We start from the raw sequence: 52,517 nt of genomic DNA, 5'->3' as shown, positions 1-52,517 counted from the left end.
GCAACGCCGCATCGTGCAGCCGTGTGCCGTCCGGGGCCAGCCCGATCGCGTGGTGTTCACCCTTGCCGACATCGAGCCCGAGGAACACACCGTAGTCATGATCGCGGTCCATCTACCAGGCCTTTCGCCGCGTCGGTCCTGGTCACCAGTCACGCACCGGTGGTCGGCATCCACGTTACGACGAGACCTCACACCGTGCGGCCGTGTCCCTATTAGCGATCCAGCGATGCACCAAGCCCGGTGACACCACCCCCCCGGATCATGCGTTCGACTGGGGGCATCAGTCATGCCGGACCTGGAGACCAGGAGCCCCTCGACCAAGGAGCCACGAAAAAGGTAACGGGGGGGCGCCGCGGTGACGGCGAGGCGGTGACGGCGAGGCGGAGCGCTGCCGTCAGCGGGACCGGGTGAGCGCAGCCCGCACGGCCGACGCGAACCGTACGGGCGCGTCGGGGTCGGCCTGCCGGAAGCCCAGACTCGGCTCACTCACCTCGAGCTCCAGTACCGCGGGCTCACCCGAGGCGGTCCGCACCAGGTCGACACGCGCGTAGAGCAGCTCGCTGCGGTGCAGGCCGAGACGAACGGCCGCGGCGTCCAGCGCGTCTTCCGCGAGCGCGCGCCACCGACCGTCCGGTGTGGCGGTGCCCAGCTTCTCGGTGACGAACAGCCCCGATTCGTCCAGATCGGCACCGCTGAGCATGGGTCCCTTGGTGAAGGCGTGCGAGTACTGGCCGCCGAAGAACACGAGCGCCGTCTCGCCCTCGCTGTCGACCGCGGGCTGGTACGGCTGGACGACGGCCGTGTAGCCGTCGTCGTGCAACGCCTCCAGGTGCCGGGCCGCGGCCTCGTGTCCGGACGGCGTGAACCGCGCCGCACCGCGCGAGCCCGCACCCACGGACGGCTTCACGACGAAGTCGCGGCCCGGCCACTCCGGCTTCTCCCCCGGCGCGGCGAGTGCGGTCGGCACGACGTCGACCCCGGCCGTGGCGAGGTCGAGCAGGTAGGCCTTGTCGGTGTTCCACCGCACCACGTGCGCCCGGTTCACCAGGCCCGGTACCGACGCGCACCACGCGAGGAACTCCTCGCGTCGCTCGGTGTAGTCCCACGTCGACCGCAGGATCACCAGGTCGGCGGCCGCGAAGTCCTCGGCGGGGTCGTCCCAGACGGCCCATCGCGTGTCGACGCCGACATCGGCGAGCGCGGCCGGAACGGCGTGCTCGTCACCGTCACCCTGCGGCACGCCGGCACAGCCGACCAGCAGGGCCGTACGCGCGGCCGGACTCACGCGCGGGCGCGGGGGCCGGCCATCCTGCGCCGGTGCTCGGCGCCGATCGCCGTGCTGTTCACGGTGTCCGAGTCCCATTCGGCGGCCTCGACGTCGTCGATCGCCTCGACGAGCGCGGCTCCGGTCTCGGGACTCGGCACGACCACGTCGCCCATGGCGCCGTCGGCGCCGACCAGCACGACACGGGCGCCCATGCTCCCGATCCGCTCCACGACGGCGCGGGTCGGCGTGCCGTGCTCGGCGGCGAACGCGCGTGCGGCGGACAGCTGTGCCTTCGTCGGCTCGGCCGGGGTGTTCTCGGTGCTCTCGGTCTCAGCCACGGCGACAGTGTAGGGGTCGGCTCGGCGCCGCGGGTGGGGACGCGCTGCACGTCACGATCATGGCCCGGGCTCTAAGGTCGGAGCCGTCACGTCCGACGAACCTCACCGAGGAGGAAGCCGCATGCCCACAGCCATCCGGATCGAACGCACCGGAGGTCCGGAGGTCCTCACGCCCGCGGACGTCGAGGTGCCCTCTCCCGGACCCGGTGAGGTGCTCATCGACGTCGCCGCCGCAGGGGTCAACTACATCGACACGTATCAGCGCGCGGGCGTGTACTCGATGAACCTGCCCTACACCCCGGGCCTCGAAGGCGCGGGAACGATCGCCGAGGTCGGCGCCGGGGTCACCGACCTAGCGCCCGGTGACACGGTGGCCTGGCAGGGCTATCCCGGCGGGTACGCCCAGCGGGCCGTCGTCCCCGCCGACATCGCCGTCCCCGTTCCGGACGGCGTGCCGGCCGAGACGGCGGCGGCCGTGATGCTGCAGGGCATCACGGCGCACTACCTCGTCAACTCGACCTATCCCGTGAGCGAGGGCGAGACGATCCTGGTCCACGCGGCGGCGGGCGGAGTGGGACTCCTGCTGACCCAGCTCGCCAAGGCGAAGGGCGCCCGCGTGCTCGGCACCGTGTCGACCGCCGAGAAGGAGACGCTCGCGCGCCGCGCGGGCGCCGACGAGGTGATCCGCTACACCGACCGGGACTTCTCCGAGGTGGTCGACGAACTGACCGGCGGCGAGGGCGTTCCCGTGGTCTACGACGGTGTCGGGGCGAGTACGTACGACGCGAGCCTGCGGTGCTTGCGCAGGCGCGGCATGCTCGTGCTGTTCGGCGCCTCGAGCGGTCCGGTGCCACCGATCGACCCGCAGGTGCTCAACTCCGGCGGATCGCTGTACCTCACGCGTCCCACGGCCGCCGACTACGTCGCCACCCGTGACGAACTCACCCGGCGCACCGGGGACCTGTTCTCGGCCGTGGCCGCGGGCACCCTCGACGTACGCGTCGGCGCGCGGTATCCGCTCGCCGACGCGCGCACCGCCCACGAGGATCTCGAAGGCCGCCGCACCACCGGCAAGGTGCTGCTCGTCCCCTGACCGGCGAACGACCCACGGGCATGCGACCGCCCCCAGCGGCTCCTCTCCGGGCTGCTGGGGGCGGCGCTGCGGTATTGGAACAACTGCGGTATTGGAACGACTGCGGCGTCGGAACGAGTGCGGCGTAGGGCCAGCTGCGGCGTGAGGACGGACGCGTCAGGAGATGCCGGTGACCTCGGCGACCACGACGAGGTTCTCACCGGCGAGCGGGTTGCCGCTCTGCTCGGAGTAACCCAGGTCCGGCGGCAGCACGACGACACGCTCGCCGCCCTGCCGGACACCGTCGAGGGCCTGCGGCCACCCGTCGATCTCACCCGCGGGCGCCGAGAGGTCGATCGACGCGGTGCCGCTGTCGGCGACACCACCGTCGGACCAGCCGAACACGGTGTAGTCCAGCTGCACCGTCGACTGGGGCGTCGCGGCCGGGCCGGAGCCGGACGCGAGGTCCCGGGTGACGACCTGTGCCGGGGCGGCGCAGTCGCGCGGGATCTCGACCCGCGGTTCGGCCGACGCGGTGTCGACCGTGATGTCGGCGGCCGCACACGTGGCGGCGCCGTCGCCGCCCCCGGTGTGTCCGCCGCCGGCGCCGTGGGACCCGGCCCCCTCGGAACCCGCACTCTCGGACGCGGCACTCTCGGAGACCGACACGGGTGCGGGCGTGTGCGTGTTCTGCTCGCCCGCCGGCTGGTCGGTCGGTTCCTGCAGGGACGGCGAACACGCCGCGAGCGCCGTGGCGGCGGCCGCCGCGATCAGGATCTTGCCAGCTTTGCGCATGTGCCTACCCTAGCCGCCCGGTCACCGGGCGGTTTGTGCACCTGACACCGCGCTCTCGAGCGCGGCGGGCACCGGACCGGTGTGCACGATCCCGAGCCGTTGGGTGGCACGCGTGAGCGCCACGTACAGGTCGTTCAGACCGCGCGGCGACTCGGCGATGATCTCGTCGGGTGCCACGACGACGACCGAGTCGAACTCCAGCCCCTTCGCCCGGCCCACGGTCAGCACCGACACGCGCTCGGCGTCGATCGCCGGCGAGTCGAACGTCACATCCGCCAGCGCCTCGGGCACGACGACGGCGACCGTGCCGCCGTCCACTTCGGCCAGTTCCCCGTCCACAATGGACTTCAACTCGGCGGCCACGTCGTCGCGGACCGCACAGCGCTGCCACGGCCGCACCCCGGTGTCGCGGACGGACCGCGGCGCCCGCAGCTGCGGATCGATCGCCGCGAGCACGCCCGCGGCGACGTCCATCACCTCGGCAGGAGTGCGGTAGTTCACGGTCAGCTCGCGGAGCCGCCACCGGTCCTCCACGTACGGCGAGAGCACGTCGGCCCACGAGGAACTGCCGCCGCGCGAACCGGTCTGCGACACGTCGCCGACCAACGTCATCGACCGGCTCGGGCAGCGCCGCATCACCGTGCGCCAGTCCATCGCCGACAGCTCCTGCGCCTCGTCGACGATGACGTGCCCGAACGTCCACGTCCGGTCCCGCGCTGCCCGCTGTGCCGCGGTCAGGTTGCTCCGGGCCTCCTGCCGCTCGGCGATCATCTCGGCGTCGAGGACGTCCCGCACCCGGATCTGGTCCTCGTCGAGGATCTCGTCGTCCTGTTCGAGCACGTGCAGCACACCCTCGGCGTACGCGCGTTCCTCGCGTTCGCGGCGCTCACGGCGCTGCCGGGCCTCGGTGTCGTCCTCGCCCAGCAGCTCGGCCAGCTCGTCGAGCAGCGGCACGTCACCGGGGGTCCACCACGAGCCGGGCCTGCGCAGCAACGTGTCGCGGTCGGCGTCGGTCAGCACCCCGTCGGCGGCCGACGCCAGCCGGTCGGCGTCGGTCAGCAGGTCGGCCAGCAGTTCCTGCGGCGTCAGCTTCGGCCACAGCGTGTGCAGCGCAGCCCGCACCGCGCGGTCCTCGGTCAGCTCCTGCCGGATCGTGGCGTAGTCGCGCTCGTCCAGCAGCACGCCGTCGTCGGCCTCGTCCTCGGTCAACGGGATCTCGGGGACGTCGTCGAGCACGCTCGACTCGAGCCGGGACACGGCCTGCTCGGCGAGGGCGTCCAGCAGGGTGTCGACGAACACGCGGCGCGCCACGTTGTGCGGCTTCAGGGTGGCCCGCGCCTTCTCCCGCGCCCGTTCTGCCGTGCGCCGGTCCAGCGTGAGCACGTCGTTGTCCTCGGCGTCGATGCGCATCACGTCGTCGGGCACGGTCTGCCGGTCCCGCACGGCCCGCGCGAGCACGTCCGCCATGTCGATGCGGCCCTTGACCTCCGCGGCCTCCGGGGTGTCGGTCCCGACGGCCTCGAGCCCGGGCAGCAGCTCACCGACCGTGGCCAGCAGCACGCCCGTCTCGCCCAGCGACGGCAGCACCTGGCCGATGTAGCGCAGGAACGTGCTGTTCGGCCCGACGACCAGCACGCCGCGGGTGGTGAGCTGCCTGCGGTAGGTGTAGAGCAGATACGCGGCGCGGTGCAGGGCGACGGCCGTCTTGCCCGTGCCGGGACCGCCCTGGACGACGAGCACCCCGCCCATGTCGGCACGGATGATGCGATCCTGCTCGGCCTGGATGGTCGCGACGATGTCGCTCATCTCGCCCGTGCGGCGCCGCTCCAGCGCCGACAACAACGCCGCCTCTCCCGCCAGCCCGAGGTGGTCGCTGTCGCCCTCGACGCCGAGGGCGAGCACCTCGTCGTCCACGTCCACGACCCGCCGGGTCAGGGTGCGCAGGTGCCTCCGCCTGCGCACGCCGTCCGGCGACGCGGCGGTAGCCAGGTAGAACGGACGTGCCACCGGGGCGCGCCAGTCGATCAACAACGGGCGGTAGTCGTCGGACTCGTCGAACAGCCCCAACCTGCCGATGTACAGCGGCGATTCGACGTCACCGCGGGCGAGCCGCTCGTCGGTGAAGTCGAGCCTGCCGAAGCACAGGCCCTGTTCGACCGACTTCAGCTGTGCCATGCGGTCGCTGTAGGTGGCCGTCGCGGCCTCGCGCTCGGCCTGCGCCTGCGGTTCGCCGTCGTCGACGGCACGGAGGCTCTCCTCGAGCCTGCGGGCGACGAGCTCGCGCTCGGCGTCCAACGCGGCGTACAGGCCGGTGACGTACTCCTGTTCCTCGGCGATCGCAGCGGTCTTACCGGTGTCGGTGGCCCGGTCGTCTGCGGACACGGACAAGGGCGGCGCCTTTCGGACGTGGGGAGGGTTCGGCCGAGGTTCAACGACCGCGGCCGCGCATGAATTCCCGGGAGGCGAGATGAGTAACCCACCCCGCCCCTCGCAACGGCACCCGTCCCCTCACAACTACTCCCTCGACCGAAGGGAGGGGTGGGGTTGGGAGGGGTCGAATCGCGCTGAATCGCGAGGGTAGGGGCGCCTGACTCGCCCGACGGAACGCACCACGATGACGGCGGCGCCCCTGCCCGACCGAGTGCAGTGGCGCGACAAAGAGATCAGAACGGCAGGCCGAGCACCGGCATGCCGATCGCCGCGTCGACGGCGAGCGCGACGAACACGATCATCAGATACGTGTTGGACCGGTGGAACAGCGCCATCGGCTTCGTCTCACGGCCGCGCTTGACGCCCGCGTACAGGCTGTGGGCGTAGAAGAGGAACCACGCGCCCGCCAGTCCGGCGAAGGCGGCGTACAGCCAGCTCGTGGCGGGCACGAGCAGCAGCGTCCAGCCGACCATGACCCACGAGTAGATGACGATCTGCTTGGCCACGTGGAGCGGGCTCGCCACGACGGGCAGCATCGGCACCCCGGCGCGCTCGTAGTCCTCGCGGTACTTCATCCCGAGCGCCCACGTGTGCGGGGGCGTCCAGAAGAAGATGACGCCGAACATGACGAACGCGGGCCATTCGACGGTGCCGGTCACCGCGGCCCAGCCGATCACGACCGGCATGCAGCCCGCGGCGCCGCCCCACACGACGTTCTGCGGCGTCCGCCGCTTGAGCCCGAGCGTGTAGACGAAGATGTAGAACAGGATCGTCGCGATCGCGAGCAATCCCGCCAGCAGGTTGACCGTGCCGTAGAGCAGCGCGAACGACGCGACGCCGAGGGCGAGCCCGAAGATCAGCGCGTTGGTGCGCGGCACGGTGTCCCGCACGAGCGGCCGCTTCTTCGTGCGGTTCATGACCTTGTCGATGTCGGCGTCGACCACACAGTTGAGCGCGTTGGCGCTGCCCGCCGCCATCGTGCCGCCGACGAGCGTCGCGAGCAGCAGCCACGGGTTCGGGATCTCCCGGCCCGCCAGGAACATCGCGGGGATCGTGGTGACGAGCAGCAGCTCGATCACACGCGGCTTCGCCAGTGACGCGTACGCCGCGATCGCACCGCGCACGCCACGCCTGCCGCCGGACGGCCCACCGTCGGGGCCGGCCGCACCCCCGGCCGGGTCGGCACCGTCGACGGTGCTGTTGCCGGCGCTGGTGTGACCACTGCGCCCATGCGGCGGATGCGCAGCGTGCACCAACGACATGTCGCTCCCTGCGTCAGATTCGGGTCGGACCGGCGGCACGGACACCGCACGGCACGGGTCGGCCGTTTCCGTGACAAAGGGTAGTAGAGGCCCCGCAGGCCCCGGCGCACGGCACCCCGGGGCGCAGCGCACGTCACATCCGCGACTCCCCACTCACCGGGACACCGGTCGGGTCACACCGGCGCGCCCGAGGGCGGCGTCGCTGCGCGCGGACTAGGCTGATCACGTCGGCGACGGGGCCGACATCCACCCGGCGAGCACCATGGGCACGCGGCGCCTGATCGATTAAGATCGTGGTCACGATGTCCACGCGGTCGCAACACGTACCCGCTCCGCACCGGACCCTGCGCACGGAGGCGCGTGGAAACGGTGCAGGTGGGAACAACTGGAACGCGGACCGCCGACGCGGGCCACGGCCCGGACGGCACCGCGGACACCGGCACACCAGCGGTGTGCGCCGGACCACAACGTGCGGGTGTGCGAAAGCGGCAGGTGTGGAAGCACCGCGACCGTCGGCACACGACGTGCGTCGAAACAGCTTCAACCAAAGACGATCAGGAGCCGAGTTCTAGTGTCGGAAAACGCCTCGACCGCGGAGAACAACCCCTTGCTGCGCCGGAACTACCCGGCCGACTGGGCCGATGTCGACACCCGCGCCGTGGACACAGTCCGCGTTCTCGCCGCCGACGCGGTCGAGCACTGCGGCAGCGGCCACCCCGGCACGGCGATGAGCCTGGCACCGGCGGCCTACTCGCTGTTCCAGCGCATCATGCGGCACGACCCGGCCGACCCGGAGTGGCCCGCGCGCGACCGGTTCGTGCTGTCGGCGGGCCACTCGAGCCTCACGCTGTACATCCAGCTGTTCCTCGCGGGCTACGGCCTCGAGATGGCCGACCTCGAGCAGCTGCGGAAGTGGGAGTCGAGGACGCCGGGCCACCCCGAGTACCGGCACACCCCGGGTGTCGAGACGACGACCGGCCCGCTCGGCCAAGGCCTGGCCAACGCCGTGGGCATGGCCATGGCCGCCCGTCGCGAGCGCGGCCTGCTCGACCCGGAGAGCCCGGCGGGTGAGAGCCCGTTCGACCACCACGTCTACGTGATCGCCTCCGACGGCGACATCGAGGAGGGCGTCACCTCCGAAGCCTCCTCCATCGCAGGCAGGCAGGAGCTCGGCAACCTCGTGGTGATCTACGACGACAACAAGATCTCCATCGAGGACGACACCAACGTCGCGCTGTCCGAGGACACCGCCAAGCGCTACGAGGCCTACGGCTGGCACGTGCAGGTCCTCGAGGGCGGCGAGGACGTCGTCGCGTTCGAGAACGCGATCGCCGCGGCGAAGGCCGAGACGGAGAAGCCGTCCTTCATCCTGCTGCGCACCGTGATCGGTTACCCGGCGCCGACCAAGATGGACACCGGCAAGGCCCACGGCGCCGCGCTCGGCGCCGACGAGGTCGCCGCCGTGAAGAAGGCGCTCGACTTCGACCCCGAGCGCAGCTTCGTGATCGAGGACGAGGTCCTGGCCCACACCCGCAAGGCGCAGGAGCGCGGCAAGACCGAGCACGCGCAGTGGCAGGAGCGGTTCGACGCCTGGGCCGCGAAGAACCCCGAGCGCAAGCAGCTCGCCGACCGGCTGCGCACCCGGTCGCTGCCGGAGGGCTGGGCCGAGAAACTGCCCACGTGGGAGCCCGACGAGAAGGGCGTGGCCACGCGCAAGGCGTCCGGCCAGGTCCTCAACGCGGTCGCCGACGTGCTGCCCGAACTGTGGGGCGGCTCGGCCGACCTGGCCGAGAGCAACAACACGATCATCAACGGCTCCGACTCGTTCGGCCCGGAGCCCGCGTCGACGGACATGTTCACGATGAACCCGTACGGCCGGAACCTGCACTTCGGCGTGCGCGAGCACGCGATGGGCTCGATCCTCAACGGCATCGCCCTGCACGGCGGCACCCGCCCGTACGGCGCGACGTTCCTCATCTTCAGCGACTACATGCGCCCGGCCGTGCGCCTGGCGGCGCTGATGAAGGCGCCCGTCACCTACGTCTGGACGCACGACTCGATCGGCCTCGGCGAGGACGGGCCGACCCACCAGCCGATCGAGCACCTGTCCGCGCTCCGCGCGATCCCGGGCCTGAGCGTGGCGCGGCCAGCCGACGCCAACGAGACGGCCGCCGCGTGGAAGGCCGCGCTCGAGGACATCCACCACCCGACGGGGCTGGCCCTCACCCGGCAGAACGTCCCGGTGCTCGAAGGCACGAACGCCGACGGTGTCGCCAAGGGCGGTTACGTGTTGGCCGAGGCCTCCAACGGCAACCCGGAGGTCGTGCTCATCGCGACCGGTTCCGAGGTGCAGCTGGCCGTCGAGGCCAGGGCGACCCTCGAGGCCGACGGCGTCGCGGCGAGCGTCGTGTCGATGCCGTGTGTCGAGTGGTTCGACCGCCAGGACCAGGCCTACCGCGACGCCGTGATCCCGCCGACCGTGAAGGCGCGGGTCGCCGTCGAGGCGGGCATCGCCCAGCCGTGGCACCGGTTCGTCGGCGACGGCGGCGAGGTCGTCTCGATCGAGCACTTCGGCGCCTCCGCCGACTACAAGACACTGTTCCGTGAGTTCGGTTTCACCGCGGAGGCCGTGGTCGCCGCGGCCCGCCGCGCGCTGGACAAGAACTCCTGACCGGATTGGGGAATTCTCCGATGAGCACCAACCTTGCGGCTCTGTCCCAGGCCGGCGTGTCGATCTGGCTCGACGACCTGTCCCGAGAACGGATCACCTCGGGCAACCTCGCGGAGCTGATCCGTGACAAGCACGTCGTGGGCGTCACCACGAACCCGACGATCTTCGCGGGCGCACTGTCCGACGGCGAGGCCTACGACGAGCAGGTCCGCGAGCTCGCGGACCGTGGCGCCGACGTGCACGCGGCGGTGCGTGAGCTGACCACCACCGACGTGCGCGACGCCGCGGACGCGTTCCGCGACGTGTACACCGCCACCCACGGCGTCGACGGCCGCGTGTCGATCGAGGTCGACCCCGGCCTGGCTCGCAACACGGACCGGACCGTCGCCGAGGCCGCCGACCTGTGGAAGACGGTCGACCGGCCGAACATCCTGGTCAAGATCCCAGCCACCGAGGAAGGCCTGCCCGCGATCACGAAGACGCTCGCCCAGGGCATCAGCGTCAACGTCACGCTGATCTTCTCGGTCGAGCGGTACCGCGCCGTGATCGACGCCTATTTCGCCGGTCTCGAACAGGCCAAGGCCAACGGCCACGACCTGTCGTCGATCCACTCGGTGGCCTCGTTCTTCGTGTCCCGCGTCGACAGCGAGATCGACAAGCGCCTCGAGGCGATCGGCACCGACGAGGCGCTCGGCCTGCGCGGTGAGGCCGCGATCGCCAACGCGCGGCTCGCCTACGCCGCCTACGAGGAGCTGTTCTCGTCCGAGCGGTGGCAGGCACTCAAGGCCGCAGGCGCCAACCCGCAGCGTCCGCTGTGGGCCTCGACCGGCGTGAAGAACCCGGACTACTCCGACACGCGCTACGTCGACGGGCTCGTCGTCGCAGGAACGGTCAACACGATGCCGGAATCCACGCTCGAGAGCGCGGCCGACCACGCGAACGTCACGGGCGACACGGTGTCCGGCACGGCCGAGCAGGCGCAGGCGGTGTTCGACAAGCTCTCCGCCGCGGGCATCGACATCACCGACGTGTTCATCACGCTCGAGAACGACGGCGTGGACAAGTTCGACAAGTCGTGGTCCGAGCTGCTCGAGACCGTGTCGGGCCAGCTCCAGAAGGCGAAGGGCTGAGGCGCGGACATGAGCGCTCAACAGATCGGGATCACCCTGGATCCCGCACTCGAGGCCGCCGCAGCGCCGCGGCTCAACGCGCTGGTGAGTGACGGAGTCGCGGGCAGGCTCGCCGCCCAGGACTCCACTCTGTGGGGCCCGGCCGCCGAGGCCGAGGCCTCGATCCGCCTGGCGTGGACGACGCTGCACCGCACGTCCCGTCCGCTGATCGGCGAGATCGAGGCCCTCCGCAACGAGTTGCGCTCGGAGGGCGTGGACCGCGTGGTGCTCGCCGGGATGGGCGGGTCGTCGCTCGCGCCGGAGGTCATCACCGCCACCGAGGGCGTGCCGCTCACGGTCCTCGACACCACCGATCCCGCCCAGGTCGCGGACGCGCTCGCGGGCGACCTGGACCGGACGGTGCTGGTGGTGTCGTCGAAGTCGGGCACGACCGTCGAGACCGACAGCCACCGCCGGGTGTTCGCGGCCGCCTTCGAGGAGGAGGGCATCGATCCGGCGCGGCGCATCGTCGTCGTCACCGACCCGGGGTCGCCGCTGGCGGAGCTGGACCAGTGCCGGAAGGTGTTCCTCGCCGACCCGCACGTGGGCGGCCGCTACTCGGCGCTGACCGCGTTCGGCCTCGTGCCCGCGGGCCTGGCCGGTGCGGACGTCGCGCGGCTGCTCGACCAGGCGACGCTCGTCGCCGACACGGTGGCCGCCGACACGCGCGACAATCCGGCACTGCGACTCGGCGCGGCGTTCGGCGCCGCCCACGACGACGGCGCCGAGAAGCTCGTGCTCGCCGACACGGGATCGGGCATCACCGGGTTCGGCGACTGGGCCGAGCAGCTCATCGCCGAGTCCACGGGCAAGCAGGGCACGGGACTGCTGCCCGTCGTCGTCGACGGTCCGGACGCACCCGGGTTCGGCGACACGGGCAAGGACGCCACACCGGTGGCGATCGGCCCGTCGGCCGGCGGCGCGCGGATCGCGGCGGAGGGCCCGCTCGGGGCTCAGTTCCTGGTGTGGGAGACGGCGGTCGCGGTCGCGGGCAGACTGCTCGGGATCGACCCGTTCGACCAGCCCGACGTCGAGGCCGCCAAGAAGGCCGCCCGGTCGCTGCTCGACGACCCGGACACGCTGGGCGCCACGTCCGCACCGGCGGCCGTGGCGGGCGCGGTGGAGGTGCACGCCTCCGCGGGCACGAGCGCCGAGGGCTCGCTGACCGACATCCTGCGGGAGTTCACCGACACGCTCCCCGAGGGCGGCTATCTCGCCGTGCAGGCCTACCTCGACCGGCTCGACGACGCGTCCGCCGCGCTGCTGCGCCCGGAACTCGCCAAGCGCACCGGCACGCAGACCACGTTCGGCTGGGGCCCGCGGTTCCTCCACTCGACGGGCCAGTACCACAAGGGAGGCCACCAGAACGGCGTGTTCCTCCAGCTCACGGGCGCGTCGGAGGAGGACCTCCAAGTACCGGACCGCCCCTACACGTTGGGCACGCTCCAGCTGGCGCAGGCGCTCGGCGACGCCCAGGTGCTCGCGGAGCACGGCAGGCCCGTGCTCCGGCTGCACCTGACCGACCGGGCCGCCGGCCTCGCGGAAGTCATGCGTGCCGTACAGGAGCTCGATCGATGACGCGTAGCTGGACCAACCCGCTCCGCGACCCCAGGGACAAACGTCTCCCCCGCATCGCCGGGCCGTCCAGTCTGGTGATCTTCGGCGTCACGGGCGATCTGTCCCGCAAGAAGCTGATGCCGGCGATCTACGACCTGGCCCACCGCGGCCTGCTGCCCCCGGGCTTCTCGCTCATCGGGTTCGCCCGCCGCGAGTGGGAGAACCAGGACTTCGGCGAGGTCGTCCACGACGCCGTCGCCGAGCACGCCCGGACACCGTTCCGCGAGTCGGTCTGGAACCGGCTCGCGGAGGGCATCCGGTTCGTGCAGGGCACGTTCGACGACGACGACGCCTTCGACCGGTTGGCGCAGACGGTGCACGATCTGGACGCCGAGCGCGGCACGGGTGGCAACACGGCGTTCTACCTGTCGATCCCGCCGTGGGCGTTCCCGATCGTGACCAAGCAGCTCTCCCGCAGCGGGCTCGCCGACTGCGACGAGGACACGTGGCGCCGTGTCGTGATCGAGAAGCCGTTCGGTCACGACCTCGCCAGTGCCCAGGAGCTCAACTCCGTGGTCAATCACGTCTTCCCCGAGGAGTCGGTGTTCCGCATCGACCATTACCTCGGCAAGGAGACGGTGCAGAACATCATGGCGCTGCGGTTCGCGAACCAGTTGTTCGAACCGCTGTGGAACGCTCACTACGTCGACCACGTGCAGATCACGATGGCCGAGGACATCGGTCTCGGCGGGCGGGCCGCGTACTACGACGGCATCGGCGCGGCCCGTGACGTGATCCAGAATCATCTGCTGCAGCTGCTCGCGCTGACGGCGATGGAGGAACCGGTCTCGTTCGAGCCGGGCGCGCTCCGGGCCGAGAAGGTCAAGGTGCTGGGCGCGACGAAGCCGGTCGGCCCGTTCGACGAGACGACGGCCGCCGGGCAGTACTCGGGCGGCTGGCAGGGCGGCAAGAAGGTGCCCGGACTGGCCCAGGAGGCCGGGTTCCGCAAGGAGTCGACGACCGAGACCTACGCCGCGGTGACGCTCGAGGTGCAGAACCGCCGGTGGGCGGGTGTGCCGTTCTACCTGCGCACCGGTAAGCGGCTGGGCAGGCGGGTGACGGAGATCGCCGTCGTGTTCAAGCGGGCGCCGCACCTGCCGTTCGACTCCACCGCGACCGAGGAGCTCGGCGAGAACGCCCTGGTGATCCGGGTGCAGCCGGACGAGGGCGTGACGATGCGGTTCGGGTCGAAGGTTCCCGGCACGACCATGGAGGTCCGCGACGTCACGATGGACTTCGGCTACGGCCATTCGTTCACCGAGAGCTCCCCGGAGGCCTACGAGCGGCTGATCCTCGACGTCCTGCTGGGCGAGCCGTCGCTGTTCCCCGTGAACGAAGAGGTCGAGCTGTCCTGGAAGATCCTCGACCCGATCCTGCGGCACTGGGCCGAGCAGGGCAGTCCCGAGCCGTACGCACCCGGCAGCTGGGGTCCGCCGTCGGCGGACCGGATGCTGGAGCGCACAGGCCGCAACTGGAGGCGCCCGTGATCATCGATCTGCCGTCGACGACGACGTCGCAGCTGAACAAGAAAATGGTGGAGCTGCGGGAACGCGGCGGCGCGGTCGCGCTGGGCCGGGTCCTGACGCTCGTGATCGTCGCGGAGGACGACGAGCAGCTCGAGGACGCGATCGACGCGGCCAACGAGGCCAGCCGCGAGCATCCGTCGCGGGTGATCGTCGTGGCGAAGGGTGTCCGTACGGCGGCGCCGCGCATCGACGGTCAGATCCGCGTCGGTGGCGACGCGGGCGCGAGCGAGGTCGTCGTGCTCCGGCTGTACGGTCCGCTGGCGAATCAGGGGCAGAGCGCGGTGGTGCCGCTGCTGCTGCCCGACGCGCCCATCGTGACGTGGTGGCCGAGCGACGGTCCCAAGTCGCCGATGAAGGATCCCCTCGGCAAGTTGGCCCAGCGGCGGATCACCGATTCGGCGGCCGAGAAGAATCCGATCCGGTCACTGTTGGCCCGGTCGAAGGCCTACACCGAGGGCGACACGGACATGGCCTGGACCCGGCTGACGCATTGGCGGGCACAACTGGCCGGCGCACTGGATCTTCCGCCGTACGAACAGGTGACGGGTGCGACGGTCACCGGCGAGTCGGACTCGCCTTCGACGGAGCTGCTGGCGGGCTGGCTGGCCGCGTACCTGGACGTCCCGGTGACCCGGAACAGGACGTCCCAGGCACAGGGCATCCTCTCGGTCACGCTGGACCGCCCGTCGGGCCCCGTGTCCATCGAACGTCCCGACGGCCGCACGGGCACGCTCACCCAGCCGGGCCAGCCGACGCGGAAGGTGGCGCTCCACCGCCGGGACAATCGCGACTGCCTGGTCGAGGAGCTGCGGCGGCTGGACTCGGACGCGGTGTACGAGGCGTCGCTGCACGGTCTGGCCAAGCTGTCGGGTGGGCGCAACCGCGGTTCCTCGTCGTCGACGACGCGGAAGTCCTCGGGCGCGCGGTCGACCTCGGAGAAGAAGGCCACGTCGGGATCGACGTCGGAGTCGAAGGCCACGTCGGGGTCCGGCTCCACGACGAAGTCCGGGTCGAAGGGCACGTCCACCTCGGCGAAGTCCACCCCCTCGAAGTCCACCTCGTCGAAGTCGACCTCCTCCAAGTCGACGAAGTCCACGGGGAAGGCATCGACGTCGAAGACCTCGTCAACGAGGCGGGGCAGCACGAAGACCGGGAAGGGACGCACATGACCACCACCTCGCGGACGGGCGAGGTCGTCGTCCACTCCGACGCCGACGTGCTGGCCGCGGCGACGGCGGCACGGTTGATCACGGCGCTCGCCGACGCGCAGGCGGCCCGCGGGTCGGCGTCGGTGGTGCTCACCGGTGGCGGCACGGGCATCGCGATCCTCGAGCAGGTGCGCCGCTCCCCCGCCAGGGACGCGGTCGACTGGGCGCGGCTCGACGTCTTCTGGGGCGACGACCGGTTCGTCCCTGCCGACGACCCCGAGCGCAACGAGAAACAGGCCAGGGAGGCGCTGCTCGACCACGTGCCGGTCGACCCGGCCCGGGTCCACGCCATGGCGCCGTCGGACGGCGAGTTCGGCGACGATCCCGACGCCGCCGCGGCGGACTACGCCCGGGTGCTGGCCGCCACGGCCACCGACGGCGACGTCCCGGCGTTCGACGTGATGATCCTCGGCCTCGGCGGCGAGGGCCACACCGCGTCGATCTTCCCCGGCACGCCCGCGGCCCACGAGACCGAGCGGTCGGTGGTCGCGGTCCGGGACTGCCCGAAGCCGCCGCCGACGCGGGTGTCGCTGACCTTCCCCGCAATCCGGCGGGCCACGGAGGTGTGGCTGGTGACCACCGGTGCCGCGAAGGCGGAGGCGGTCGCCGCGGCGCACCGCGGCGCGGGTGAGATCGAGCTGCCGGTCGCAGGTGCCCGCGGCACCGAGCGGACCCGGTGGCTGCTCGACACCGACGCCGCAGCGGAACTCCCCTGGTCACGACACGTGTAGGCGCACTACCCGCAGGTGTGATGCCACCTCCACGCACAGGTGGCATCACACGAAAATCTCGTGCGCGCTGCGTTAACATCCGCACACTTTTTCCCGATTAGGGAGACACTTCAGGGCAGAATGTCCTCTCATGGTGAGGTCCACAAGACGAGAGGTCTCGACCATGACCACAGAGGGAACGTTTCTCCCTGACGTCTCGCTTCAGGGCCCGCGCTCCGTGGCACACCGCGTACGCCTCGCGTTCTCCGCCATCCGAAACTCGCTGTCGACCTTGTGGAGCCGCACCGCGGTTCGGAGCACCGTCATCGACGCGTCGGTGTTCCTGATCGCCGTTCTGGACGTGTGGCTCGTCGTTCCCGACGACGCACCGACCTACTCGGTGTATCTGTCGGCCCTCAGTTGCGGCGCCCTGTTGCTGCGCCGCTGGTTCCCCTTCACGGTGCTGCTGCTCGCCACGCCCGGGTTCATGGCGGGGTGGGCGCAGGTCGCCGCCATGATGGCGCTCGGCTTCCTGGCCACCCGCAAGCAGACCCACTGGCAGGTCTGGGTCGGTGCCTGGCTGGTCTGGATGTGCCGCTTCATCCTGTGGCCCCTCGACGAGTTCGTCGCCCTGACCTGGCAGGTCCACGCGCTCGACGTCATCTACAGCACGGTCGTGGCGGGGATGCCGCTGGCGATCGGCCTGCTCATCGGCGCGCGGCAGCAACTGGCCGGCCGGCTGGCCGAACTGGCCGCGAGCCGCGACCGCGAACGCAAACTGCACGTCGAGATGGTGCGGGCCGAGGAACGCACGCGGCTCGCCCGAGAGATGCACGACGTCGTGTCGCACAACATCACGCTCATCGCGATGCAGGCGGGCGTGCTCACGGCGGCCGCCCCGGGCGGGGAGGCGGAACGGACCGCTCGTACCGTCCGCGAGCTGAGCACGCAGACCCTCGAAGAGCTCCGCGGCCTCGTCGGCCTGCTCCGTTCCGGCTCGGTCGACGACGACGGCTCCTCGCCCAAGGTCTGCGAGATCCCCGACCTCGTGCACGGCTGCCAGGTTCCGGTGAAACTGCACCTCGACACCCTGCCCGCGCACGTGCCCGACCAGGTGTCGGCGGCGGCGTACCGGACGGTGCAGGAGTCGCTCACCAACGTCCGCAAGCACGCGCCGGGCGCGACGACGGTGGTCACGGTCTCGGCGGACGACGACTCCCTGCACGTGGAGGTCCGCAACGACCCGCCTGCGCGGCCTGCCGACAGTGGCCCCCTGCCGTCGGGCGGTTACGGCCTGACGGGCCTGGCCGAGCGGGCCAGGATGCTCGGGGGCACGGTCGAGTCGGCACCCACCTCGGACGGTGGCTTCTGCGTCACCGCGCGCTACCCCGTCGACACGGTCGACGACACGGCCGACGACGCCGAGCCGGTGGAAACTCCCACGGCCTGACGGCCCGAGACACACGTTCGCCGGGTGACGGAAACTCCGTCACCCGGCGAACGCGGTGAAGAACTCACTCCCCGGCCGGCCCGACGCCGTGCCTGCGGGGTGCCGTTCAGGCCCTGCCGCGGCGCTGGCGCAGCTTCTCGAGCGCTTCTTCGAGCAGGGCTTCGCCCTCCTCATCGCTACGCCGTTCCTTGACGTATTCGAGATGGGACTTGAACGGCTCCGTCCGTCCCGACGACGGCGGGTTCTGCACGTCCTGCCCACCGGGCAGACCGCACTTCGGACAGTCCCATTCGTTCGGGATCTCGGCGTCGAGCGCGAACGACAGCCGCGACTCGTGCCCGTTGGCGCACCAGTACGACACGACGCTCCGCGGCGCGGTCTCGCCGCGCTCGGATTCGCTCGACGGACCGGCCGCGCCGATGCGCGTCCCCCGGATCGCGTTACCGCCAACCATCAAACCTCACCCACCAGTAACCCGGCGTGCCCCACGGCACGCGACCGATCAGAGTTTGAGGAGCAGGCCGAGCCCGATGATCGCGATGAGCCAGACTGCGGCGAGCCCGATCGTGACCTTGTCCAGGTTCGACTCGGCCCGGCTCGAGCCGGCCAGGCTGGCCTGCATCCCACCACCGAACAAGGACGACAGTCCCCCACCGCGGCCACGGTGCAGCAGCACCGCGATGATCAGCAGAACGCTGGTCACGACCAACAAGATTTGCAGGAACAGTTGCATGTCATCCTCTGTCTACTGCGGGTGGCGAGGGCACCCAGAGTAGCGGGTGCCACACGCGGTCAGGGTAGCGGGCCTCCTGCGGCCATCGCGCAGAGTTTCGTGAATTCGTCGCCGTCGAGGCTGGCGCCGCCGACGAGCGCACCGTCCACGTTCTCACAGGCGATGAGCTCCGCGATGTTGCCCGATTTCACCGAGCCACCGTAGAGGACGCGCACTCCTGCGGCGAGGTCGGCACCGTACTTCTCGGCCAGGGCGTTGCGCAGCGCGGCGCACACCTCCTCGGCGTCGGCGGGCGTCGCAACCCGGCCCGTGCCGATCGCCCACACCGGTTCGTACGCCACCACGATGTCGGCCACCTGCTCGCTCTTGAGCCCCTTCAGGGCCTCGATGAGCTGCGTGGTCGTGTGCGTGATGTGGTCGCCGGCCTCCCGGACCTCGAGAGGCTCGCCGACACACAGGATCGGCGTCAGCTCGTTCTTGAGCGCCGCGCGCACCTTCTTGCCCACGACCTCGTCGGTCTCGTCGTGGTGCTCGCGCCGCTCCGAGTGGCCGATCACCGCGTAGGTGCAGCCGAGCTTGGCGAGCATCGACGCCGACACCTCACCGGTGTAGGCGCCGGACGCGTGCTGGGACACGTCCTGCGCACCGTAGGTGAGCAGGAGCTTGTCGCCGTCGACGAGCGTCTGCACGCTGCGGATGTCGGTGAACGGCGGAATGACCGCCACGTCCACCTTCGAGTAGTACTTCTCCGGCAGCGAGAAGGCGATCTTCTGCACCAGGGCGATGGCCTCGAGGTGGTTCAGATTCATCTTCCAGTTGCCGGCGACGAGCGGTTTGCGGCTCATGCCTGCACCTTCCGGTTCACGAGGGGGGTCTGGGGTGGAGCGAAGCTTCCCGGGGGCCTTCCGGATCACGAGTGGGACGGGGACGGGACTTCTCGGGGATGTGTACCGAGGGCACGTGCCGTACGGCAAGTGCCCTCGGTACGACCACGCGCGCCGAGCCTGCGGCTCACTCGCTCAGGACCGCCACGCCGGGCAGCTCTTTGCCCTCCAGGTACTCCAGCGAGGCCCCGCCGCCGGTGGAGATGTGCGAGAACCCGTCCTCGGGCAGTTCGAGCTGCCGTACCGCGGCCGCCGAGTCGCCGCCGCCGACGACGCTGAAGGCGTCGCCGTCGGCGATAGCGCGGGCCACGCCGCGGGTGCCCCCCTCGAACGGTGCCATCTCGAACACGCCCATCGGGCCGTTCCAGAACACGGTCTTCGCCGAGCCGACGGCGTCGGCGAACAGGCGCACCGACTCCGGGCCGATGTCGAGGCCCATCCAGCCGTCCTCGATCTCTCCGGCCGCGACCGTGCGGGTCGTGGCGTCGGCGGAGAACGCGTCCGCGGCGACGACGTCGACCGGCAGCACGAGCTTGTCGCCCGCGTCGGCCAGCAGCCGCTTGCACGTGTCCACCATGTCCGTCTCGAGCAGGGAGCCGCCGACGCCCTGGCCCTGCGCGGCGAGGAACGTGAAGCACATGCCGCCGCCGACCAGCAGCCGATCGACCTTCGGCAGCAGCGCCTCGATAACGGCGAGCTTGTCGGAGACCTTCGAACCGCCGAGCACGACGGCGTAGGGCCGCTGCGGGTCACCGGTCAGGGTGCGCAGCACCTCGAGCTCGGACAGCACCAGACCGCCCGCGTACGCGGGCAGCTCGCGGGCGACGTCGTAGACGGACGCCTGCTTGCGGTGCACCACGCCGAAACCGTCGGACACGAACGCGGCACCGGACCCGACCACCGCGGCGAGTTCACGGGCCAGTGCGCCGCGCTCGTCGGCGTCCTTGCTCGTCTCCCGCGGGTCGAAGCGGACGTTCTCCAGCATGGCGACCTGGCCGTCGGCCAGGCTCGCCGTGACGTCACGGGCCTCGCGTCCGACGACGTCGCCTGCGAGCGGGACGTCGCCGCCCAGGAGCTCACCGAGGCGCGCGGCGACGGGCCGCAGCGAGTACGTGTCGTCGGGCGCACCCTTGGGCCTGCCCAGGTGCGCGGTGACGACCACCCGCGCGTCCGCTTCCGCGAGACGGCGGATGGTCGGCAGTGCGGCACGGACCCGGCCGTCGTCGGTGATGGTGGCGCCGTCGAGCGGCACGTTCAGGTCCGACCGGACCAGCACGTACCGTCCCGCGACCGCGCCGTCGGCTACCAGATCGTCGAGTGACTTGACCGCCATGGCTCAGGACAGCTTCGAGCCGATGAGGTTCACGGCGTCGGCGAGGCGGTTGGAGTAGCCCCACTCGTTGTCGTACCAGCCGATGACCTTGACCTGGTTGCCGATCACCTTGGTCAGCGGCGCGTCGTAGATGCAGGACGCCGGGTCGGTGACGATGTCGGAGGAGACGATCGGCTCGTCGCTGTAGCGCAGGATGCCCTGCAGCGGGCCCGCGGCCGCCGCCTGGTAGGCCTCGTTGATGGCCTCGACGCTGGCGCTCTTCGACAGGGTCACGGTGAGGTCCGTCGACGAGCCGGTCGGCACCGGGACGCGCAGCGCGTAGCCGTCGAGTTTGCCGTTCAGCTCCGGCAGGACGAGGCCGATGGCCTTCGCGGCGCCCGTGCCGGTCGGCACGATGTTCAGCGCGGCGGCGCGGGCACGCCGCAGGTCCTTGTGCGGACCGTCCTGCAGGTTCTGGTCGGCCGTGTAGGCGTGGACCGTGGTCATCAGGCCCTGCTCGATGCCGAAGCTGTCGTTGAGCACCTTGGCGAGCGGGCCGAGGCAGTTCGTGGTGCAGGACGCGTTGGAGATGATGGTCTGCGAACCGTCGTACTGGTCGTCGTTGACGCCCAGTACGACCGTCAGGTCCTCGCCCTTGGCCGGGGCCGACACGAGGACCTTCTTGGCGCCACCCGCGAGGTGCGCCTTGGCGTCCTCGGCGTTGGTGAAGAAGCCGGTGGACTCGACGACCACGTCGACGCCCAGGTCGCCCCACGGCAGTTTCGCCGGGTCGCGCTCGGCGAGCGCCTTGATCGTCTTGCCGCCCACGACGATGCCCTCGTCGGACGTGGTGACCTCTTCCGGATAACGGCCGAGCACGCTGTCGTACTTGAGCAGGTGGGCCATCGTGGAGACGTCGCCGAGATCGTTGAACGCGACGACCTCGATGTCATGGCCGCTGGCCGCCGCGGCACGGAAGAAGTTGCGGCCGATCCGGCCGAAGCCGTTGACGCCTACGCGAACCGTCACGTCTGCTCTCTCCTCACAGTGTTCTCGACCCGGCACCTACGGCCGGCTTGCACATCGTTGGGACGCCCACACCCTAGCGCGGCGACCAGGCCCGACCCGGGTACCCCGCACGAGACGTGGCGCACCTTGAACCTTGCAGAAATCGTTCAAGATCGCTCAGGTCACAGCGCCCGGTCACCGGACCGGTTCCGGCGCTCGGTTCACGCGCTCAACTCCCGTTCCAGCGGGGTTCGGAATCGCGGCACGACCACCGCGTCGGACAGCCAGCTGCGCAACCGTTGCGTGAGCCGTTCGGCCTCGGCCGCCACCAGTGCCGTCCGCTCGGTGCCGACGTCCTCCAGCAGCCGCGTCGCCACCTCTCCCCCGGTGCCCTCGCCGTTCCACCGGTGGGCCCAACCGCCGACGATGCGGCCGTCGCACCAGATCGTGGGGCCGATGTTGCCGTTGCGGTCGAACAGCGCCGAGCGGTGCGGCCCCACGAACCAGTCGCGATCCGTCCAGCCCATCGGTGTCGGATCGAGCGCGGGCAGGAGCGCCACCCACGGCTGCGGTTCGGGCGTCGGTTCGACGTCGCCGGAGGCCACGAAGGCGGCCGCGCCGTCGAGGTCGACCGTCTCGGCGGCGGCATCGGCCAGCGCGCGGCGGGTCTGCGCGGCCGTCCACCCGGTCCACCAGCGGATGTCGGCCTCCCGCACCGGCCCGTAGGCGCGCAGGTACCGCTGCAGCAACGCGGTCCGCGCCTCCTCGGGTTCCGGCTCGGGGATGCCGCCGGGCAGCCAGTCGTCGGTGAGCGACCACTCGTACTGCGTGGACAGCCACGATCCGCCGGGGCGGCCGCGCACGATGCGGCCGGCTGCCGCCAGCAGGAACAGCACCCGGTTGGTGATGTAGGTGGTCGATTCGTACGGCTTGCCCGCCGCCATGACGATCTCGGTGCGCAGGCGGGGTTCGTCCTCGGCCAGCTGGGCCGCCCGCGCCGTTCCGCGTGCCCGCAGCGCCCCGACGGTGGCGTCCTCGACGCCGGACAGCCAGCGGCCGAGATCCGGGATGCCGGTCTGCTCGAGGTGGCGGAGCAGCAGTCGCCGTTGTTTGCGCTCGATGTCGGCGGCACAACCCGCCTGCACGAGGGGCGCGACGTCGCGGCCGACGACGAACATCGTGCGGCGCATGCCGAGCATGCGCACCGCGGAACGTTCCTCGTACAGCGCGTGATCCACCGCGTCGACGGCATCGCCGCCGGTGCCGGACCCGGCAAGGCGCGCCGCCGCGGACAGGTACACGGTGGCCGGATCCGTGGCGTGCAACGCGACCACACCCTCGGCGACGTCGGCCACACCGGCTGCGCGATCGCTGAGGAGGTGCCGGCGCGCGAGGCGGGCCCGCCGCTCCGCCGTCGTCATCGTCGGTGTCGTCATCGTCGTCATGGCCTTCGTCGGGGTCACGGGCCGTGTCTACCAACGATCACCGACAGGAACCGGCCACCCGAGCCACCTCAGCTCGCCGCGGACTTCGTGTACACCCGTGTCGAGGTCAGCCGGGCCGTGCCGTCGGGTTCGGGCAGCTCGTCGAGTTGTTTCCGCATCGTCGCGTCGACCGACAGGTACTTGCGGCCCGCGCGAAGGTCGGCGTCGTTGCGCAACCGCACGATCAGCGGGAACTCCGCCAGTGCGCCCGCATCGAACAGGCCGGTCGTGTACACCAGCTGCACGCCCAGTGCGCTCGCGACGGCACGCTGCAGTTCGAGCAGGTACCCGGCCGAGGCGCGGCCGATCGGATTGTCGAGGAACAGCACGCCCGAGTGCGGGTTCCGCATTCTGCCGCGGTTGTTGGCCCGCAGCGCCGCGAGGGTGCAGTACAGGATGATCGCCGCGGTGAGCTGCTGGCCGCCGGAGAACACGTCGCGGATCTCCGACACCCGCTGCCGCTCGGTGCGGAGCACGGAGTCCGGTTTGAGCATGTCCACCCGGAAGCCCTTCGGCACCGCGGCACGAACCCCGCGCAGCAGCAGCGACAATCCGTCGCGCTTGACGTCCCGGCCGTCGGCGGTCCTGCCGACGGCCGCCTCGTCGACGACCTCGCCGAGGGCCGTGGCCAGCTCGGCGTCGTCGAGCTCGGTGAAACGGATGCGGAGGAACTCCTGCCCGGACCAGTCGCCGAGGCCGTCCGGCAGACGCGAGACGCGCTGGGCCGAGCGGAGCGTGCGGATCGCGCCTTCGACCATGCTCTGCAGCCGGGTGACGATGCCGGAGCGGTGCCGGTCGATCTGGGCCAGGTCGTCGGTGAGCGTCCGCAGCCGCGGCCGCAGCGCCTCGGCCCATTCCTCGGCGTGGTCGGGCAGGCTGTCGCGGCGGACCGCCACGACCTGCTGCCGTACCGGCGTGTCCAGCTGCTCGAACCGCTTCTCCGCGGCGTACTGCGCCAGCGTGTCGGCGGCGGCCCGTACCCGCGCGACGGCCTCGTCGACCTGCTGCTGTGCCGAGGTGAGACGTCCGGTCAGCTCGGTGGCCCTGGCCTGCGCCTCCTCCACGTCGCCGTCGAACGCCCGCGCCGGCTCGCCGGCGGGCACGTGGGTCGCGAGCGACTCGGCCAGCAGCCGGAAGCCGGACGCGCTCTGTGTCGCCGTGTCGAGGGAGGCCTGCGCGGCCGCGCGGCGTTCCCGCAGCTCCTCCCATTCCCGCGCGGCGGCCGACACCTGGTCGGCGGCCTCCTCGATGAGCTCTCGGCCGTGGTCGACGTCGCGCGGCCGTTCCGTACTGTCCACCGGTCCCGACGGCGACGGCAGCTGGCCGAGTTCGGCCGTGCGGGTGGCGAGCCTGCCGATCACCTCGGTGCGCTCGGCCTCGAGGGTCTCCACTGCCCGCACCGCCCGCGCCTGGGCGGCCGCGCGGGCCGACGAGTCGGAGCCGTCGGGCGTGTCGAGCAGTTCGGCCGCACGCACGCGCACGTCCTCGTCGAGGTTCTCCAACGCCGCCCTGGCCGCGGACTCGGCCGCCTCGGCCTGCTCCAGTTCGGCGCGCAGGTCACCGCCCACCTCGACCCGCGCGTAGGCCTCGGACGCCGACGTGAACGCCCGCCGGAGTGCGTCCACCGGTTCGTCGGGAACCGGGTCGTCGGCCGACACCGCCCCGCCGCCGGGCACCTCGGCCAGCTCGCCGCGTGCCGTGGTCGCGGTCCGCCGGTGTCCGTCGGCGGTGCGGCGGTGTTCGGCCACCTGGTCCCGCAGCCGGGCGGCCCGCGCCGCGGCGTCCTCCGACCGCTGCTCCGCCTGTGTGGCCGTCTCCCTGGCCCGCTGGGCCTCCTCGGTCCACTGCGGGATTCGGCCTGCCCGGCCCGCGAGGTCCTCGAGCGTGCGGGCGGCGTCCTCGGCCCGGCGGGCCTCCGCTCGCAGCGCCGGGATCCGCTCCCGCAGCCCGTCCCGCTTCTCGGCCAGCCGCGCCGCGGTGCGTTCGGCCTCGTCGGCGTGCCGTTCGGCCTCCTCCCGTTCGGTCTCGGCCTCCTGTGCCCGCTCGGCCAGGACGGCGATGCTGCCGGGCGGGTAGTCCTCGCGCCAGGCCGTGAGTTTCCACGTCAGGGCGGCGTCACCGCCGATCGCTTCCTCCAGCTCGGCGAGCCTGCGCTGGCGGTCGTGCTGGCGCCGGCTGATGGCCTCGCGTTCGGCGTCGGCGGCGTCCTCGTCGTACATCGCCGGGTTCGGCGGCACGAGGAACGCCACGCCGGGCGCCTCGCCCAGGTCACGGTCGGCCAGCGCCGCGGTGGTGCCGACCGCGATCGCCGCACCGGGCAGGAGCCGGTGCTCGGTGAGGACCTCCTCGGCCCTGCCGAGCTGCGCCGGGTCGTTCACCAGCACACCCGACACGAGCTGGGGCGCCCGTCGCACCGCGTCGGCCCGCGTCGACGGGTCCAGCGTCGACAGGTACCGCCAGCCCGACCACGCCGTGACACCCGCCTGCTCGAGGACCTCCAGCGCGGCCTGCAGCTCCTCGGGCGCGGGCAGCAGCCCGCCCGAACCGAGCGCTCCCAGCGCACGTTCGTCCCGCGACTCCTCCATCCGCAGGGTCGTCTGCTCGCGTTCCGCCTCCCCGCGTGCCTCGGCGAGCCGCTCCAGCACCGCGGGCGTGTCGGTCTCCAGCGTGACCGTGTCGGTGCCGAGCAGTTCGGCCAGCCGCGGCTCGGCGGCGAGCGCATCGGTGCGGCGATGCGCGCGCGTGAGCTCCTCGGCCGCGCGCTGGGCCCGGTCCCGTGCCCCTGCCGCCTCGCGCTGAGCCTCGTGCGCCGCGGTCTGGGCGGCTCCCAGTTCTTCGGCGACCCGCTCCAGCTCGGCCTCCCTGCGGGAGAGTTCGGCGGTCGCCTCCTCCCCCTCGGCCGCCGCCGTCCGTGCCGCCTCGGCCACGTCCGCACCGTGGCTCAGCAGTCCGTCCGCCGTGGCACGGGCGATCTCCGCCCGCACCTCCTCGAGTCGTGCGTCGAGCCCGTCGGCCTCGGCACGGCGGTTCGCCGCGGCCGACGTCGCCTCGTCGCGTTCCCGCTGCGCCTCCTCGGCCTCGGACTGCAGCTCCGTCGCCTGCCGGTCGGCCTCGTCGGCCTGCTCCTGCGCCTCCTGCGCCAGTCCGAGCAGGCCGCGCGCCAGCGCCGTGGCGGCGGCGTTCTTCGCCTCCAGTGCGGGCCGCGCCTTCTCCTCCCTGCTGCCGACGAGTTCGCGGATGTCGGCGGCCTTCCGGGTGGCGCCCAGCTGGGTCAGGACGGTCCCGGTCTCCCGCCACGCCTCGGCGAGGGTCTTCGCCTCCGCCAGCTCGGCGTCGATGCGTTCGGACTCCGCCTGCGCCTCGTCCCGCAGCATCGCGGCCACCTGCCTGCGGAGTTCGGTCAGCACGGCCTGCTTACGCCGGTGATCGCCCTCGGCGAGCCGCTCCGCGTCCGCGACCTCCTGCACGTGCGCGGTCAGCGTCTCGAGCCGTTCGGACTCCGCGGCGTTGCGGGCCGCCACCTCGCCGGCGAGGGTCTCCAGCTCGGCGCGCGCCGCGTCGGCGAGCTTGCGCGCCGCCGCCGCGAGCTTCTCCTCGTCGATCAGTGGGGTCAGCGCGTCGAGCGCGCCGGCCACGAAGTCGCGTTCGGTCATCAGCTCGCCGCGCTGGGCGAGGTTGTCGGCGTAGGTGGCCAGGACGTCGGCGAGATCCTTCGGCTCGTCCTCGCTGATCACGGCACGCAGCAGGAACTCGACGAAGGCCTCGTCGGTGTTGAACGCGAACGCGTCCGCCGCCTCACCCTCGCCCGCGTTCATGGCGCGCTGGTAGCGGAACAGCTCGGTGTCCAGGCCGAGCTGGTCGAGCCGCTCGGTCCACTCGTGATGCCTGCGGGTCCAGAACAGCTGCAGTTCCGGCACGTCGCCGTGCAGCGCCGTCATCCGGTCGTGGAAACCGGACATCGTCAGCAACTTGCCGTCGGCGGTCAGCGGCAGCGACTCCAGTCCGACCTCCGCGCCGGGGCGGAAGCAGTACCAGGAGTCGACGAGGTTCGCGGGATCCGACGAGGCCACGTGCCCGCGCCACTCGGAGACCTTGCCGGTGATCAGCCGCTGCCCGGTCTCCACATGCTGCCACTCGAGCACCACGTGGGCGACGTCCTTCGCGCCGACGAACTTCTCCAGCACGCGCGTGTTGGTCGTGCCGACGACCTGCCTGCGGCCCGGCAGCATCACCGAGAAGATCAGCTTGATCAGCACCGATTTGCCGCCGCCGTTCTCCAGGAACAGCACGCTCGCGGGCGACGGACGGCGCGGCGGTCCGTTCTCGGTGTGATGGACCCCGGCGCCGAACAGCGCATCCTGCGTCGGCGCGGACACGACGTCCCCGACGCCGGAGAGGTCCAGCACGACGTCCTGGTACCGCGCACCGCTGGGACCGACCGAGTGCAGGCGCACCCGCGACAGCTCGTACATCCACTCCCCTACAGCGTGTCGCCGGCCGACGCCCGCAGCGTCGACCCCTCACCCGGCACCGACACGACGCCGAGCGCGAGCAGCTCGTCGAACGCGGCGTCGGCCGCCAGCTCACGCACCTGCACCTGGTAACGCGGCGTCGTCCGGTACGTTCCGCCCTGCTCGGAACTCACCGGGACGAGGAATCCCTGCTCGGCCAGGAACCGTAGCGCCCTGGTCACCATGCCGCGCGTGGTGTCGGGGGCGAGCCTGCCGTCCTTGGTCGCCGCGGCCGCGGGCCTGCGCGCGTAGGCCCGCCACGCCTGCTCCAGTTCGGGCGCGTCGGCGAGCGGGTCGGTGTTCGCCGCGGCGCGCTCGTCGAGGATGCGGCACGCCTCCCGCACGACACCGTCCACCTGCTCGACGCTCACCCGGCCGATGTAGGTGTCGTTGGCGAGGTCGTCGGGCCGCGGGTAGCCGAGCGCGGCCGTGGCCAGGTGGATGAGCCCGTGCAGCACCTTCTCGGTGTCGCGCCGTTCGCGGATCTTCGACTGCCGCGCGTAGCTGTCCATCTTGATCTCGAAGATCGACTCGTCCGTGGCGGCCAGCACCGCCCCGGCCTGCGCGTTCACCTCGAGCACCATCAGTCCCAGACCCGCGGCGACGGCGTGGGTGAGTTGCTTGAACGCGCTGTCCTCGCCGTAGCGGCGCACGAGGTCGGCGTACACGACGTCCCGTCCGGGCACGAGCTTGGGTCGCATACCGAACGCGAGCAGCCGCGCCGCCGCCTCGGCGTCGGCCGACGCATGTCCCGTGCTCACAGAGCCGCCTCCTCGATCGCCTCGCCGTCGTCGAACAACCCGGGCTCGCGCTCCGCGGCCGTGCCGTCCGGTGCCCAGGCCGCCCCATCGCCAGCGCCGTCGTCGCCAGCGCCGCCGTCGCCATCGTCCCCGTCGTCGCCGTCGACCTCACCACCCTCGTCGACGACGCCGTCGACCAGGGCCGACATCAGCAACAGGTCGGCGCCGCCGATCTCCGGGTCGTCCAGCCTGGTGCCGTCGTCGACGGCGAGCAGCACCGACTGCTGCGCCTGCCGCAGCGCGCCGCCGACCTCGGGGCCGTAGGCGTGCACGGCGCGCAGGGCGATCAGCCGCGCGACGGCCGGATCGGTCGCGCGGGCCTCCTCCAGCAGGCCCGACAGCCGCCGCGGCACCTCGGGCAGGTCGAGCAGCGCGTCGGCCTGCCGCCACTGTTCGTCGGTGAACGCGTCGGTGTCCTCCGCGGGCTGCAGCTCGGGCTCCGGCACCTCGCCGACGACGTGGTCGCGTTCCGGCGCGGGCCGCAGCAGCAACGACACCAGCGACGGCAGGGACGGCACGCTCGGCACGCTGGTGCCGGTGCCCGCGCGGAAGTAGGCCTCGACCGGCGCGAGCGCGTCGGACAGCGGCAGGTCCAGGGTCGGTGTGAGCAGCTGTCCGAACACGTCGATCGCCGCGCGCTGGGGCGGCCCGGAGAACTGCTGCCGGTCCTGCTCGGCGCGGAACACCGCACCCGCCGCCTGCAACCGGTTCTGGAGCTGCGTGTGCCTGCGGATGCAGTCGCCCACGATCTCGACCAGTTCGGCGGCCCTGCGCTTGTGGCCGGGGTCCTCCGCCTCGTCCCTGGCCGCGGTGATGTTCTTCAGGATCGCCGTTTCGGCGCGGAACCGGGACTCGATGTGGGTCAGCGCGGAGTCGAGCAGCTCGGGCAGCTCGCGTTCCCAGTCGACGGACCGCACGTCACGGCGGGTCGCGTCGAGCCGGGCGCGGAGGATCTCGCCGTACTGCACCGTGCGGTACCGCGCCTGTTCGGCGGCGAGCTTCGCGTCGGCCAGCCTGCCGCGCGTGATCAGGTTCTCGAGTTTCACCTCGGCGGCGATGTGCGCCGATTCGACGTCGGTGTCCAGTGCGCCGACGAGCACGTTGATCGCCTCGTCGGTCGCGCGCAGGTACACCTCGCCGTCCGGCGCGGCGAGTTCGACGAGGAGTTTGAAGTCGAACGCCCGCCTGCGGTACGTCCCGTCCGCGTCGACCGCGCCGTAGACGCGGCGGAACCCGCGGTCGGTGGTCCCGACGTTGATGAGGTTGTCGAGCACCCAGCGCGCCACGCGCGTGTGCTCGTCGGCCGTGCGGTCGGGTGCCTGGGCGGCGATGAACGGCAGCAACCGGCGGGTGACCTGGTGGTGGTCGGCGCCGGTGTCGAAGTCCATCGCGATCGTGACCTGGTCGATCGTGTGGAGCCCGATCTCGGCCATCTGATACACGGTCGCATCGGCCCAGTCGAGCTTGGATTTGCGCGCGTCGAGGTCGTGCAGCGGCGCGGTGCACGCGAGCGCCTTCAGCCGGCGCGCGAGCCCCTCGTCCGGGTCGGCGGTCGTCTCGTCAGCTCGCACGGTGTGAGGTTAAGGCACGGCGGGCGCGTGCGGTCCGGAGCCGTTCCCGCCCGCGACGCCGTTGCCGACGACGCCGGGGGACGGAACGCCGTTGCCCGCGGCCACCCCGCCGTTGCCGGAGGGAAGCCCGTCCCCGGTCTCGCCGTGACCCGGCACGTCGTCGTCCGGAGTGGGCGTGGACGTCTCGGCGGGCTGTGTGTCCCGCCGATGCCGGCGCGACAGCAGCGCCGTCAGGGCGAGGACACCCGCCAGGGGCAGCAACGTGATGCCGGGCAGCTGGTAGCGCCACGAGAACTCGAACGCCGCGGCACCGCCGAGTGACACCAGAGCCATCCCCGCGGGCAGCAGCATCGCCGCCCGCAGCCCGCTCGCCCGCGCCTTACGGGTGATGCCCAGGCCCGCGGCCAGCGCCAGCAGCAACGCCACGCCGAGCAGGTTGCCCGGGGTGAAGCCGCCGAACAACTGGTACCAGCGCAGCGCCGTGCCCAGCGTCGGCCGGGACTCCGGCTCCTCGCCGCTGTAGCGAAGCGCGTACTCCCGGGTCTTCTCCTCGTGGTTGTAGAACTGGTACGTCGGCTGGAAGTGCCAGCGCGTGACCGACACGTCGCCCGGGGTGTCGACGCGCCAGCCCCGGAATCCCTTGAGGAAGTCGGTCATGATCGCAACGGCGACGTCGAACGGCTGCTGCCGGATGACCTGCTTGCCGAAGTCCTGCTGGATCGCGACGATGTTCGTGCCCTCGGGCCACTGGGCGCGCCACTCGTCGTTCGCGCCGATGTGCGCGTAGCTGTCACTGCCCTTCCGCTCGCCGAGCGGCTCGTCCGGGCACGCCGGTTCCAGCCGTTCCGACAGCTCCAGGTTCTGGCAGTCCGCCACCACGGCACCGCGGGCGTAGAGGACGTTGCCGGTCGACGGGCTCAGCGCGAAGTGACCCGCCCAGCTCGCGTAGTAGGCGCCGTACCCGCCGACCACGAGCGCCAACGGCAGCGCGAGCGCCGCGACCCGCACGAGGATCGTGCGCCACGCGGCCCACGTGCCCCAGCGCCGCCAGGCACCGCCCGCGACGAGCAGGAACACGACCGCAGGCAGCGCCAGCGGCAGCGCGACCATCCGGAAGATCACGGCGACGCCGAACAGCACACCGGCCACGGCCGTTGCCCACACCGGCGGCTGCCCCCCGCGCCTCGTGCCGAGCAGCAGCCACAACAGCCCGACCAGCAGGACCTGGAACCAGACGTCGGACATGATCATCTGCTCGATCTGCACCTCGTAGGCGTCGAGCAGGACCGGCGCCGCCGCGAGCGCGGCCAGCCAGTTCCGGCGCACCCCCAGCCTGCGGGCCAGGGCGTAGAGCGCGATACCGCATCCCAGCCCGGCGACGTGCTGCAGGAACGACACGAGCCCGAGCCCGCCGACGGCCAGCACCGGTTCGAGGACGAACAGGTCGTAACCGATCGGGTGCAGCCCGGTCGGGTTGTGGGTGCCGACGTTGTCGAGGTAGCGGAACGAATCGCCGTACAACAACGCGGGCGGGTACGCGAACCAGGCGGCGGCGCGCAGGCCGAGCCCGGCCACGAACACCACGAGGAACAGCCAGTGGTGGCGGCCGAGGTCGAGAGCGCGGCGCTTCAACTGCGCGGGAGCAGGCACGCCAGGAAGCTAGCAACCCGGGCCGCACATCCCGCGCAGACCCCCGGGCCCGGCGCGTCACCGCCGAACGGTAGGCCCTCGTGCCCTGACCCGCCGCGAACCGCGCACACCGCGGGTCAGGCCGTCCGCCGCAGGCTTCCGCCCGAGTCGCGGGGGATCCGCGCGAGCGGATCGCGTTCCTCGAGGGTCAGGTCGGTCAGCACCAGGTCGCGCTCCACGCCGGTGCCGGGCCCGGCCACGGCGCGCTGGAACTGGGCCAGCAGGGTCGCGGGCGGCACGGACAGCGACATCCTGCCGTAGCGTTCCAATCTGTCCAGCATCGTCAGGATGATCTGCGCGGACATACGGCCCAGCGCCTGCGTGGTCTGGTGCCGGTGGGTGCGCTCGCCCAGGTCGACCTGGGCGAGCGCGTCGAGGCCCCGCCACTCGACCAGGTCGATGAGGTGCCCGACCTCGACGCCGTAGTGCGTCACGAACGGGATGGCCTCCAGCACCTCCCGCCTGCCCGCGTACTCACCGGCCAGCGGCTGGACGAACCCGGACAGCTGGGGCCAGAACATGTTCAGCAACGGCCGCGCGACCAGTTCGGTGACGCGGCCGCCGCCGTCGGCCTCCCTGCGGCCGTCCTCCGCGAGCGGCCGGTGGTAGAAGCCCTTCACGTAGTCGATGCCCTGCCGGGTGAGCAGGGGCCCGAGCAGACCGGTGACGTAGTCGGCGGTGAAGCCGTAGAGGTCGCCGTCGACGAACACGACCAGGTCGCCGCGCGTGGCCGCGAGGCCCTTCCACAGCGCCTCACCCTTGCCCCGGTGACGCGGCAGCGCGGGCAGCACGTCGTCCTGGGCCACCACGTCGGCGCCTGCCTCGGCGGCGACCGCGGCGGTCGCGTCCTGCGAGTGCGAATCGACGACGAGGAGCTCGTCGACGAGCGGAGCGGCCTCCACGAGCGCGGTGCGGATCGTCCGCACGATCTCGCCGACCGTCTCCTCCTCGTCCCTGGCGGGGATCACGACGCTCACGGTGCGTCCCCGTTTGGCGGCCACGAGCTCCGCGGCCGTCCAGGCGTCCGCGCGGCCCGACCGGTGTTCGAGCCACGTTCCGATCTCGGGCGAGACGGCGAGTTCGGTGCCGTCGGCTCCCGTCCTGGTCGCGTGCACGTGCTGCCCCCTTTCGTCCAACGATCGTGACCTGCCGCCGGCCGGTCTCCGGAGGCGCGGTCCGAACCGTTCGCCCTCGAGCGTCAGGGTGCTGCGTTTCCGACCGTGGCCCGGCCGTGCAACCGCTACGTTACGAGATTCCGGTCGCCGCGGGGCACGGGTAACGGCGCGCGTTCACACTTCCTCGTCGAGCATCTCCGCGGTCACGGCGGATTCCGTGTCGGGGATACCCAGATCGGCGGCCTTCTTATCCGCCATGGCGAGCAGCCTGCGGATCCGGCCTGCGACGGCATCCTTCGTCATCGGCGGGTCGGAGAGCTGGCCGAGCTCCTCGAGCGAGGCCTGCCGGTTCGACACCCGTAGCCTGCCCGCGGTCAGCAGGTGGTCCGGCGCGTCCTCGGCGAGGATCTCCATCGCCCGTTCGACCCTGGCCGCGGCGGCCACGGCGGCACGCGCGGACCGGCGCAGGTTGGCGTCGTCGAAGTTGGCGAGCCGGTTCGCCGTGGCGCGCACCTCGCGGCGCATGCGCCGCTCCTCCCACGCCAGCACGCTCGAATGCGCGCCCAGCCGGGTGAGCAGCGCGCCGATGGCGTCACCGTCGCGGACCACGACCCGGTCGGCTCCCCGCACCTCGCGCGACTTGGCCTGGATGCCGAGCCTGCGGGCCGCGCCGACGAGCGCCAGCGCCGCCTCCGGCCCCGGGCACGTCACCTCGAGCGACGAGGACCGCCCCGGTTCGGTCAGCGACCCGTGCGCCAGGAACGCGCCGCGCCAGGCCGCCTCGGCGTCGGCGATCCCGCCGGACACCACGGGCGCGGGCAGTCCGCGCACCGGACGGCCGCGCTGGTCGATCAGGCCGGTCTGCCGCGCGAGCCCCTCGCCGTCCTTGACCACGCGCACCACGTAGCGGTTGCCCTTGCGCAACCCGCCCGAGGTGATCATGTGCACCTCGGCCTGGTGGCCGTACAGCTCGTGAACCTCCTTGCGGAGCCGCCGGGCCACCGAACCGGTGTCCAGTTCCGCCTCGACCACGACCCGGCCCGCCACGATGTGCAGGCCGCCGGCGAACCGCAGCATCGCCGCCACCTCGGACCGCCGTGGGCTCGTCTTCGTCAGCTCGAGCCGGCTGAGTTCGTCCTTGACTGCAGCGGTCATCGCCATGAGAGCCCCTCCTTCGCGCTCGTCGCACCGAGCGCGTCTCGCACACAACCAGCCAGCGCATCCGGGTCGTGCCGCCCCACCACACCCGGGGTGGCGATCGACGCCAGATGAGCACGCCCGCCCAGCTCTGCGGCCGCCGAGCGGAGCCGCGCCGGCGTCGGCACCGAATCGCTGTCGGCGATCACGGCGTCCACCCCGAGCCGAGGAGCGTGCTGGAAGAGTACGTCCAGGTGCTGTTCGGGTGAGAAGCCCGCCGTCTCTCCCGGCTGCGGCACGAGGTTCAGTATGACGATCTTCGTCGCCGTCGTCTTCACGAGCGCGTCGTGCAGCTCCGGCACGAGCAGGTGCGGCAGCACGCTCGTGAACCACGAGCCGGGGCCGAGGAACACCGCGTCGGCCGACATGACGGCGTCGACGGCTTCACGGCACGCCTGCGGCGGCTTCACGGCGGCGCCCGCACCGGTGTCACCGGCGGGCACCACGCTGTGCAGCGTGATCCGCCGGACCTGCCCCGGGGTGCTGGCCACGGCGACCTGCCCGCGGATGCGGCTGACCGCACCGTCCGGCTCGAGGCCGGTCACCTCGGCCTCGATGTCGAGCGGGTCGGTCGACATCGGCAGCACCCGGCCGGAGACGCCGAGCAGCCGGGCCGCCTCGTCGAGCCCGGCGACCGGGTCGCCGAGCACCTCGAACAGCCCCGCCAGCAAGAGATTGCCGACCGCGTGGCCGGTGAGCGCGCCGCTGCCGCCGAACCGGTGCTGGAACACCTCGGCCCACCGCGCGCCGTCGTCCGCCGCGGCGAGCGCGCCCAGCGCCTTCCGCAGGTCGCCGGGCGGCAGCAGGCCCAGTTCCCGGCGGAGCCTGCCCGACGACCCGCCGTCGTCGGCGACCGTGACCACCGCCGTCACGTCGTCGGTGAGCCTCCGCAACGCCGTCAACGTGGCGTGCAGACCGTGACCCCCGCCCAGGGCGACCGCGCGCATCTCCTCGTTCACTCCCGGCCCAGGTCCCGGTGCACCACCTTCACGGCCGTTCCATCCTCTTTGGACAGCCGGTTCGCGAGTTCCTCCGAGATCGCGACGCTCCGATGCTTACCGCCGGTGCAGCCGATCGCGAGCGTCAGGTACCGCTTGCCCTCGCGCTTGTACCCCGCGCCGATCAGCCGGAGCAGGTCCTGGTACCGGTCGAGGAACTCCTCCGCGCCCTCCTGGCCGAGCACGTAGTTGCGCACCTCGGTGTCGAGACCGGAATGGTCACGCAACTCGGGGATCCAGAACGGGTTGGGCAGGAACCGCACGTCCATCACGAGGTCGGAGTCCATCGGCAGACCGTACTTGTAGCCGAACGAGAGCACCGTCACCCGGGTCTGCGCCGACGCCTCGCTGCCGAACGCGTCCTCGATCTTGGCGCGCAGATCGTGCACGGACAGCGACGACGTGTCCAGCAGCAGATCCGCCTCGGCCCGCAACGGCTCCAGCAGCGCACGCTCGGCGCCGATGCCGTCGACGAGCCTGCCGTCACCCTGCATCGGGTGACCCCGGCGCACCTGGTCGAACCGGCGGATCAGCACCGCGTCGGTCGCCTCCAGGAACAGCACCCGCGGTTTGTACCCGCGCATGTCCAGACCCTTGATGACCGACGACAGGTCGTCGGTGAACGCCCGCGACCGCACGTCCATCACCACCGCGACCTTCGTGATCGCCCCCCTCGACTGCGCGCCGAGCTCGACCATCGTCGAGATCAGCTCCGGCGGCAGGTTGTCGACGACGAACCAACCCAGGTCCTCCAGGCATTTCGCCGCCGTGCTGCGGCCCGCCCCGGACAGCCCGGTGACGACCGCGACCTCCATTCCGGAGCCCCTGCCGTCCTCCTCCGCCGCGTCTGCTCTGCCGGCTTCTCCGCTGCTCACTGGTTCGACTCCCCTCGCTCCATGCTTCGTCCCCCTGCACCGGGTGGCTCTGCGCCGGCCTGCCTGCCCGCGCTCTGCTGCCCCGCGCTCTGCTGTTCTGCGCTCTGCTGTTCTGCGCCGTCCTGTTTCCCCGCGCCGGTCTGTTCCCCTGCTCGGCCGCCTGCGAGTGCCGTGTGCACGGCCTCCGCGGTCCGCTTCCCGAAGCCCGGCACCTGCGCGATCTCGTCGACCCCCGCCTGCTTGAGCTTCCTCACCGAACCGAAGTGCTTGATCAGGGCGGACTTCCTCGCCTGCCCGAGTCCCGGCACACCGTCCAGTTCGGAGGCCTGCACCCGTTTGCCGCGCTTCTCCCGGTGGTACCGGACGGCGAACCGGTGCGCCTCGTCGCGCACCCGCTGCAGAAGGTACAGCGCGTCCGAGGTCCTCGGCAGGATGACCGGCTCGTCGTCGGACGGCAACCACACCTCTTCGAGTCGCTTCGCGAGGCCGACGACGGCCACGTCGGTGATGCCGAGCTCGGCGAGGACATCGGCCGCCGCGGTCGCCTGCGGACCCGCGCCGTCGACGACCAGCAGGTTCGGCGGATACGCGAACTTCTTCGGCTTGCCGGTCTCCGGATCGATCCCCGGCGGGCCGTCCTGCCCCGCGGCCGGTACCCCGCCGTCGGCCGACGCGGGTGCCGCTGCCCCGGCGCCGACCTCGGCAGCGACGTCACCCGCACCGGTCGCCTCGGCGGCCTCCGCACCGTCGGCGGCGGTCTCCTTGAGGTAGCGGGCGAAGCGCCGCCGGACCACCTCGGCGACGGCCGCGACGTCCCCCTCGTCGGCGGCCTCGCGCAGCGCGAACCGGCGGTACTCGTTCTTCCGCGGGACGCCGTCCTCGAACACGACCAGCGATGCGACCACGTCGGTGCCCTGGGTGTGGCTGATGTCCACGCACTCGATGCGCAGCGGCGCCGTGTCGAGCGCGAGGTGCTCCTGCAGTTCCTGCAGGGCCGCCGACCGCGCGGTGAGATCGCCCGCCCTCCGCAGTTTGTGCTGGGCGAACGCCTCCTTGGCGTTGCGCTCCACGGTGTCGGCGAGTGCACGCTTGTCGCCGCGCTGCGGCACCCGCAGGCGCACGCGGGAACCGCGCAGTTCCGACAACCAGTCGGTCATCGCGGGCGCGTCGGCGGGCAGTTCCGGCACGAGGACCTCGCGCGGCACCGTCGGCCCGCCACCGCCCGGCGCCTCCCGTGCCAGGTCGAGCTGCTCGGCGTAGAACTGGCTGAGGAACTGCTCGACCAGCGCCGCGACGTCCATCTCCTCGACCTTGTCGACCACCCAGCCGCGCTGCCCGCGCACCCGACCGCCCCGCACGTGGAAGATCTGGACCGCCGCCTCGAGCTCGTCGTGGGCGAACGCGACGATGTCCGCGTCCGTGCCGTCGCCCAGCACGACCGCCTGCTTCTCCATCGCCCGCCGCAGCGCCCCGAGGTCGTCACGCAGGCGAGCGGCGCGTTCGAACTCCAGCTCCTCCGAGGCCTCGGCCATCGCCTTCTCGAGCCTGCGCACCATCTTGTCGGTGCTGCCCGCGAGGAAGTCGCAGAAGTCCTCGACGATCGCGCGGTGCTCGTCGGCGGTGACCCGGCCGACGCACGGCGCCGAGCACTTGTCGATGTAGCCGAGCAGGCAGGGCCTGCCGATCTGGGAGTGCCTGCGGAACACACCGCTCGAGCAGGTGCGGGCGGGGAACACCCGCAACAGCAGGTCGAGCGTCTCGCGGATCGCCCACGCGTGGGCGTACGGCCCGAAGTAGCGCACACCCTTCTTCCGCGGCCCGCGGTAGACGTGCAGCCGCGGGAACTCCTCGTTCAGCGTCACCGCCAGCACCGGGTAGCTCTTGTCGTCCCGGTAGCGGACGTTGAACCGCGGGTCGAACTCCTTGATCCAGTTGTACTCGAGCTGGAGTGCCTCGACCTCCGTGGACACGACCGTCCACTCGACGCTCGCGGCCGTGGTGACCATCTGGCGGGTGCGCGGGTGCAGCCCGGCGAGGTCCGCGAAGTACGAGTTCAGCCTGCTGCGCAGGCTTTTCGCCTTGCCGACGTAGATGACGCGGCGACGGTCGTCGCGGAACTTGTACACGCCCGGTTCGTCCGGAATGCTCCCCGGAGCGGGCCGGTAGGTCGACGGGTCAGCCACGGTCTCCACTCTATGGCGACCCGCCGACACCCTGGTCAGGGGCCGCGGGTGTCGGCGGACCGGGCGCCTCCGTCGCGGCACCCGCGGTGGGAACGTAGCCTGACCGCCATGACACGCGCTGCAGCGAGGCGGCCGTCGGTGGTCCTGTTCGACGTGTTCGAGACGCTCGTGCGCCTCGAACCGCTGCGGGAGCGGTTCGTCGAGACGGGCAGGCCGGGCCATGAACTGGAGCTGTTCTTCGCGCGCACGCTGCGCGACGGCATGGCCCACACCCTCGCGGGCGAGGCACCGCCGTTCCGTGCCGTCGCCGCGGCACAGCTGGCGATCACCTCCGGGCACACCCTGAGCGACGACGCCATCGCCCACATCCTCGACGGCTTCACGGAGCTGCCGCTGCACCCCGAGGCGGAGACCGCGTTCACCCTGCTCGCCGAGGCCGGCGTGCCCGCCTACGGCTTCACCCACGGCGGCGCGAGCGTCCTGGAGTCCATTCTCGACAGACACGGCATGAGCGGGCGACTCCGCGGCGTGCTGTCCACCGAAGCCGTCCGGTCGTTCAAACCGCCGGCCCGCGCATACCACTGGGCGTGCGAACAGGCGGGGTCCGCCCCGGCCGAGACGGCACTCGTCGCCGTGCATTCGTGGGACACCCACGGCGCGGCCAGGGCGGGACTCCTCGCGGGATTCGCGGCCCGCCTCGAAGGCGGCCTCACCCCGCTGGTCGAGCGGCCCCACGTGGTCGCGGGCCGCGTCGACGAGGTCGTGGCCGGCCTGCTCGCCCTGTAGCTCGCCCCGCCACCGACGACCGACCCCTCGGTCGTCCGTGGCTGCCGTGGCAGCGATGAGACCGGCGGCGAGACGGAGGGCGACCACCGCGGCACGACGGCGTGACACCGCGCCGTGCCGTATAGGTCATTATACACCGATCTCGTTGTGCGAGGCTGCCCGCATGCGGATCGCCACGTGGAACGTCAACTCGGTCACCGCCCGCCTCCCCCGGCTGCTCGCCTGGCTCGACTCGACCCGGCCGGACGTGCTGTGCCTGCAGGAACTCAAGTGCGCCGACGACGCCTTCCCCGCCGACCAGGTCCGCGAACTCGGCTACGACATCGCCTGCCACGGCACCGGCCGCTGGAACGGCGTGGCGATCCTGTCCAAGGTCGGCCTCGACGACGTCGTGCGCGACCTGCCCGGCCAGCCCGCCTACGACGGCGCCGTCGAACCCCGCGCGGTGGGCGCCACGTGCGGCGGCGTGCGCGTCTGGTCGGTGTACGTCCCCAACGGCCGCGAACCCGGCCACGCGCATTACGACTACAAGCTCGACTGGCTCGCCGCCCTGAACGACACCGTCGCGGCCGACAGCGCGGCGGAGCCGTCCCGGCCGCTGGCCGTCCTCGGCGACTTCAACATCGCCCCCACCGACGACGACGTGTGGGACATCGCCCTGTTCGCCGAGTCGACGCACGTCACAGAGCCCGAACGCAAAGCCCTCGCCACGCTGACCGACGCCGGGCTGACCGACGTCGTGCCGCGGCCGTTGAAGTACGACCGGCCGTACACCTACTGGGACTACCGCCAGCTCGCGTTCCCCAAGAACAAGGGCATGCGGATCGACCTGGTGTACGGCGACGCCGCGTTCGCGGGCGCCGTCTCGGACGCCTACGTCGACCGCGAGGAACGCAAGGGCAAGAGCCCGTCCGACCACGCACCCGTCGTGGTCGACCTCGACCGCTGATCGCAGGATCCGACACCGGCCGGGCGGGCCGGGCGGGTCGCCCGGCCGCGGCCCGGCCGGGTGTCAGTCCTCCCGAGCGCGTTTGTGCAGCCTGCGCAGGCCGCGCACGGCCGTCACGGCGCGGTGCCGGTCGACGGCCTGGACCGCCAGCAGCGGGTAGTACTCGTCGTCGGGCAGTTCCAACCGGGCGAACGAGGCGCCGTCGGGGAAACTCACCGACAGCACCTGGTCCCAGTCGAAGTGCCGGGTGGTGCCGACGTTGCGCACGTCGACGCCGCGGGAATCGGCACGCACCTTCGGGGTGCCGAACGACGCGCACGCCAGCCCCAGCAGCAGGCCCACACCCACCATGGCGATCTGGTCGCTGAGGTGGAAGATCGCGCCGCTGTCGGACCCGCGCAGCAGCACCGCCACGACCGTGAACACCGCCAGCAGCAGCACCCCGAGGGCACCGCCCATCCAGGCGGCGCGCTGCGGCCGGGCCACGATCACGTCGTCACCGGCCGCAGCACCGTTGTCGGAATCCGTGGTCATCTGCTCACCCGCGGTCACACGAAACCCCGTTCGGTCCAGGGCTGGCGCAGGCCACGCAACACGCCAGCGGTCGTCAGTGCGGCCACGGTGGCCTCCCGCCCCTTGTTCTCGACCGAGTCGGCCAGGCCCGCGCGGTCCAGGGCCTGCTGCTCGGTATCACAGGTGAGCACGCCGTTGCCGACGGGCGTCGACTCGTCGAGCGCCACCCGCGTCAACCCCGCGGTCACGGCGTCGCACACGTACTCGAAGTGCGGCGTGCCGCCACGGATCACCACGCCGAGCGCCACGACGGCATCGTGCCCCCTGGCCAGCGACTGCGCCACGACGGGCAGCTCCACCGCACCCGCGACACGCACCACGGTCGGCTCCTCGGCGAGCGTCGCCTCGGACGCCGCCCGCACCGCGTTCTCCAGCAGGCTGTCGGTGACCGTCGTGTGCCACCGGGTCGCGACGATCGCCAGCCGCAGCCCCTCGCACTCGCGCAGCGCCTCGGTGTCGTCGTCGGGTCGTCCTTCACCACTCACGGCGTTCCACCACCGTCTTCCGTTCCCGTGCCGGCCGCGGTGCCGGGGCCGAACTCGGCCAGGCCCGCGCCGACGTCGTCCGCGTTCTCCAGTTGGGCCAGCTCGTGGCCCATGCGGTCGCGTTTGGTCTGCAGGTACCGCAGGTTCTCCGGGTTCGGCGACACCGGCAGCCCCACGCGGCCCGTCACGCGCAGGCCGTAGCCTTCGAGCCCGACCCGCTTGGTCGGATTGTTGGTGAGCAGGCGCATCGACCGCACGCCGAGGTCGGTGAGGATCTGCGCGCCCGTGCCGTAGTCGCGGGCGTCCGCGGGCACCCCGAGCTGGAGGTTCGCGTCGACGGTGTCGGCACCGTCGTCCTGCAGCTGGTACGCCTGCAGCTTGTGCAGCAGGCCGATGCCCCGGCCCTCGTGCCCCCGGATGTAGAGCACGACGCCGCGGCCCTCCTCGGCGACCGCCTCGAGCGCCGCCTGCAGCTGCGGACCGCAGTCGCAGCGCAGCGACCCGAACACGTCACCGGTCAGGCATTCCGAGTGCACCCGCACCAGGACGTCCTCACCGTCGCCGATGTCGCCGTAGACGAACGCGACGTGCTCGATGCCGTCGAGCAGGCTGTCGTAGCCGATCGCGCGGAACGTGCCGGGGGCGAGCGGGATGCGGGCCTCGGCCACGCGCTCGACCTGCTTCTCCATGCGCCTGCGGTAGGCGATCAGGTCGGCGATGGTGATCAGCCGCAGGTCGTGGTCGGCGGCGAACACCTCGAGCTCGTCCCGCTTGGCCATGTCGCCGTCGTTCTTCTGCGACACGATCTCGCACAGCACACCGGCAGGTGCCAGCCCCGCCATGCGTGCCAGGTCGACGCCCGCCTCGGTGTGGCCGGGCCTGCGCAGCACGCCACCGTCCTTGGCGCGCAGCGGAACGACGTGTCCCGGGCGCTTGAAGTCCTTCGGCCCCGTCGACGGGTCGGCGAGCAGCGAGATCGTGTGCGCCCTGTCGGTGGCCGAGATCCCGGTGCCGATGCCCTCGGTGGCGTCGACCGTCACGGTGTACGCCGTGCCGCGCACGTCCTGGTTGGTGTGGAACATCGGCGGCAGGTCGAGCCGTTCGCAGTCCTCACCGGTCAGCGACACGCACACGTAGCCGGACGTGTACCGCACCATGAACGCCAGCAGCTCCGGCGTCACCTTCTCCGCGGCGAAGATCAGGTCGCCCTCGTTCTCGCGGTCCTCGTCGTCGACCACGACGACGGCCTTGCCGTCGGCGATGTCGCGGATGGCGGCCTCGATCGACTCGAGGTCGAACCCCGCCGGTGCACCCGCGGCCGCCTGCGACGCCTCTGACGTCTCTGTCATGCTCACCCGTCCTCCTTGCCACCGCCATTGTCCACCGGAAGCGCCGAGGCCCCGCCGGCGGTCTGCTTCTCGACGTACTTGGCGAGGACGTCGACCTCGAGGTTCACGACGTCGCCCGGTTCGGTACGGCCGAGCGTCGTCAGCGACAGCGTCGTCGGGATGAGCGCGACGGTGAGTTCCTCCGGGGAGACACTCGCGACGGTCAGCGACACGCCGTCGATCGCGATGGACCCCTTCTCCACGATGTAGCGCCCGAGCTGCGGCGGGAACGCGAAGTGCGTCAGGTCGTCGGCGTCGCGGTGCAGGAACACGCCCGTGCCGTCGACGTGGCCCTGCATGACGTGTCCGCCGAACCGGCCGCCCGCCGCCATCGCCCGTTCCAGGTTCACGCTCCGGCCCGCCTCGACCTTGGCGAGGCTGGTGCGGTCGAGCGTCTCGTGGACGACGTCCACGGTGAACTCGTCGCCGTCGACCTCGACGACGGTCAGGCACACTCCGTTGACCGCGATCGAGTCCCCGTGCTTGGCGTCGCCGGTCACCACCGGGCCGCGCACGCGCAGCCGCGCGGCGTCGCCGTTGTCCTCGACGGCCGTGATCTCGCCGAGCTCCTCCACGATGCCCGTGAACACGTCAGGGTCCTCCTTCACCGGCGGCCGGTACGGCCGTGATCCGCACGTCGTCCCCACTCATGGTGACCCCTTCGACACGCCACCGGTGGGCTTCGGTGATGGTCGACACGCCGGCCGCACCGAGCGCCGTCGGCCCCGCACCGAGCAGCGCGGGCGCGACGTACCCCACGATCCGGTCGATCATGCCCGCCTCGGCGAAGGCGCCCGCGAGGGTCGGCCCGCCCTCGAGCAGCACGTCGACCACGCCGCGACCGCCGAGGTCGGTCAGCACCTCCCGCGGGTCCCGGGTGCGCAGGTGCACCGTCGGCGCCGCGTCGTCCAACACCCGGGCGGTCTCCGGTATGCCCCGCGCGCCGACGACGACGCGCAGCGGCCGACGGTCAGCGAGCCCTCCGTCGGCGTCCCGGACAGTGAGCCACGCGTCGTCGGCCAGCACCGTGCCGGTGCCGGCGACGATCGCGTCCGCGGCCGCGCGGATGCGGTGCACCTCGGCGCGGGAGACGGGACCGGAGATCCACCGGCTGGTGCCGTCGGCGGCGGCGACCCGGCCGTCGAGCGTGGCGGCGTACTTCCACGTGACGTGCGGCCGTCCGGTGCGCACCGAGTGCAGCCACGCCCGCAACGGCCCGGCCGCGACCTCGTCGGCCAGCAGCCCGCCCGCGACGTCGACGCCCGCCGCGCGCAGCACGTCGGCACCGCCTGCCGCGGGCGGGTTGGGGTCGGCGACGGCGTAGCGCACCGCGGCGATCCCGGCCTCGAGCAGTGCCTCGGCGCACGGCGGCGTCCGGCCTCGATGGGCGCACGGTTCGAGCGTCACGTACGCGGTGCCGCCGCGCGCCCGCTCCCCCGCCTCACGCAGTGCCATCACCTCGGCGTGGGGGCCGCCCGGCGGCCGGGTGGCGCCGCGGCCCACGACCGCACCGCCCTGGTCGACGATCACCGCGCCGACCGGCGGGTTGGGGCTCGTCGTCCCGCGCACGTCCTCACTCAGCGCGAGGGCGGCAGCCATCGCCTCCGCGGCCGCGCCCGTGCCGGCGTCACCCGTCCCGCCGTCACGGCCGGCAGGTCCCGCGGGCACGTCAGTGCGCCGGGCGCGCGCCGGCAGCCTGGTCCCGCAGCGCCGCAACGGCCCGGCCGGGGTCCTCGGCACCGTAGACCGCGGATCCGGCGACGAAACAGTCGACGCCCGCCTCGGCGGCCTGCTCGATCGTGTCGGCGTTGATGCCGCCGTCGATCTCGACGACGAGCCTCAGGTGCCCGGTGTCGACGAGCCGTCGCGCGGTGCGCACCTTTTCGAGCACGTCCGGGATGAACGACTGGCCGCCGAACCCCGGTTCGACCGACATCACCAGCAGCGTGTCGTAGTGCTTGAGCGTGTCGAGGTGGTCGTCGAGCGGCGTGCCCGGCTTGATCGACAACCCCGCCTTCGCCCCGGCGGCACGCAGGTTCTTCGCCAGCATCACCGGATCGTGGGCCGCCTCGGCGTGGACGGTCACGTTGTACGCCCCCGCCTCGGCGTAGCCAGGGGCCCACCTGTCCGGGTTCTCGATCATGAGGTGGCAGTCGAGCGGGACGTCGGTGACCTTCCGCAGCGATTCGACGACCGGGAGTCCGAGCGTCAGGTTCGGGACGAAGTGGTTGTCCATGACGTCGACGTGCACCCAGTCGGCGCGGGTCTCGCCGTCACGGGCGACGGCCGCGACCTCCTCGCCGAGGCGCGCGAAGTCGGCGGACAGGATGCTCGGTGCGATCAGCGGGTGAAGCGGTTGAGAGGCCACACCGCGAATCCTAGGCAGCCGCGCGCGCAGCGGCCGCCCGGGGCGGCCTTCCGTCACCCGGAGTGACGTTCACCGCACCGCAGGCGGCCACGAGGCGCCGCGGTCGGCGGGACCGGCCGTCACCGCGACCGCGGTCACCGGAGTCGGGCGTGCGGTCACCGAGGAGGCGGTCACCGGGCATCGCCGTGGGGCAGTCGGTCCAGCACGCCGGTCCACGGAGCGTCACCGAGGCCGGTGACGCGCACCCCGGCGCCCGCCAGCGCGTCGAGGTGGCCCTGCCACGCGGGATGCGCGGGCCGAGTGGGCCGCACCCGGTGGCCGACGACCATCGGCACCACGCCGACGGCGTCGCCCAGCACGGTCAGCGCCTGGTTGTCGGCCAGGCCCAGTGCGAGCTTCGCCACCGAGCCCGCACCGGCAGGCGCGAAGACGAACGCCTCGGGATCGGGATGCGGACGCGCCGCTCCGGGCGTACGCGCGGTCCACCGGACGTCGAGGTCGGTGGTGGCCTGCAGCCGCGCGAGCGCCCGGTCGTCGAACCACGACGCCGCGGTGGGTGTCAGCGTGATCGCCAGCCGCCAGCCCCGCGCGGCCGCCGGTTCGGCCAGCTCGGACGTCAGCCGGGTCTCCACCCCGCCGCAGGCCGACGCGACCAGCCCGAGGCACCCGCGTTCCGTGCCCGGCGGAACGCGGGTGCCGGGGCCCGCTCCCGCGGTCACGTGGCGCGGGCGAGTCCGCAGAACATGGCGTCGGTGCCGTGCCGGTGCGGCCACAGCTGCACCGTCGGGCCGTCGCCGAGCTGCGGCACACCCGGGAAGAACTCCCGCGCGTCGACGGTCTCCGCCCCGGCGCGCCGGACGGCGGTGGTGAAGGCCCCCTCCGTCTCCGCCAGATGGGGCGAGCACACGACGTAGGCGACGACGCCGCCGGGCCGCACGAGCCGGAAGGCCGATTCGAGGAGTTCGGCCTGCAGTTTCGTCAGGTCCGCGACGTCGCCCTGCTGCCTGCGCCAGCGGGACTCCGGGCGGCGCCGCAGCGCCCCGAGCCCGCTGCACGGCGCGTCGACGAGCACCCGGTCGTAGCCGCCCCCCAAGCCCGGGTCGCGACCGTCGGCCCGGTGCACCGTCACCGGCAGGCCGTCGACGGCGTGTTCGACGAGACGGGCGCGGTGGTCGGCGACCTCGACGGCGTCGACGGCCACCTCGTGCTCGGCGGTCGCCGCCAGGCAACCGAGCAGGGTCGCCTTGCCGCCGGGGCCCGCGCACAGGTCGAGCCACCGCGCGTCCGTCCCGGCGACCGGCGCGCCCACCGCGGCGAGCGTGACCAGCTGACTGCCCTCGTCCTGGACCGCCGCGAGGTGTTCCTTCAGCGGTTCCGACGCGGCCAGGTCGCCGCTGCCTGCGGGCAGGTGCACCCCGTAGGGCGAGTACGGCGCGACGTCGCCGCCGGTGATGGCGGCGAGTTCGTCGGCGCTGATCTCCCCCGGCCTCGCGAGCAGATGCACCTCCGGCCGCGCGTCGTCGGCGCCGAGGGCCGCCGCCAGCTCGTCCCCGGTGTCGCCGAGCGCCTCGGCGAACGCCCGGGCGATCCACCGCGGGTGGGCCGTGCGCATCGCGAGGTTACCGATCCGGTCGGTCTCGGCGTCGGGCGCGAGCCGGTCGACCCACTCCTGCTCGTCGTGGTCGGACACCTTGCGCAGTACCGCGTTGACGAACCCGGCCACGTGCGAACCGGCGACGTCGCGCACGAGCTCGACCGCCGAGTCCACGGCCGCGTGCGGCGGGATCCTGGTGCGTAGCAGCTGGTAGGCGCCCAGCCGGAGGCCGTCGAGCACCGCACCGTCCACCTCGGACAGCGGACGGTCCACACAGGACGCGATGATCTCGTCGAGCAGCCCCGCCGCGCGGGCGGTGCCGTAGGTCAGTTCGGTCGCCAGCGCGGCGTCGCGGCCGGAGACGCGCCGCTGCCGCAACAGCTCCGGCAGGATCAGGTTCGCGTAGGCGTCACGCTCGCTGACGGCACGCAACGCGTCGAACGCCACCCGTCGCGGCGGGTCGTCCACCGGTGGTTTCCGCGGCCCCTCCTTGCGGGGCGCGGGCCTCCTGCCGCGATCCGGCCTGCCACCCTGCCTGCGCTGCCGGTCGTCCTGGGGCCTGCCGCCGCGGCTCCGCCCGCGGCCGCCGGCACCGCCGCTGCCGCCGCCTCGACGACCACGGCCGCCGTGGCCACCCGTGCCGCCGCTGCCGGTGGTTCCGTCGTCGCTCATGTGAGGCGCTCCCCGTGCTCGATTCTCGTGCCGCGAGCCCAGTCGGTCGCCGCCATGCGTTTCTTGCCCTGTGCCTGCACCTCGCCCAGTTCGACGGGTGCGGTGGCGGTGCCCGCCAGTACGCGCGTGCGCTCCACCAGGAGCTGCCCCGGAGTCAGCTCGGGGGCGCCGGAGTCGGCGTCGAGCGGCCGGACCGGGCCGAGTTTGCACCGCGCACCGCGGAACTCCGCCCACGCGCCCGGTTCCGGCGTCACCGCACGGATGTGCCGGTCGACGGCGAGAGCGGGCCGGTCGAACCGCACCCGCGCGTCCTCGACGGTGACCTTGGGCGCGTAGGTCACGCCGTCGGCGGGCTGCGGCACCGCCGTCACGCTGCCGTCCTCGATGCCGTCCATGGTGGACACCATGAGCGCGGCGCCCGACTCGGCGAGCCTGCCGAGCAGCTCCCCCGCCGTGTCGGTGGGGCCGATCTTCTCCGTCACCACGCCGAACACGGGCCCCGCGTCCAGTTCGGGCACGATGCGGAACGTCGACGCGCCCGTGTACTCGTCGCCCGCGCCGACGGCCGCCTGCACCGGAGCGGCACCGCGCCACGCGGGCAGCAGCGAGAAGTGCAGGTTGACCCAGCCGTGCGCGGGAATGTCGAGTGCGTCCCGCTTCAGCAGCGCGCCGTAGGCCACGACCGGGCAGGCATCGGGCGCCAGCTCGGCGAGCCGCGCCAGGAACTGCGGGTCGTCCGCACGGGCGGGCGTGAGGACCTCGATGCCGTGTTCGTCGGCCAGCGCGCCGACGGGTGAACGCACGAGCCTGCGGCCGCGTCCCGCCGGGGCGTCCGGGCGGGTGACGACGGCGGCGACCTCGTGCCGCGAGGCGAGCAGTGCGCGGAGCGCGGGAACGGCGGGTTCCGGTGTGCCGGCGAAGACGAGCCTCATCGGCCGCCCGCACGGGTCAGCGGTGCGATCATCCACGCCAGTCTAGAGCTTCACCCGTACGTCAGATGAGGTCGAGGGGGTCGAGTCGGGTCCGCACGGGATCGCCCTCCTTGCGGGCTCCGCGGACGGCGTTGAGCGTGTGCACCGCGGCGGCGAGCCCGCGCCCGTCGCCGCGCGGCACGCGCACCAGCGCCCGCTCGCGTTCGGAACCTCCGTCCTCGTCGACCTCGCCGAGCGGCACCGGGCCCAGGATCTCCGCGCTGTCCGGTGGTGCGAGCTCGTCGAGCGCCGCGGCTACCGCCTCCGGCGAGCCGTCGAGACTCGCCATCCGCACGGCGGGCGGGAAGCCGAGTTCCCGCCGTTCGGCCAGCTCCGAGGCCGCGAGCCAGCCCGGGTCCCACCGCACCAGCGCCTGCACCACGGGTACGCCCGCCTCCGCGCCGACGATCACCCGCCCGCCGTCGGTGGCGGGCCGCACCAACGCGGCGGCCGCCATCCACCGGCGCAGCGCCTCCTCGGACGCGCGCAGATCCTGCCTGCCCAGCAGCGCCCAGCCGTCGAGCAGCAGCGCGGCCCCGTACCCGCCGTCGGCGACCGGTTCGGCACCCGGCGTCGCGACGACGATCGCGGGCGCGGCGGGCACCGTGTCCAGCACCTCGCCGCCTCCCGACGTCCGCACCGGAGCGCCGGCGAAGGCTCTGCCCAGCTCCTCGGCGGTCCGTTTCGACCCGACGACGACGGCCCGCAGCCGCACCGATCCGCACGCCGAGCAGCGGAACGCCGCGTCGGTCACCCCGCACCACCGGCACCGCGGCGATCCCGCCTCGCCCCCGCCGGGCAGCGCGAGCGGCCCCGCGCAGTGCCGGCAGCGGGCGCGCGTGCGGCACTGCGCGCACGCGAGCCCGGGCACGTAGCCGCGGCGCGGCACCTGCACCAGCACCGGAGCCCCGGCCTTCAGACCCGCCCGTGCGGCTTCGAACGCCACCGCGGGCAACCGGGCGGCGTGCGCGGCCTCGTCGCGCGCGACGTCGAAGTCCTCACCGGTCGGCGTGACCCGTGGGGCCCGCGACCGCAGCTGCTCGCGCGGCGCCACGAGCGGCTGCGCCCAGCCCGATTCGAGCAGCAACTGCGCCTCCGCGGTCCGGGCGAAGCCGGCGACCAGCAGCGACGCGCGGTCGGTGTGCGCGCGCAGCATCAGCACGTCCCGCACCTGTGGGTACGGCATGTGCGGATCGACGTGCAGGTCGTCGCCGTCGTCCCACACCACGTACAGGGCGGGGTCGGCAGCCGGGGCGAACATGCCGGCGCGCGTGCCGACGACGATGCGTACCGCGCCGCGTTTCACCGCCAGCCAGCGGCGGTACCGCTCGGCGGGTCCCAGGTCGGCCGACAGCGCGGCCACCGCGTCCGGCCCGGCGAGCTCGGCGCATGCGGCCGCCAGCCGCGTCACGTCCCGGTGGTCGGGCACGACGAGCACGGCGCCCCGGCCCGCCGCGGCCACGGTGGCGGCCAGTTCGGCGAGCCGCCGGGGCCAGTCCTCCCCCGGCAGCGCCTGCCACACCGCGTTGGCCACCCGGCCCGCGGCCAGCGCGCCGACGTACGACGGGCCCCACTGGTACCGCTCCCACGCCGCCGTGTCCGGGCGAGGCATCGCGCCGGACGGGGTCGCGTCGGCGTCCTCGGTCCCCGGAACGTCGGTTCCCGAAACGTCGGTCCCGGAGGCATCGGTGCCGGAAGCACCGGCGCCGGGGGCGGCCTCGGAGTCCTCGGTGCTGGAGTCCCCGGTGTCGGAGTCCACGGTGTCGGAGTCCACGGTGTCGGAGTCCACGGGGCCCGGCTCGCCGCCCTCGCCCCCGCCCGTCGGCTCGGCCTCGACGGTGGCGTGCCGGGGCGGGATCGCCAACCGGGCGACGTCCATGAACGTGCCGCCGTAGCGGTCGGCCACCGCTCGGCACAGCGTGGCCAGCTGCGGGGTGAGGACCACCTCGCTGGAGACGACCCGCTCCAGGAAGGCGAGCCTGCCGCGGTGTTCGGTCGTCGCGGCGCGCTCGACGAGGAAACCGTCGACCAGCTGGCCCGCGAACCGGACACGCACGCGGCAGCCCGCGACGGCGCGCGCGTCGAGCTCCGCGGGGACCTGGTAGTCGAACGTGCGGTCCAGGTGCGGCAGCGGTACGTCGACGGCCACGCGGGCGATCGGGTCGCGCTCGGCGGGGCGTTTCCGGCCCTTGGTGCTGCTCTTCCCGCCGCGACCGCCCTTCCCACCGGTACCGCCCGTGCCGCCGCGACCGGCCTGCCGCCGGGCGCCGCCGTCGGCCCCCGCGCCGCCGGGCGCCGCGCCTCCGGACGCGCCGGACGCGGACGCGCCCGGCTTCGGCGCGGGCAGGTCGTCCAGATCCCACAGCGGGGTCGGTTCAGGGCCGCTCACGCCGTCTTCTCTACCAGAGCGGTACTCACCCTCCGGTGCGCGCCGCCGCCGACCCCGCCTGCGCCCGCGACGGCAGCGCGTCGATGCCGCGGTTCAGAAGGGTGAACGCGGGTTGCTCCACCCAGCGCGTCAGCGCCCAGCCGAGCAGCACCGCGACCGCGACGTACGCCGGGACCCAGCCGAACCAGGGCACGCCCAGGTCGGCCAGGTGCCGCGCGACGAGCGAGCCCATGACGTAGTGCATCAGGTACACGCCGTACGAGATGCCGCCCAGCCAGCGGATCGGCCGGGCGAGGTTCGTCAGCAGCGGGGCGTCCCACACCGGCTGGTAGGCGGCCACGCTGATGAGCACCAGCGACACCGCGAACGCCACGACGGAGTCGCCGGGCGGCGGGTGCTTCGTGTGCGCGACGAGCACCACGACGAGCATCAACAACAGCTGGGTGAACGTGATGCGCTGCTTCGACCAGCGGAAGATCGCGACGCCCGCGATCAGCAGGTGCGCCCGGCTCAGTCCGGTGCCGTCCATGAGCATGCTGACCCACTCCGGCGGGATCCTGCCGGGACCCATGAACAGGTAGCGCAGCGCGAGCGGGACCAGCAGCACGCCCCACATGACCGCCGTGGCGGCCCGCCCGCGCACGCGGCCCTTCCAGGCCAGCAGCGCGATCGCGGTGAAGCCGCAGACCTGGATCGGCACCGTCCAGTGGGCACGGTCGATGTACTCGACACCGTCCAACAGGTTGTGCAGCAGGGCGAGGTTGCCGACGAGATCGGTGTAGGACGGGCGGTAGAAGCCCTCCGGATGCAGCAGCAGGCTCGCGGCGAAGATGACGAGCACGGCCACGAAGAACGCGGGCAGCAACCGGGCGAGCCGGCGGAGCCACCACCGCAGCGGCGGTTTCCTGCCGACGGTCATCGCGGCGAAGTAGCCGGAGATGACGATCAGCAGCGACGCCCCGAACGGGAAGTCCATCTGCAACGGCCCGGGCGGCATGTCGTAGCCGGGCAGCGTGTGCGGGGTGAGGAACGTGGCGTGGAACGCGAGGACGGCCGCGATCCCGAGGACGCGGATCGCGTCCCAGCTGAGGTATCGGGTGCCGCGCGCGGGCTGCGGCGCCGGCTCGGGGACCCCGGCCCCCGACGCCGCATCCTGCTCTCCCTGCGTGCTCACCACAAGTTCCGTAGCGTAAGACACGGACTCACCCGTACGAGCGGCAGGTGGCGGCGTGTCCTGAATTCACGCCGAAAGGAACCACACACAGCAACGTGGCCGCCCGGTCCGCCCGGACGGCCACGCCTGCCGTGTCGAGGGTGACGGGCGCGTCAGCCGGCGCTGCGGAGCAGGTCGTCGGCGCGGTTGGTGTTCTCCCACGGCAGGTTCGCATCCGGACGGCCGAAGTGGCCATAGGCCGCCGTCTGCGCATAGATCGGCCGCAACAGATCCAGATCACGGATGATCGCCGCCGGACGCAGATCGAACACCTCATTGATCGCCGCCTGAATCTTCTCCGGCGCGATCTTCTCCGTCCCGAACGTCTCCACGAACAGACCCACCGGCGCCGCCTTACCGATCGCATACGCGACCTGCACCTCGGCACGATCCGCCAACCCGGCAGCCACCACATTCTTGGCCACCCACCGCGTCGCATACGCCGCCGACCGGTCCACCTTCGACGGGTCCTTACCCGAGAACGCGCCACCACCATGCCGGGCCATCCCGCCATAGGTGTCGACAATGATCTTCCGACCCGTCAGACCCGCATCACCCATCGGACCACCAACCACGAACCGGCCCGTCGGATTGATCAAAATATTCGGGTTCTCCGCCTGCAGACCCAAATCCTCGATCTCCGGATCGATCACATACTTCTGCACATCCGCAGCCAGCTGCTTGTCCAGATCGATCCCCTCGGCATGCTGCGACGAGAGCACCACCGTGTCCAACCGAACCGGCTTGTCCTGGTCGTACTCGATCGTCACCTGCGTCTTACCATCCGCACGCAGATACGGCACCGTCCCGTTCTTCCGCACCTGCGAGAGCCGCAACGACAACCGATGCGCCAACGCGATCGGCAACGGCATCAACTCCGGCGTGTCCGAACAGGCATACCCGAACATCAGGCCCTGATCACCCGCGCCCTGCTTGTCCAAATCATCCAGAGCGTTCTCCAGACGCGACTCGTACGCCGTGTCCACACCCTGCGCAATATCCGGCGACTGCGCCCCGATCGACACACTCACACCACACGACGCCCCGTCGAAACCCTTCTCCGACGAGTCATACCCGATGTCCAACACCGCCTGACGCACCAACGCCGTCGTATCGACGTTCGCCGCCGTGGTCACCTCACCAGCCACATGCACCTGACCGGTCGTCACCATCGACTCCACCGCAACCCGCGACCGCGGATCCTGCGCCAACATCGCATCCAAAATCGTGTCGCTGATCGCGTCACAAATCTTG

42 protein-coding genes are annotated in these 52,517 nt (G+C 72.2%); 10 read left to right on the top strand and 32 right to left on the bottom strand.

The genetic code is table 11. From position 1 onward, the window contains the following. Positions 1-394: 394 nt before the first annotated feature. Both LY13_RS22565 and LY13_RS22560 read right to left on the bottom strand, forming a co-directional pair. Positions 395-1,240, bottom strand: a complete 846-nt coding sequence (locus LY13_RS22565; RefSeq protein WP_253830557.1) for an ATP-grasp domain-containing protein — start codon at positions 1,238-1,240, stop codon at positions 395-397. Positions 1,241-1,281: 41 nt separating this feature from the next. Next, positions 1,282-1,605 carry a hypothetical protein gene (locus tag LY13_RS22560; RefSeq protein ID WP_253830556.1) on the bottom strand — a complete coding sequence of 108 codons (324 nt, stop codon included), beginning with the start codon at positions 1,603-1,605 and terminating at the stop codon, positions 1,282-1,284. Positions 1,606-1,726: 121 nt separating this feature from the next. On the opposite strand from LY13_RS22560, the gene LY13_RS22555 reads away from it, so the two are divergent. After that, the gene (locus tag LY13_RS22555; RefSeq protein WP_253830555.1) at positions 1,727-2,698 is read left to right on the top strand and encodes a quinone oxidoreductase family protein; all 972 of its coding nucleotides are present in this window, start codon (positions 1,727-1,729) and stop codon (positions 2,696-2,698) included. 156 nt (positions 2,699-2,854) lie between these two features. Here LY13_RS22555 and LY13_RS22550 read toward each other — a convergent pair whose 3' ends face one another. The 3 genes from LY13_RS22550 to LY13_RS22540 form a co-directional block, all read right to left on the bottom strand. Beyond that, entirely contained in the window at positions 2,855-3,472 is a 618-nt protein-coding gene (locus LY13_RS22550) for an FKBP-type peptidyl-prolyl cis-trans isomerase (protein ID WP_253830554.1), read from the bottom strand. 21 nt (positions 3,473-3,493) lie between these two features. Next, a complete protein-coding gene (locus LY13_RS22545) occupies positions 3,494-5,860 on the bottom strand; it encodes an ATP-binding domain-containing protein (RefSeq protein WP_253830553.1) in 2,367 nt (788 codons plus the stop codon). Between the two features lie 275 nt (positions 5,861-6,135). Beyond that, entirely contained in the window at positions 6,136-7,164 is a 1,029-nt protein-coding gene (locus tag LY13_RS22540) for a heme o synthase (RefSeq protein WP_253830552.1), read from the bottom strand. A gap of 571 nt (positions 7,165-7,735) precedes the next feature. Between LY13_RS22540 and tkt the strand changes: the two genes are divergently transcribed. From tkt to LY13_RS22505, 7 genes are all read left to right on the top strand, one after another. After that, positions 7,736-9,835 carry a transketolase gene (gene tkt, locus LY13_RS22535; protein WP_253830551.1) on the top strand — a complete coding sequence of 700 codons (2,100 nt, stop codon included), beginning with the start codon at positions 7,736-7,738 and terminating at the stop codon, positions 9,833-9,835. Positions 9,836-9,855: 20 nt separating this feature from the next. Further along, positions 9,856-10,965: a transaldolase gene (tal, locus tag LY13_RS22530; RefSeq protein WP_253830550.1), complete on the top strand. Its 1,110-nt coding sequence runs from the start codon at positions 9,856-9,858 to the stop codon at positions 10,963-10,965. 9 nt (positions 10,966-10,974) lie between these two features. Next, positions 10,975-12,582 (top strand): phosphoglucose isomerase-related protein, encoded by a 1,608-nt coding sequence (locus LY13_RS22525; protein WP_253830549.1) that lies wholly within the window; start codon positions 10,975-10,977, stop codon positions 12,580-12,582. Continuing rightward, positions 12,579-14,108 (top strand): glucose-6-phosphate dehydrogenase, encoded by a 1,530-nt coding sequence (zwf, locus tag LY13_RS22520; RefSeq protein ID WP_253830548.1) that lies wholly within the window; start codon positions 12,579-12,581, stop codon positions 14,106-14,108. The genes LY13_RS22525 and zwf overlap by 4 nt, the downstream gene beginning before the upstream one ends. Then, entirely contained in the window at positions 14,105-15,316 is a 1,212-nt protein-coding gene (opcA, locus tag LY13_RS22515) for a glucose-6-phosphate dehydrogenase assembly protein OpcA (protein ID WP_253830547.1), read from the top strand. The genes zwf and opcA overlap by 4 nt, the downstream gene beginning before the upstream one ends. Continuing rightward, entirely contained in the window at positions 15,313-16,086 is a 774-nt protein-coding gene (gene pgl, locus LY13_RS22510; RefSeq protein ID WP_253830546.1) for a 6-phosphogluconolactonase, read from the top strand. Before opcA ends, pgl begins: the two co-directional genes overlap by 4 nt. Positions 16,087-16,249: 163 nt before the next feature. Continuing rightward, complete coding sequence (locus LY13_RS22505; protein ID WP_253830545.1) at positions 16,250-17,515, top strand: sensor histidine kinase; 1,266 nt, start codon at positions 16,250-16,252, stop codon at positions 17,513-17,515. Between the two features lie 106 nt (positions 17,516-17,621). Here the strand turns inward: LY13_RS22505 and LY13_RS22500 are convergent, their stop codons facing one another. The 15 genes from LY13_RS22500 to uvrC form a co-directional block, all read right to left on the bottom strand. Then, on the bottom strand, positions 17,622-17,969 hold the full coding sequence (locus LY13_RS22500) for an RNA polymerase-binding protein RbpA (RefSeq protein ID WP_253830544.1): 348 nt from the start codon (positions 17,967-17,969) through the stop codon (positions 17,622-17,624). Positions 17,970-18,017: 48 nt separating this feature from the next. After that, positions 18,018-18,248: a preprotein translocase subunit SecG gene (gene secG, locus LY13_RS22495; protein WP_183651387.1), complete on the bottom strand. Its 231-nt coding sequence runs from the start codon at positions 18,246-18,248 to the stop codon at positions 18,018-18,020. A gap of 59 nt (positions 18,249-18,307) precedes the next feature. Next, the gene (gene tpiA, locus LY13_RS22490) at positions 18,308-19,093 is read right to left on the bottom strand and encodes a triose-phosphate isomerase (protein ID WP_253830543.1); all 786 of its coding nucleotides are present in this window, start codon (positions 19,091-19,093) and stop codon (positions 18,308-18,310) included. Positions 19,094-19,259: 166 nt separating this feature from the next. Beyond that, positions 19,260-20,465, bottom strand: coding sequence for a phosphoglycerate kinase (locus LY13_RS22485; protein ID WP_253830542.1), 1,206 nt, complete (start codon positions 20,463-20,465; stop codon positions 19,260-19,262). Positions 20,466-20,468: 3 nt separating this feature from the next. Beyond that, positions 20,469-21,473 (bottom strand): type I glyceraldehyde-3-phosphate dehydrogenase, encoded by a 1,005-nt coding sequence (gene gap / locus LY13_RS22480; protein ID WP_253830541.1) that lies wholly within the window; start codon positions 21,471-21,473, stop codon positions 20,469-20,471. A gap of 200 nt (positions 21,474-21,673) precedes the next feature. After that, positions 21,674-22,888, bottom strand: coding sequence for a winged helix DNA-binding domain-containing protein (locus LY13_RS22475; RefSeq protein ID WP_253830562.1), 1,215 nt, complete (start codon positions 22,886-22,888; stop codon positions 21,674-21,676). 77 nt (positions 22,889-22,965) lie between these two features. Then, the gene (locus LY13_RS22470) at positions 22,966-27,408 is read right to left on the bottom strand and encodes a coiled-coil domain-containing protein (RefSeq protein ID WP_253830540.1); all 4,443 of its coding nucleotides are present in this window, start codon (positions 27,406-27,408) and stop codon (positions 22,966-22,968) included. 8 nt (positions 27,409-27,416) lie between these two features. Next, complete coding sequence (locus tag LY13_RS22465; RefSeq protein WP_301299498.1) at positions 27,417-28,148, bottom strand: hypothetical protein; 732 nt, start codon at positions 28,146-28,148, stop codon at positions 27,417-27,419. Between the two features lie 56 nt (positions 28,149-28,204). Next, on the bottom strand, positions 28,205-29,818 hold the full coding sequence (locus LY13_RS22460) for a hypothetical protein (protein WP_253830538.1): 1,614 nt from the start codon (positions 29,816-29,818) through the stop codon (positions 28,205-28,207). Positions 29,819-29,827: 9 nt separating this feature from the next. Beyond that, positions 29,828-31,468, bottom strand: a complete 1,641-nt coding sequence (locus tag LY13_RS22455) for a hypothetical protein (RefSeq protein WP_253830537.1) — start codon at positions 31,466-31,468, stop codon at positions 29,828-29,830. Positions 31,469-31,584: 116 nt separating this feature from the next. After that, positions 31,585-32,622 carry a glucosyl-3-phosphoglycerate synthase gene (locus tag LY13_RS22450; protein ID WP_253830536.1) on the bottom strand — a complete coding sequence of 346 codons (1,038 nt, stop codon included), beginning with the start codon at positions 32,620-32,622 and terminating at the stop codon, positions 31,585-31,587. Between the two features lie 174 nt (positions 32,623-32,796). Next, the gene (gene whiA / locus LY13_RS22445) at positions 32,797-33,783 is read right to left on the bottom strand and encodes a DNA-binding protein WhiA (RefSeq protein ID WP_253830535.1); all 987 of its coding nucleotides are present in this window, start codon (positions 33,781-33,783) and stop codon (positions 32,797-32,799) included. Next, positions 33,774-34,766, bottom strand: a complete 993-nt coding sequence (locus LY13_RS22440) for a gluconeogenesis factor YvcK family protein (protein WP_253830534.1) — start codon at positions 34,764-34,766, stop codon at positions 33,774-33,776. Before LY13_RS22440 ends, whiA begins: the two co-directional genes overlap by 10 nt. An 8-nt stretch (positions 34,767-34,774) precedes the next feature. Beyond that, a complete protein-coding gene (rapZ, locus tag LY13_RS22435) occupies positions 34,775-35,632 on the bottom strand; it encodes an RNase adapter RapZ (RefSeq protein WP_253830561.1) in 858 nt (285 codons plus the stop codon). Positions 35,633-35,688: 56 nt separating this feature from the next. After that, the gene (gene uvrC / locus LY13_RS22430) at positions 35,689-37,875 is read right to left on the bottom strand and encodes an excinuclease ABC subunit UvrC (protein ID WP_253830533.1); all 2,187 of its coding nucleotides are present in this window, start codon (positions 37,873-37,875) and stop codon (positions 35,689-35,691) included. A gap of 108 nt (positions 37,876-37,983) precedes the next feature. Here uvrC and LY13_RS22425 point away from each other — a divergent pair, with 108 nt between their 5' ends. Then, positions 37,984-38,661: an HAD family hydrolase gene (locus tag LY13_RS22425; RefSeq protein ID WP_253830532.1), complete on the top strand. Its 678-nt coding sequence runs from the start codon at positions 37,984-37,986 to the stop codon at positions 38,659-38,661. A gap of 163 nt (positions 38,662-38,824) precedes the next feature. Then, positions 38,825-39,610, top strand: coding sequence for an exodeoxyribonuclease III (locus LY13_RS22420; protein WP_253830531.1), 786 nt, complete (start codon positions 38,825-38,827; stop codon positions 39,608-39,610). Between the two features lie 63 nt (positions 39,611-39,673). Here the strand turns inward: LY13_RS22420 and LY13_RS22415 are convergent, their stop codons facing one another. The 12 genes from LY13_RS22415 to metK form a co-directional block, all read right to left on the bottom strand. Next, positions 39,674-40,144 (bottom strand): PH domain-containing protein, encoded by a 471-nt coding sequence (locus LY13_RS22415; protein WP_253830530.1) that lies wholly within the window; start codon positions 40,142-40,144, stop codon positions 39,674-39,676. Positions 40,145-40,158: 14 nt separating this feature from the next. Beyond that, entirely contained in the window at positions 40,159-40,668 is a 510-nt protein-coding gene (ribH, locus tag LY13_RS22410; RefSeq protein WP_253830529.1) for a 6,7-dimethyl-8-ribityllumazine synthase, read from the bottom strand. Next, the gene (locus LY13_RS22405; protein ID WP_253830528.1) at positions 40,665-42,017 is read right to left on the bottom strand and encodes a bifunctional 3,4-dihydroxy-2-butanone-4-phosphate synthase/GTP cyclohydrolase II; all 1,353 of its coding nucleotides are present in this window, start codon (positions 42,015-42,017) and stop codon (positions 40,665-40,667) included. Before LY13_RS22405 ends, ribH begins: the two co-directional genes overlap by 4 nt. A 2-nt stretch (positions 42,018-42,019) precedes the next feature. Continuing rightward, positions 42,020-42,646 (bottom strand): riboflavin synthase, encoded by a 627-nt coding sequence (locus LY13_RS22400; RefSeq protein WP_253830527.1) that lies wholly within the window; start codon positions 42,644-42,646, stop codon positions 42,020-42,022. A 1-nt stretch (position 42,647) separates the two neighbouring features. After that, on the bottom strand, positions 42,648-43,655 hold the full coding sequence (ribD, locus tag LY13_RS22395; RefSeq protein WP_253830526.1) for a bifunctional diaminohydroxyphosphoribosylaminopyrimidine deaminase/5-amino-6-(5-phosphoribosylamino)uracil reductase RibD: 1,008 nt from the start codon (positions 43,653-43,655) through the stop codon (positions 42,648-42,650). 70 nt (positions 43,656-43,725) lie between these two features. Further along, entirely contained in the window at positions 43,726-44,400 is a 675-nt protein-coding gene (gene rpe / locus LY13_RS22390) for a ribulose-phosphate 3-epimerase (RefSeq protein ID WP_253830560.1), read from the bottom strand. A gap of 194 nt (positions 44,401-44,594) precedes the next feature. Then, on the bottom strand, positions 44,595-45,143 hold the full coding sequence (locus LY13_RS22385) for an HFCD family protein (RefSeq protein ID WP_253830525.1): 549 nt from the start codon (positions 45,141-45,143) through the stop codon (positions 44,595-44,597). Continuing rightward, positions 45,140-46,690 carry an RsmB/NOP family class I SAM-dependent RNA methyltransferase gene (locus tag LY13_RS22380; RefSeq protein ID WP_253830524.1) on the bottom strand — a complete coding sequence of 517 codons (1,551 nt, stop codon included), beginning with the start codon at positions 46,688-46,690 and terminating at the stop codon, positions 45,140-45,142. The genes LY13_RS22385 and LY13_RS22380 overlap by 4 nt, the downstream gene beginning before the upstream one ends. After that, complete coding sequence (gene fmt, locus LY13_RS22375) at positions 46,687-47,622, bottom strand: methionyl-tRNA formyltransferase (protein ID WP_253830559.1); 936 nt, start codon at positions 47,620-47,622, stop codon at positions 46,687-46,689. The genes LY13_RS22380 and fmt overlap by 4 nt, the downstream gene beginning before the upstream one ends. A gap of 61 nt (positions 47,623-47,683) precedes the next feature. Then, positions 47,684-50,050 (bottom strand): primosomal protein N', encoded by a 2,367-nt coding sequence (locus LY13_RS22370; protein WP_372493876.1) that lies wholly within the window; start codon positions 50,048-50,050, stop codon positions 47,684-47,686. Between the two features lie 25 nt (positions 50,051-50,075). Next, on the bottom strand, positions 50,076-51,224 hold the full coding sequence (locus LY13_RS22365) for an acyltransferase family protein (RefSeq protein ID WP_253830523.1): 1,149 nt from the start codon (positions 51,222-51,224) through the stop codon (positions 50,076-50,078). A 152-nt stretch (positions 51,225-51,376) separates the two neighbouring features. After that, positions 51,377-52,517: methionine adenosyltransferase (metK, locus tag LY13_RS22360; protein WP_253830522.1), on the bottom strand; the 1,141-nt coding region annotated here is incomplete at its 5' end.

The organism is Prauserella aidingensis (assembly GCF_024171865.1).
Classification (GTDB): domain Bacteria; phylum Actinomycetota; class Actinomycetes; order Mycobacteriales; family Pseudonocardiaceae; genus Prauserella; species Prauserella aidingensis.
This window is presented reverse-complemented; position numbering and strand designations above follow the sequence as displayed.

Coding starts and splice junctions, on each gene's coding strand:
- ribD (WP_253830526.1), bottom strand. CDS start 43,655: ATGGCTGCCGCCCTCGCGCTGAGTGAGGACGTGCGCGGGACGACGAGC.
- LY13_RS22555 (WP_253830555.1), top strand. CDS start 1,727: ATGCCCACAGCCATCCGGATCGAACGCACCGGAGGTCCGGAGGTCCTC.
- tal (WP_253830550.1), top strand. CDS start 9,856: ATGAGCACCAACCTTGCGGCTCTGTCCCAGGCCGGCGTGTCGATCTGG.
- LY13_RS22415 (WP_253830530.1), bottom strand. CDS start 40,144: ATGACCACGGATTCCGACAACGGTGCTGCGGCCGGTGACGACGTGATC.
- LY13_RS22550 (WP_253830554.1), bottom strand. CDS start 3,472: ATGCGCAAAGCTGGCAAGATCCTGATCGCGGCGGCCGCCGCCACGGCG.
- LY13_RS22475 (WP_253830562.1), bottom strand. CDS start 22,888: ATGACGACACCGACGATGACGACGGCGGAGCGGCGGGCCCGCCTCGCG.
- LY13_RS22485 (WP_253830542.1), bottom strand. CDS start 20,465: ATGGCGGTCAAGTCACTCGACGATCTGGTAGCCGACGGCGCGGTCGCG.
- LY13_RS22470 (WP_253830540.1), bottom strand. CDS start 27,408: ATGTACGAGCTGTCGCGGGTGCGCCTGCACTCGGTCGGTCCCAGCGGT.
- LY13_RS22420 (WP_253830531.1), top strand. CDS start 38,825: ATGCGGATCGCCACGTGGAACGTCAACTCGGTCACCGCCCGCCTCCCC.
- rapZ (WP_253830561.1), bottom strand. CDS start 35,632: ATGGAGGTCGCGGTCGTCACCGGGCTGTCCGGGGCGGGCCGCAGCACG.
- LY13_RS22525 (WP_253830549.1), top strand. CDS start 10,975: ATGAGCGCTCAACAGATCGGGATCACCCTGGATCCCGCACTCGAGGCC.
- fmt (WP_253830559.1), bottom strand. CDS start 47,622: ATGAGGCTCGTCTTCGCCGGCACACCGGAACCCGCCGTTCCCGCGCTC.
- tpiA (WP_253830543.1), bottom strand. CDS start 19,093: ATGAGCCGCAAACCGCTCGTCGCCGGCAACTGGAAGATGAATCTGAAC.
- LY13_RS22540 (WP_253830552.1), bottom strand. CDS start 7,164: ATGTCGTTGGTGCACGCTGCGCATCCGCCGCATGGGCGCAGTGGTCAC.
- LY13_RS22380 (WP_253830524.1), bottom strand. CDS start 46,690: ATGAGCGACGACGGAACCACCGGCAGCGGCGGCACGGGTGGCCACGGC.
- zwf (WP_253830548.1), top strand. CDS start 12,579: ATGACGCGTAGCTGGACCAACCCGCTCCGCGACCCCAGGGACAAACGT.
- LY13_RS22425 (WP_253830532.1), top strand. CDS start 37,984: ATGACACGCGCTGCAGCGAGGCGGCCGTCGGTGGTCCTGTTCGACGTG.
- LY13_RS22405 (WP_253830528.1), bottom strand. CDS start 42,017: ATGACAGAGACGTCAGAGGCGTCGCAGGCGGCCGCGGGTGCACCGGCG.
- LY13_RS22500 (WP_253830544.1), bottom strand. CDS start 17,969: ATGGTTGGCGGTAACGCGATCCGGGGGACGCGCATCGGCGCGGCCGGT.
- pgl (WP_253830546.1), top strand. CDS start 15,313: ATGACCACCACCTCGCGGACGGGCGAGGTCGTCGTCCACTCCGACGCC.
- whiA (WP_253830535.1), bottom strand. CDS start 33,783: ATGGCGATGACCGCTGCAGTCAAGGACGAACTCAGCCGGCTCGAGCTG.
- LY13_RS22465 (WP_301299498.1), bottom strand. CDS start 28,148: ATGCGACCCAAGCTCGTGCCCGGACGGGACGTCGTGTACGCCGACCTC.
- LY13_RS22440 (WP_253830534.1), bottom strand. CDS start 34,766: ATGCGCGCGGTCGCCCTGGGCGGGGGTCACGGTCTGCACGCCACGTTG.
- secG (WP_183651387.1), bottom strand. CDS start 18,248: ATGCAACTGTTCCTGCAAATCTTGTTGGTCGTGACCAGCGTTCTGCTG.
- LY13_RS22505 (WP_253830545.1), top strand. CDS start 16,250: ATGACCACAGAGGGAACGTTTCTCCCTGACGTCTCGCTTCAGGGCCCG.